Here is a 57,671-nt window from a genome sequence, read left to right as displayed (position 1 = left end):
AACAATGAAATCGCTAACCTCTTTTTTGACGCTTTTCTGAATTAAATTTTCAATTGTTTTGAATGAACCTGGTTGAAATAAATCTTTAGCATTGATAAAATTTCCCGTTCTCAAATCAAAATTTTTCCAGATTGAAAATCCTTCAGGATAGGCACCAGAAGCTTCTCCGTCGATAGCAATACTCAGAATATTCTTTGGGGTTTCCAGCTTTTCCCAGCTGTAAAAATAAACGTAGTTGGAATATGAGGTTTTCCCTGATGAAACCAGTTTCGATGGACTTACCTCTGAGCCAGGAACATATTCAAGTTGATCAACCTGCAAAAAGGTGTTGATTTTATTTTCTACTGAAGGTTTTTCAGGATAAGCGATTTTAGGAAAATTGAAATCTTCAGTTTTAGGTTGCAGATTAGTTATTTTTACAGTTTTCTGCTGCGAAAAACAAATCGAAGAAATCAGAATGAAAAATAATAAACCTTTTTTCATTATTGAGTTTTAAGATATTTTAAAATGATTCCACCAATCAATGTCAGAATTCCGAGAATAATGAAAAAGGTTGAGAATTTTCTTGACCTTTGAAATTCTTGCTTTTTTGTATTTTTTAAAAACATTCCAAAGAAAATAAAGGCGATGGATCCTACAATCTGTAACATTATTGCGCTCGTAATCTGTTAAATTCATCAATAACTTCGTGATGTGTCACCGTTTTATCTTTAAAATACGTCACAAAATGTTGCTTTTCTGCTTCTGTCGCACCCATTTGATTTAAAATATTAAATAAATGCATTTTCATGTGACCTTTCTGAATTCCTGTAGTGACCAAAGATCTTAACGCTCCAAAATTCTGAGCCAATCCTGAAACCGCCAAAATACTCATCAATTCCTGAGCAGAAGGTTTTCCCAGCAGAGCCAAAGAAAATTTTACCAGAGGATGAAGATTCGTCAAACCTCCCACAACGCCTACTGAAATCGGAAGGTCGATCCAGAATCTGAAAATTCCGTTATCAATTGTACAATGTGTTAAGGAAGAATATTTTCCATCTCTTGCGGCATAAGCATGAGCGCAAGCTTCGGTTGCTCTGAAATCATTTCCTGTCGCAATGACTACGGCATCAACTCCGTTCATAATTCCTTTGTTATGTGTCGTCGCACGGAAAGGTTCAATTTCAGCAATCGTAACAGCCTGCTTGAATTTTCTTGCAAATTCTTCATTTGAAATTCCGCTGTCGTCTTTTAAATCTTCAATTTTACATGAAACCTCAGCTCTTACGATACAGTCTGGAGTGAAATTGGAAAGAATATTCATCACCACCTGCAAAGAATCTTTTTCTTCCTGTGTGAAATCTTCTTCCAGAGAAATTTCCTCTTTTAAAGTTTTACCGAACTGTTCAAGACAAGAATTGATGAAGTTGGCTCCCATAGAATCTACCGTGTCAAAACTTGCTTTCAGTTGGTAATAATTAGGCATTTCTGCGGTTTTGTCAACGAGTTTTATTTCTAAAATTCCGCCACCACGATTTCTCATGTTTGCCGTGATGCTTTCTGTGGTTTCAAACAATTTTTTCTTTAATTTAAAATTAAAAAAATGCTGAAGTTTATGAGATTCTACATCAATAATAAAATGAGTGTGACCTAATTTTTTGGTATTGATGATGGTCGTTTTAAAACCACCTTTATCAATCCAAAATTTGGCTGCTTTTGAAGCAGCTGCCACTACAGAACTTTCTTCAACTGCCATCGGTAAAGCCAATAATTTCCCATCAATCAGGAAGTTTGGAGCAATTCCGTAAGGCATATAAAAATTGGAAATGGTGTTTTCAGAAAACTCATCATGAAGTTTCTGAAGATCCGGATTTTCGTTCCAATATTGATTGAGTATATTTTGATAATCTATGTTTCCTTCGAGATATTCATTGACTAGCCAGTCAATTTTCCCCTGCTTGGTCAGTTTAGAAAAACCTTCTACCGGTTGATGATTCATATAGTAAGTTGTTTTTTGATAAAGAAAAGCGGAATCGACCGTTTACGATTTCACGCATAAATTAATGATGGTAAATATAGTAAATTTGTTTGTGCCTATTGTGGATAAGTTCGTTGAAAAAAGAGTGATATTTCTCAATTTTGGATTTACTTTTGAATATTAAAAAAGCTTTAAACCACAAAAGACACAAAAGTTTTTTAACACATTAGTCATCTTAGTTTTTTTGATTCATCGCTAAAAAAGAACACATAAGTTATTGAAAATCTTTGATTTTCTCTGTGTGTTCTAAATATTTTCAAAAATTTACTTTAACCTAATGTGGCTTATGTGTTCGAAGAATTTTAACAAAGTACTTGAATTATGAATTTTGACCGCCTAAAAGAAAAATTAGAAATCCTTGCAGATGCTGCGAAGTATGACGTGTCATGTTCGTCTAGTGGAGGTTCAAGGAAGAATAAAAAAGGTGCTTTGGGAGACAGTTCCGCAAGCGGAATTTGTCACACCTATACCGAAGACGGTCGATGTGTTTCTCTTTTAAAAGTTCTCTTAACCAATCATTGCATTTACGATTGTGCATATTGCGTATCGCGAAGTTCAAATGATATTAAAAGAGCTGCTTTTACAGTTGAAGAAGTGGTTGATTTGACGATTAATTTTTACCGCAGAAATTATATTGAAGGCTTGTTTTTGAGTTCTGGGATTTTCAAAAATGCTGACACCACGATGGAAAGATTGGTGCGTGTGGCAAAAAAACTTCGTCTGGAAGAGAATTTCAACGGATATATTCATTTAAAATCAATTCCTGGGGCAAGTGATCTATTGATGCAGGAAGCGGCTTTGTATGCTGACCGATTGTCGATTAATATTGAAATTCCGACGGAAAGTGGTTTGAAATTATTGGCTCCGGAGAAAAACCGACAGGATATGCTCAATCCGATGAAGTATATCCAAAGCGGAATTACCCAATATAAGGAAGAAAAGAAAATCTTCAGAAAAGTTCCGAAGTTCGCTCCGGCTGGTCAATCTACACAAATGATTGTAGGCGCAACCAACGAAAATGATTTACAGATTATTAAAGTTGCCGATCATTTTTATAAAAATTATAATCTTAAAAGAGTGTATTATTCTGGTTATGTTCCTGTTTTGGAAGATACGAGATTACCTGCTTTGACGACGGCGGTTCCCATGCTTCGGGAAAACCGTTTGTATCAATCGGATTGGTTGATGAGGTTTTACGGTTTTAAAGCTGATGAAATTTTAGATCCGCATATGCCTTTTCTCGATTTGGAAGTTGATCCTAAATTGAGCTGGGCTTTGAGGCATCTAGATCAGTTTCCAATTAATCTACAGAATGCAGATTATCAGATGATTCTGAGGATTCCGGGAATCGGGGTGAAAACGGCAAAGAAAATTGTTTCAGCGAGACGTTTTCAGGTTTTAACGATTGATCATTTGAAAAAACTCGGAGCAGCGGTAAACCGAGCGAAATACTTCATTGATTTTAATGCAGGAAACGTTTTTTTAAGGCATTTAACGGATTTAAATTTGAAAAAATTATTGATTGGTGGAAGTACTTCTAAATTTCAGGATCAGTTTTCGCAGCAGTTAACACTTTTTTAATGATGAGAACTAAAAAAGCTGTAAGATATGATGAACAGAAAATTAGAGATATTGAAAAAGCAGTTTCTCAATTCTCTCAGCATTTGATATCAAATTCTAAGTGGATCAGATTAATTGAAGCAATTATAGATAATGCCCATGAATTCAAGAAAATCCAATTTAAAAAAATTCAGAATGATAGAATTGGAGAGCTGTATTTAAATGAAGACAGTATTTTTGAATTTGATTATTGGCAAAGAGGATTTGAGGGCAATAATTCTTTAGGTGATTGGCTTGAATATAAAGAAATTGAATATTTGATTTTCCCAAAAATTGTTGATTCTAATAACATTCAAAATTTAGAAGAAATTAAATTGATAATAGAGAAAGTTGGTCAGTTTTATCTTGAAATTAATGAAGATGAATTAAAACTGATTTGTTATAAAGAATAATTTTAAACACAAATAGCACAAATATTTTTCACGAATTTCACTAATAATTCTTACTTGAAAAATCAGTTCACTCTAAAACTCTAGAACTCCCAAACCCTTCAACCCAAAATGACCACTTTACTCTACGATGGAAGTTTCGACGGACTTTTTACTGCAATATTCGAAGTCTTCGAGTATAAGTATAAAGATGTGGAAATTGTAAGCAGAGAAAGATTTCATCAGGAAAATATATTTGCTGAGATTCATGAAGTGATTACGCAGGAAGCGAAATCTGAGAGAGTTTTAAATAAAATAGAAGAAAACATCGGGAAGTCTGGAATTCATGAATTGGTGAAAGTTTTTTTGTCGGAAGAATCAGATTTAGAACAAATAATTTTGTCTGCGGTAAGGCAATCGATACAATTTCCGAAAGAAAATATTCTTCAGAATTATGCAGATCAGGATATTTTGAGAATTGTTAAAATTTCAAAATCGGTAAGTCGAGAAAGACACAGAATGACTGCTTTTGTGAGATTTGAAAAAATGCAGGATGAGGTTTTTTTCTCCAAAATCGATCCGGATTTTAATGTGCTTCCTTTGATCAGAAAACATTTCAAAGACCGTTATCAGGATCAGAAATGGATGATTTACGATCTCAGAAGAAATTACGGACTTCTTTATGATTTGAAAACGTGTGATTTCTTTTATCCGGAAGAAAAGCTGGATTTAAAAAAGTATCAGGAGAAATTTCATGATGAAGAAAATCAATATCAAAAGCTTTGGCAACGGTATTTTTTTAAAACCAATATTGTAGAAAGAAAAAATTTAAAACTGCACATTCAACATGTTCCGAAACGATATTGGAAATATTTAACTGAAAAGAATTGGTGAAAAAATACAGCTTCGAGTTTCATAAATTTAAAATGTAAATTATTCCTTAAACAATTTGCTTTAAAATTACAGGATACTAAAGGATGAAAAGTATTGGCAAGATACTGCCATTATCTGAACTTGTTTTTGTAAATTTGTGTTTGAAATTTTTTACTAAATGAATGAAAGTGCTGTAAAAAAAATTGCAGTTCTTACTTCGGGAGGAGACTCTCCGGGGATGAATGCAGCATTAAGAGCGGTAGTAAGGACCGCAAATTATTACAATATCGAATGTTACGGAGTGAGAGAAGGCTACAATGGTCTTATTCATGATGATTTCCTGAAAATGGGGGCTCGTTCTGTAAAAAATATAATCAACCAAGGCGGAACTATTCTAAAATCTGCCAGATCCAAAGAATTCAGAACCAAAGAAGGTCGTCAAAAAGCCTACGACAATTGCGTAAAATACGGAATTGACGGTTTGGTGTGTATTGGTGGTGACGGAACGTTCACTGGAGCAAAGATTTTCAATGAAGAATTCGGAATCCGTGTAATTGGTGTGCCAGGAACGATTGATAACGATATCTTCGGGACAGACAACACGATTGGTTTCGACACGGCTTTGAACACGGCAATGGATGCGATTGATAAAATCCGTGATACAGCGACTTCTCACAACAGAGTTTTCTTTGTTGAGGTAATGGGTCGTGATGCAGGTTTTATTGCACTGAACAGCGGATTGGCAACAGGAGCTTTGGATATTTTGATTCCTGAGAAAAAAGACAGTATGGATGAATTGTTTACCAATTTCCGAAATGCAGAAAAAACAGGAAAATCTTCGAGCATTGTTGTTGTTGCAGAAGGTGAAAAGCTTGCAAACATCTACGAATTGGCAGAGCAGACTCAAAAGGAATTTCCAGAATACGATATTCGTGTCGCTATTTTAGGCCACATTCAAAGAGGTGGGTCGCCGAGTTGTGCAGACAGAGTTTTAGCGAGCAGACTGGGCTTTGGTGCTGTAACAGGATTAATGGTAGGGGAAAACAATGTGATGGCAGGAATGCGTTCAAACGAAATTGTTTACACACCCATCGAAGATGCCATCAAAAAACACAACGAAATCAATAAAGATCTTTTACTGATTTCAGAAATTTTAGCAATCTAAATATTATATAATTAAATAAATCAAAACAATTATGTCAACAATTAAAGTAGGTATTAACGGGTTTGGTAGAATCGGTCGTCTTGTTTTCAGAGCAATGACTGAAAGAGACAACATCGAAGTCGTTGGTATCAATGACCTTATTAATGCAGAATACATGGCTTACATGTTAAAGTATGATTCTGTACACGGTATTTTCCCGGGAGAAGTTTCTGTAGAAGGTAATGACCTTGTAGTAAACGGTAAAAAATCAGAGTTACTGCAGAAAGAGATCCAAACAACTTGAAGTGGAATGAAATCGGTGCTGATTACATCGTAGAATCTACAGGTTTATTTTTAGATAAAGAAAGTGCTACGGCACACATCAATGCTGGTGCAAAAAAAGTAATTCTTTCTGCTCCTTCTAAAGATGATACGCCAATGTTTGTAATGGGTGTAAACCACAAAGAATTGACTGACGATATCAAAATCTTATCAAACGCATCTTGTACTACAAACTGTTTAGCTCCTTTAGCTAAAGTAATTCACGATAACTTCGGTATCGTAGAAGGTTTGATGACTACTGTACACGCTACTACAGCTACTCAAAAAACTGTTGACGGTCCTTCAGTGAAAGACTGGAGAGGTGGTAGAGCTGCTCTTAATAACATTATTCCTTCTTCTACAGGTGCTGCAAAAGCAGTAGGAAAAGTAATTCCTTCATTGAACGGAAAATTGACAGGGATGTCTTTCAGAGTACCAACTGTTGATGTTTCTGTAGTTGATTTAACAGTAAGACTTGAAAAAGGTGCTTCTTATGAAGAAATCTGTGCTGTAATCAAAGCTGCTTCTGAAGGTGAATTGAAAGGTATTCTTGGATACACTGAAGATGCTGTAGTTTCTCAGGATTTCATCGGAGACAAGAGAACTTCAATCTTCGATAAGGATGCTGGTATTATGCTTTCTCCTAACTTTGTGAAGCTTGTTTCTTGGTATGACAACGAAATGGGTTACTCAAACAAATTAGTTGATATGTTGATCCACGCTTCTTCTTTAACTAAATAATAAGCACTCAGCTATACATAATGAAACCTTCCATATTTGGAGGGTTTTTTTGTTAAATTAGCGCAAAATTTATTTCATGCAAGATGAACTTATCGAAAGATATTCTGAATACTCAGATAGCGAGCTGATGAATATTTATTTAAATAAGGATGGATATACGGATGAAGCCAAAAATGCGTTAGAAACTGTTATAGATAACAGAGGTGGAGTACAAGCTCTTAAAGAACGTTACGGTAAAATCATAGAAAAAGAAGATGAAAAATTGAAAATAAATGATGAGGTAATTCTGCTATATGGGAAAGCATTTACGCAAAATGATATTATAGCAAATTTAAAGTCTGATATATTGTCAACAACCGAAATAGGGCAAATTTCTGCTAAAGTTATTGGCGTATTTGAATCAAGAAAAAAAGATTTAGAAATAAATTCTGGTACTGTAATCGGAAGTATTTTAGGAGGGGTAATTGGCGGTATTATTGGTGGTGTTTTATGGGGCTTACAAATGATTTATTCTGGTCGTATATTTTATATTTTTGGAATAGGATTATTAATCATCTCTTATGGTTTCATAAAATTTTTCACAAAGCAAAGTAGAAACAATATTGTTGTGTTAATACTTACAATATTGTCTGCAATTTTTGCGTTTTTTTTAGGTTTTGTTATTTATAATTTTTTTGGTTATCACGGACCGAATAAAAATTTACACTAATTTTTTTTAATTAAATAACTGATTTTTATAAATCAGTGTTCTCTTTCGGTGGCTCAATTGCCGGAGTATTGGTGATGTTAATGCTCGTCGGAGTTACTAATGGAATTCCCTGATCATCAAGGCTGCCTTTAATTTTCATTAAAATATCACTTTTTACATGGGCTAAATTTTCTCCAACTTTCATCCAGAATTTCACCTGTAAATTAAAAACTCCTTGTTTCAAACTTGTGAAAATCACTTCCACTTTATCTTGTTTATCGATATATTCCTGACTTAAGATTACATGATTGATGCTTTCCTGTGCCTTCACAATATCTTCATCCGCAGGAATTTCGAAATCTAAAATAATCCTTCGCTGAGGTGATGCCGTGATGTTATAAAATGGAGCATTGAAAATAACCTGATTCGGAATGTAGGCTTTCTTTCCATCGTCTGTAATCAGTTTTGTGGTTAAAAAACCAATATCCTGCACCGTTCCGGAATGATTTCCGATGGTAATATAATCTCCGACTTTAAAGGCTTTATCAATTCCAATCAGCATTCCTGAAAATATACTTGAAACCAAATCTTTTAAAGCAACCCCGGCAATCACCCCTGCAACCCCTAGACTTCCGATAAATTTCCAGAGAAATCCACTGAAGCCCATGATTTCTAAAGCAATAAAAGATCCCATCACGATAATGATAAATCTGAAGATATTAATGATTGTGATTACAGATCCTTCATTTTTACTTTTCGGAAAAAGCTTGTGCATGATTTTTACTGCAAGTTTACTCAGGTATTTGCTTGTCATTAAGAAAAACATGAAAACAAGAATTCCAACCACCAACTTTGGCGTGAGTTTCGCAAAGGCGATGTACCAATTTTCTAAAACGCTATATACAGTATCTAAATAGCTTAAGCCAGTTTTCATAAAATATTTTTTTTCAAAATTATAAATAAATTCTTTAGCAAAAATTTTGCCAGTTGCAAAAAGTCTATTAAATTTGTAGACTAATAGAAACAACATCGTATGTCAATTAAACTAGGAGATACCGCACCCAACTTTCAGGCAGATACTACTGCAGGAAATATAGATTTTTACGAATATCTTGGAGATTCTTGGGGAATTTTATTTTCCCATCCCGCAGATTACACTCCGGTTTGTACTACTGAATTGGGCTATACCGCAAAGCTGAAATTAGATTTTGACAAAAGAGATACTAAAGTTATAGCCTTGAGTGTCGATGGAGTAGAAGATCATAAAAACTGGATCAAAGACATCAACGAAACTCAAAATACAGAAGTGCAGTTTCCGATTATTGCAGATAAAGACAGAAAAGTTTCAGAGCTTTATGATTTCATTCATCCCAACGCTTCGCTTACTGCAACAGTCCGTTCTTTATTAATTATTGATCCCGTTAAGAAAGTAAGATTGATTATCACCTATCCTGCTTCAACAGGAAGAAATTTCAATGAGATTCTTAGAGTTTTAGATTCACTGCAGTTGGTAGATTCTCATAAAATTGCAACTCCTGCCAATTGGTATGATGGTGATGATGTTATTATTCCGCCATCAATTTCTACCGAAGATGCGAGAAATATTTTCCCGAAAGGTGTTACTGAGATTAAACCGTATTTGCGTTTTACTCCTCAACCCAACCAATAGGTTTAGATTTTTTATTTATTATATATAGTTTAGTTTTAATTTGAAAAAGCGGCTCGGAAATTTTTCCGGGCCGCTTTTGTATGTTGTATGAAATATTTAATTATTTCAAATCGTTAGCAACTGCTTTTGCCTTAGACGTTGGTAAATAAATACTGAAACCTACATTGAAAGTAATGTTTGAGTTCAGACCTTCGTTACCAAATCCTGACTGACCTTGATATTTTACTAAACCTTCAACACCAATGTTTGGAGTAATGAAGTAAGAATAACCAGGACCTACACCGAAGTCTAAACCTGTTGTAGAGTTTCCGCTTTCTACAGAAGATCCACCTACACCTAAGTTACCTTCGAAGAACCATCTACCATGGTTTAATAAATTGTCTACACCTTTTTCTCCCGGAGATAAGAAGTAACGACCTAAAGCACCTACACCATAATCAAATCTTGTAGGACTTCCGTTTGTAACTTTGCTGATTCCTAAGTTAACATATCCACCCAAGGCTACATTGTCTTTAATAAAGTAAGCAGCTTTTGGTTGTAATGCAATGCTGTAACCACCACCTGTATTTAAACCAAAGTTGCTTGAAAGTAAGCTACTACCAACCATCCAGTTTCCTTCTTGAATTTGTGCGTTTGCTGTAGCTGTCAATCCTGCAACAGCTAATATTCCTGTAAAAATTAGCTTTTTCATAATTTATAATTTTAATAGTTAATGTTAATTATTTTGATATGCAGTTCAATTCAATAAATGTGCCACAATGCTTGAGGTACTAATTTATGTGAAAAAGTCATATTTTAAGTTTGTGAATAACATTAAAATTTTAACTAAAATTATATAAAATATGTAATTTAAATAAACAATAAGATAATGGAAACGATAAGACCTGCCACAGCAAATTTAATTCCTCGCTTGAAAGGTTTGCTTTTCGTATTAAACATCCAAAAGCTTGAGATAACAAAGAAAAAAAGACAAACTCCGAAAAATGCGTTGAGGGGCGAAAGAGTATCTGCTGACTTTGCCTTGTGAAGTTTAGTCATTTTATCAATCACAAAAGGAAGCTCTTTTTTTGTGTATTTTGCCTGTCCGGTCGCTGAATTGTATGTTCCGTCTTTGAAATATAAAATACTATTTTCGGTCTTTTTTATTTCAAGATTCTTCATCTTCAATTCTTTCTCCAATTCTTTTTCAGAAAGATTTTTAGCAATTACTTTATCATACAGTTTTTCTTTTTTCAGAAAATCTGTATCTCTGTAAACCAGAAGAATTCCACTTAATGCATAAATCGCCATTATTCCGGCCATGAAGAATCCTAAATAACGGTGAGTGATTCTCATGAAACTTCTGGTATCCTTTATTTTATCCATAATTTATTGTTTGTTTTTAAATTTTAAAAGTGGAGGCTGCAAAAATGCAACTTCCACTTTGATTATAGAAATTTTGAATTATAAAATTCTAAATTTTACAGTCTGTATGTTAATGTGAAATAGTAATTTCTTGGTGTAATAGGGTTTACTGAGTAATTTTCATGTACATTATAATTGACTACATCAAATAGGTTACCCACTTTTCCTTGCAGCGAGAATTTTTTCCAGTCATATCCTAATGATAATGAAACGGTAGTGTAATCTTTCAGATCCATCATTCTGCTTACATCTTTTCTTGTAATATTCGTAGATTTAGAGTCGTTCCAGCCTGCAATTCTGTCTCCAATATAATATACTCCGATTCCCGCTTTCAAACCAGGAACATAGTTAGTGAATTTATAAAATACAGATGCGTTTGCAGTAGTTGCAGGTGTTCTTACCAATCTTTGCTTTTCTACATATCCTTTTTCAGGTGTATCTAAATATACAGAGTTGTTGTATGAAAAACCTCCAATGATAGAAATGTTTTCAGTAGGATTTCCGGTAATATCTACTTCTACACCACGGCTTCTCATTTTTCCTGCAAACTCTTTTAAATTAGTGTCTGGTGTTTGTACCGTACCTGAAGTATCTGTATAAAAGAAATTCTGATAGAAGTTGTGATATAGAATCTGATAAAGCGTAACGTTAACTGCTAAAGCATTGTTCCAGATATTTTTCTTCACACCAACTTCGTACTGATCTACGGTGGTAGGCTTTATCCCTTGTTTAGGCAATATTGCTACTCTGCCTTGTACTGTTTGTAGAGATCCTGAGGTATCTAAATTATTAACAGCATCAGAAGTATACCCTGCATTGGCCGCAAATGAATTGGTATAGGTTGCAAATGCTGAAAAATTATCGTTAGGCATATATACGAAACCTACTTTCGGAGAAAAAGCATTGTCAGATGTTGCGGAATTTAATACTTCAGTTTTTACGTTTGTGGTAAAACGGGTAAGTAAACTTGGCATATTTTCAATATACGACCAACGAAGTCCTGCTAGTACTTTAAATTCCTTTGTTAAGCTAATAAAATCCTGAGCGTAAACACCGACTCTTCTCGCTGTTGTTCTTGTTTTGGTATTTAAATTAGAGTCAGGCATTGCTAAGCTTCCATTGTCCCAAGAGTTCGGGTCGTCCAGATATAATATGTTTGTAGGAGCTTGAATCAAATTGTAAGCATTTGCATCAGATTGTCCATAGTCTGCATCAGTACCAATCAATACTTTATGATTGATTTTTCCTGTATTGAAATCTCCATTTACGTTGACCTGCGCAGAACCATAGTTTTGCTCATTATAGGTTTTGTTTAGTGGTGTATTCCAAGAAAGTCTGTTGGGAAAAATTTTATCATAACTCCATTGTACTCTTTCTGTTGAAAAATAATCTTTCGTATAATTTTGATATGATGCAGAAGCATTCAATGTCCATTTATCATTGATTTGATGATTGAATGTTACGTTTGTCGATGCTTGCTGTACATTTTGATATTGCCAGTCGGTTCCAAAAAAAGTATTTCTTGGTAACCAATCAATCAGTGAATAGCTTTGGTCTTTATTGGTAATTGATCCGATTCCAAAATCTGGAGTAAGGTCATTTTTAAGATAATCAGCCTCAATAATTAATTGTGATTTTTCTCCTAAATTAAATAAAAACGAAGGATTGAAATAATATTTTGTAGATTGTACAACATCTCTGAAGCTTTCTGCGTATTCATATGCACCATTGATTCTGAAGGCAACGTTTTTAGAAATTGGTCCGTAGATGTCAACTGTAGGTTTATAAGAATTCCAGCTTCCTGCGTTCATACCTACACTTCCTCCAAAATTGAATTTAGGTTTTTTTGTAACCAAATTGATGATACCTCCTGCTGCGGCATTTCCGTAAAGCATTGCAGTTGCCCCTTTTAGAACTTCCACTCTTTCAAGTCCGCTCACTTCTGGGAAAACTCCGCTGTTGACTCTGGCTCCGTTTTTATAGATATTATCGTTTCCGAAAATAAAACCACGACCTCCGAAGCTGTCTTGTGATCCACCTCTGGAAGAAGTTACATAAACTCCGTTTACATTCTGAAGAACATCACTTAGTTGTTTAGCCTGTTGTTGTTCAATAATCTCATGGGTAACAATAGAAATCGCCTGCGGATTTTCCATTATCGTAAGATTAGACTTTGTCGTTGCCGGCTTTGCTGTATTAGGATTTCCGGTTTTGTGAAGGTTGACGTCTTCAATTGTTTGAATTCTGATGGTGTCATTTTCAGAATTATTTCTCATCTGAGCACCAACCGATGATGTGATAGCGACAAGACCTAAGGAGATAATCCTTCTTTTCATAGTTTAGATTTTTGGAATAGAATTATGATTCCGCAAAAGTAAAAATAAACTTATTATTATTTAGAATTATTAAAAATAAATTTTCTTGATTTTTATCATATTTAATATTGTAGATACTTTTCCATATCCAAAAACATCTAGTAAACATTTTTTATAAATATATTTGTTTAAAATTAAAAAATATGCAACTGGTAAAAGTGGGGCTTTGTGCCTTTGGGATGAGCGGGAAGGTTTTTCATGCTCCGTTTTTAAAAGAACATCCGGGATTTTTTATGTCTGCAATTGTAGAAAGGTCAAAAGAAGAATCGAAAGAGAAATATCCTGATGCAACCATCTATCGATCATTAGATGAGATGCTCCAAAATGCCGATATTGATGTCGTGGTAGTAAATACTCCAGTTCAGACGCATTTTGAATTTACAAAAATGGCATTGGAAGCTGGTAAAAATGTAATTGTTGAAAAACCTTTTACCGTAAATGTTGCAGAAGCCGAAGAATTGGTAAGATTGGCTGAATCTAAAAATCTCTTTCTAAGTGTTTATCAGAACAGAAGATTTGATCGTGACTATCTTCAGGTGCAAAAAGTAATTTCTGAAGGAAAATTAGGAAACATTAAAGAGGTTGAAATCCGTTTTGACAGATTCAGAACCGAGCCAAGTGCAAAAGAGCATAAAGAAAATCCTGAATTAAACGGTTCTGGTTCTGTTCATGATCTAGGTTCTCATCTTGTGGATCAGGCAACACAGTTTTTTGGTTTTCCTGAAAAGTTGTTTGCAGATGTATTTTCGATGAAAGGAGAGGAGTTTGCCAATGATTATTTTGAAATTTTGCTTTATTATAAAGATGGTGTAAGAGCGAGATTAAAATCTTCAGTTTTTAGTAAAGAGGAACATTTTGCGTATAAACTTCATGGAGATAAAGGAAGTTTCTTACAAGAACGAACAGATGATCAGGAGACCGAATTGGTTTCTGGAGCAATCCCAACATACGGAAAAGACTGGATGCAGCCTCTGAAAGAATCTGACGGAATTCTGAATTATTTGGATGAAAACTCAGAAACGAAAAGGATTTTGACCTCAAGCCAACCAGGAAATTACATGAATTATTACCAGCAAATCTATGAACATATTGTTTTCGGATACGCTTTGCCTTCACTAGGAAATGAAGTTGTTCAAAACATGAAAATCATCGAAGCAGCTTTGGAGAGTTCTAAAAAAGGGAAAATTGTTGATCTAAATTAATATGAAAAAAGAAGTTCAAGTTTTACAGTGATCGGTCTTTTATTTGTAGGAATCGGTTTGACTTTGGTTAACGACAATATGTATCTGAAATATGGGTTTCTTATTTTGGGAACTGCTTTTCTTCTATTCAGTATTCTTACTTTGGTCAAGAAAAAATAAAATTTTAATTATAAAAAAAGAGCTGTTCAGGAATTGAACAGCTCTTCATATTTTAAATTTATCTTAGTCCTGAAGCTCAAGCCATCTCATTTCGTGGTTTTCGAGTTTCTCAGAAAGGCTTTCTAGTTCTGCAGAGAGTTTTGAAATTTTCTCGTAATCAGCTTCGTTATTCAGTTGCTCCAAAATTGCTGCTCTTTTAGCTTCAAATTCAGGAATTTCTTTTTCAATCGTTTCCAGCTCGCGCTGTTCTTTAAAAGACAATTTCTTTTTTGGAGTTTGCGGTGTTGAAACAACTACTTCTACTGGTTTTTCAACGACTTTCTCAACTACAGTTTTTGCTTTTTTATCTTCGTTCTTTTGGTTTCCGTCTTCCAGTTTTTTATTTTCTCTGTACTCTGAGAAGTTTCCGATAAAGTCTTTGATTTTCCCTTCGCCTTCAAACGCTAAAATATGATCAACAATTCTGTCCATAAAATATCTGTCGTGGGAAACAATAATCAAACTTCCCTGGAAATTTAAAAGGAAATTTTCCAAAACCGTCAAAGTTGGAAGGTCAAGGTCATTCGTAGGTTCATCAAAAATCAAAAAGTTAGGATTTTGATATAAAATGTACATCAAATGAAGTCTTCTTTTTTCTCCTCCTGAAAGCTTTGAAATCGGCGAATATTGCGTTTGGTCATCAAATAAGAATAATCTTAAAAACTGCGATGCCGTAATGGTTCTTCCGTTTGCTAACGGGAAGTTTTCTGAAATATCTTTAATGAAATCAATTACACGTTCTTCTTCTTTATATTTAAGACCTTTTTGAGAAAAGTATCCGAATTTAATCGTTTCTCCCGTTTCAATTTCTCCGGAATCTTTTGGTTCAAAACCTTGGATAATATTTAGTAAAGTAGATTTTCCGGCTCCGTTTTTTCCTACAATTCCCACTTTCTCGCCACGTTGGAACGAATAACTGAAATCTTTTAATAATAATTTATCACCATAACTTTTAGAAATATCCTTAAGCTCCAGAATTTTGTTCCCTAATCTTTTCATTTCAAAATCAAGCTCCAGAGATTCTTTTCGGGTATCGGTTTTTGCTACTTTTTCAGTTTCATAGAAATCATCTTGTCGAGATTTTGATTTTGTAGTTCTCGCTTTCGGTTGTCTTCGCATCCATTCCAGCTCCTTTCTGTAAAGATTTTGTGCTTTGTCGATGGTTGAGTTCATATTATCCTCACGAATCATTTTGTTCTCCAGATAAGTTGCGTAAGAACCATTGTGAAAATAAAGATTCTGATCTTCCATTTCCCAGATAATTCCGCAGACTGCATCAAGGAAGTATCGGTCGTGAGTTACTAAAAGAAGAGTGATTTTCGCTTTATTCAAATAGCTTTCAAGCCATTCTACCATTTCCACATCCAAGTGGTTGGTAGGCTCATCCATGATCAATAGGGTGTGACGGTGTTCGGCTCTAGTTTCGGTTAAAAGTTTTGCCAATGCAACACGTTTGATCTGTCCACCGGAAAGCATCCCCATTTTGGCAGTCAGGTCTGTGATTTTAAGCTGAGACAGAATTTGACTCATTTCATTTTCAAGATCCCAGGCTTTGTGAATTTCCATTTCAGCTAGTGCAGTTTCCATCTCATCTGGATTTCCCGACAGCAATGCATGATGATATTTTTTTAAAGCCAAAATTGGTGCAGAATCTAAAGTCATCATAAATTCCTCAATCGTAAGGTTAGATTCAAAATCAATTTCCTGATCAAACAAAACCACCTGAATATCTTTATTAATGATTACCGAGCCGCTGTCTGCGATTTCTTTTCCCATTAAAATTTTCAACAGAGTAGATTTACCGCTTCCGTTTTTGGCAACAATGGCAATTTTGTCGCCCTCATTGATGTTAAAAGAAATGTTTTTAAAAAGAGTTTTGATCCCGTAAGATTTTGTAAGATTCTCAGCCGCAACGTAATTCATTGATATCCAAATTTTGTGGTGCAAAAATACGAAATATTAGAGCTTTTAAGGTTAATATATCATCGTAAACTTTTTTAATGTAGATTTGAGAAACTAAACTATATTTTAAAACTATGTTACAAATTAACTTTTTGGCAATACTTTTTGCCTCTTTAGTCCCGCTGATTATGGGATTTATCTGGTACAACCCAAAAGTTTTTGGAAAAGCGTGGATGAGAGAATGTGGCTTGACGGAAGAAAAAATGAAGGGTGCAAACATGGGAATGGTATTTATTGTTTCCATCATTTTATCAATCCTGATTGGTTTTTTTCTGCAAATGGTCACTATTCATCAGTTTGGCGCAATGGGAATGATTGGGGGTGATGAAAATTTAGCTAAGCCTTCTTACACAGCGTTTATGCATGATTATGGTACGGCTTTCAGATCATTTGGTCACGGTGCGTTGCATTCGTTTATGACAGGAGTTTTCTTTGTCTTTCCTTTGGTTGCTATCAACGCAATGTTTGAAAGGAAATCCTGGAAATATATTTTTATCAATACCGGCTATTGGACGATTACGATTACCATAATGGGCGGAATTATCTGCGGTTGGTATGCGATCGATGGATTTAATCTTGTGACACCGAAATAAAAATTTGAAATCTAAATTATAGGCTACATTTGTAGCCTTTTTTATGTCTTATACTTTTAAAAAATACAAATCTTCATCAGAAATTCCCAATAACTGGAATGAGGTAATCGGGCAGCATAATGTCATGTTGTCTAAAGAATATTTCGTGACTTTACAAACTTCATGTCCTGAAAATATGAGGTGCTTTTATGTTGGATTTTTTACTGATAATCAGTTAATTGGTGGTGCGTTATTTCAATATTTAAATTTTATTGAACATAAAACTTTTCAGAAAGATGAAGCTTTTTGTAATGTGAAAAATTTTGTGGCTAAACAGTTTAGTAAAAATGTAATGATTCTGGGAAATAATATGTTGACCGGACAAAACGGATTTTACTTTGATACTGAGAAAATCACTATCGATCAAGTGATTCCGCTTTTGGATGAAGCAGTTCAGGAAATGCAGAGACAAGAGGGAAAAACCTCGCTGATTATTTACAAAGATTATCAGGAAAGTTTCATTAAATATTTTCAAGGCAAAAATCATCAGTCATTTTATAAATTTTCGGTGCAGCCGAATATGATTTTAAGGTTAAAAGAAAACTGGCTGACTTTTGAAGATTATCTGAATGCATTTTCCACAAAATACAGAACCAGAGCCAAATCTGCAAAGAAAAAAATCACTGGAATTGAAAAATCTGAAATGAATCTTCAGAACATAAAAATTCATCAGAAAGAAATGAATCTTCTGTATCAAAATGTTGCTGAAAATGCTCCTTTCAATACGTTTTTTCTCACCGAAAATCATTTTGAAAGCATGAAAGAATCTCTGAAAGAAAATTTTAAAGTTTTTGGGTATTATTTAAATGAAAAACTGATTGGTTTCTATACTTTAATCCTGAACAATAAAGATATTGACACGTACTTTCTCGGTTACGACAAAGAGTTGCAAAAAGAAAAACAAATCTACCTGAATATGCTTTTAGATATGGTAGAATTTGGAATCAAAGAAAAATTCAACCGAATAATTTTCGGAAGAACGGCTTTAGAGATAAAATCAACAATTGGTGCAGAACCAACTGAAATTTTCGGGTTAATTAAACATAATAATCTTCTGATCAATCAATTCATGGAAAAGATTTTTAAATCACTCAATCTGGCAGTTGAATGGATTCAAAGAAAGCCGTTTAAGTGATTTTAATAAATTAGCTCACTTTGTTGTGATTTTTTAAAATTTATTTAACTAAAGCGTCTTTAAATTTAATAAGAAATTAAGAACGTTTTCATATTCAAATATTGATTTTTGCATCAAACTTTTATTATGAAGAAACTCAATACTTTAATTCTGTTATTTACTGCATTTTTGCTCCAAGCTCAGGTAATTTCCGGAACTGTTTTGTCCAAAGAAGAAAATACACCCATTGCTTATGTGAAGGTAGGTGTTGAAAAAGAAAATGTGGGAATCATCAGTGATGAGAATGGAAAGTTTTCTATTGATCTTTCTAAGGTAAATCCTGCTGCTAAAGTCAGAATCGATGTTGCAGGGTACGAAAGCTATACAGAAACCGTACAGGATTTCGTAAAACAAAATGACAGGAAAATTTATCTAAAAGAAAAATTCAAAAATATTCAGGAAGTAAAAATTGCACCTAAAAAACTGGTTGATAAAAACTGGGGAGTGAATACAAAAACGAAAAGTGTGATGTATTCTGTAAAACCTGAATTAAGCAAAGATGATTTTTTAGGTGAAACCGCTTTAGAATTTAAGGCTAATAAAAAATCAAAGATTAAAAATATTCACCTGAATATTGCAAGCATCACCGCAGACCGACCGATAATTATGCGATATACCATTTATAATGAAAAGAATGGCTTGCCGGGGGAGAGTATTTTGGATGAAGAAATAACGGTGGAACTAACCAAGGATAAAATTATAGATGACGCCTTTACTTTAGATGTCAATGAAAAAAATATTTGGGTTCAGGGTAAGTTCTTTGTCGGAATTCAGTTTTTAAAGGAGTTTGAGGGAAGGCTCAACATCAGCGCCGCACTTTTTAGAACCGGTTATCTGAGAAAATTTTACGGCGATTGGAAAAAAATGACCATTGCTGCACCAGCCATTAATATTGATGTGAAAGTCGATAAAAACGGAAAAAATGAAATTCAGGAAAAATATGATAACGACAGTGGAGTATCAAATCTTTTTCATGATGTAAGCAAATATCAAATGGAAGCCGAACAATCAATTTACGGGAAAAATCCTGCTGCAGGCAAAGTTTTAAAGCTAAAAGATGCGGATTTATACTATGAAACGTATGGTGAAGGCGAACCTTTGCTTTTACTCCATGGAAACTCAGGAAGTATCAGAGATTTTTATCAGCAGATTCCAGAACTTGCAAAGTATTTTAAAGTGATTGCTGTTGACACAAGAGCGCAAGGTAAAAGCATTGATAAAACGCAAAAGGATTTTAGTTATAAAATTTTTGCAGATGATATGAAGGCTCTAATTGATGATTTGGGCTTGAAAAAAGTAAACATCGCAGGCTGGAGCGACGGTGGAAATACAGGACTAGAGTTTGCTTTAAAATATCCTGAAAATTTAATTAAATTAATTACGATCGGAGCCAACGCCTCTGTTGATGGGGTAGATGAGGAGTTGGTAAGTGAGTTAAGATTGAGTCTGAAAGCCATGCAATATGAAAATAAACCGGAAAAATTCAACGAAATGAGATTGCTTAAACTGATGTTGAAAGAACCCAATATTTCTAATAAAGATTTAAATAAAATTCAATCTGAAGTTTTGGTGATTGCCGGAGAAAAAGATGTGATCAAGCCTGAACATTCTGAATTACTGTCAAAGCAAATTCCCAATGCAAAGCTGAAAGTTTACAAAGATGCAACGCACATGATTCCGTTTGAAAATGCAGATGAGCTTAATAAAGATATTGTTGAATTTTTAAAGAAATAATTTAATCTAAAGTCAAGCTTTTCAAAGACCAAACTCCGCCATTGTAAACATCCAAATCTACTTTGGTGTTGATGCCATGAACGATTCCGTTCTCGCTGAACTGCCAAAAATTCCACTGGTCATCAGGTGATGGAGTAGGAACGTCATTGTAATTGGCCAGCCAAAGCGGATAATCGTCAAACTCACCCTTCAGAAAATCTTTGTAGTAGTGGTAGTAAGTGTAAATGATAGGTTTTTCACCATAAGTTTCTTCAACAATTTTGCACCATATTTTCAAGTCTGCAACCAAATTTTTATTTGATTTTCGTCTCGGTATTTTTTCAATATCTAAAATCGGTGGAAGGTCACCACTTTCCAGTTTTACATTTTCAAGAAAATTATTGGCCTGAATCACAGGATCTTCATCGGCTCTGTAAAAATGATAAGCTCCACGTACAAGATTGTGTTTCTTTGCCTGCTGCCAAAACTCATCAAAATGTTTGTCAGCACTGCGGTTTCCCATCGTTGCACGCATCACCACAAATTCAAGCGGAATGGTCTTATTTCCGATGCTCAGACTGTCCCATTTGATATCTTCCCGATTCTGGTAATGAGAAATGTCAAAACCATACGTTTTATCAAGATTATTGCTAAGAATTTTCTGGATTCTTAAAGTTTCTTTTTCGTTGTTGTGAAGCTTTTTGTGAGTGAATTTGTTAAAATATAAAGCATAATAGTAACTTATTGACTGCTTGAGGTATAATCCCGTTCCGAACAACGCAATAATCAATATTCCCAAAAGAATTTTTCGTCGGAAAAAATAGTTCTTCCGACGGGTTTTATGGATGCTTTTGGCAGTTTTTTTGGTGTACTTTTTTGGGCTCATAAAGTTTTGCAAAACTAACTTTTTAAGCCATAAAATACTAAATAAAATGAGTAAATTTGTTACTATGGAAACACGCGAAAAGATCATCATCATCGGAGGAGGTTTTGCGGGGCTGCAGCTTGCGAAAACATTAAACAATAAAAATAAAAAAGTAATTGTTCTCGATAAAGTAAACCATCACATGTTTCAGCCGTTGTTTTATCAGGTGGCATGTGGCAGGATAGAGCCTTCCAATATTTCATTCCCTTTCCGTAAGATCTTTCAGGAATCCAGAAATACACAATTTCGTCTGACGGAAGTTAAAGAAATTATTCCTTCTCAAAATAAAGTCATTACTGACGGAGCCGAATTCACTTATGATAAACTGATCATCGCTACAGGCTGCAAAACCAATTTCTTTGGAAATAAAGATTTGGAAAGCAAAGCTTTCGGGATGAAAAATACTCAGGAAGCCATCGGAATAAGAAATCATGTCTTGATGACTTTTGAAAAATTAATTCTTGAAAAAAGCCGCAGTGACGACGGAAATTGGAACATCGTTATCGTAGGAAGCGGGCCAACAGGAGTGGAATTGGCGGGAGCTTTTTCAGAAATGAAAAAAGATATTCTTCCCCGCGATTATCCTTACATGAATTTTGATAATCTTAAAATCATTTTGGTAAGTTCAACAGAAAAACCTTTGGCGGTGATGAGCCCCGAGGCACAAGAGAAATCTGAAAAATATTTGAAAGATCTTGGCGTTGAATTTATGAGCGGAGAAATCGTTACCGATTATGATGGCGACAAAGTCTACATGAAAAGCGGAAAGGAAATCCCATCTAATAACGTAATTTGGGCTGCCGGAGTTGTAGGAAACGTAGTTGACGGTTTCCCCACAGAAAAACTGATCAGAAACAGATATATAGTTGACCGTTTCAATAAAGTAAAAGGCTACGAAAATATTTATGCTGTAGGTGATATCGCTTACATGGAAACTCCAAAATATCCACAGGGACATCCTCAGGTAGCCAATGTTGCCATTAATCAGGCGAAAAATTTAGGAAAAAACTTTCTAAAGAAAAATGCTGGTGAATGGACGGAATATGAATACAAAGACCAAGGTTCTTTAGCCACCATCGGAAAACACAGAGCTGTTGTCGATTTACCTTTTATTAAATTTCAGGGATTTTTAGCCTGGTATTTTTGGATGTTTTTACATTTAATGCTTATTTGAGCGTTCGAAATAAATTGGCGATATTTTTTAATTGGATGTGGAGCTACTTTAACAAAGATTCTTCCCTACGTCTGATTATTTCGCCAAGTAAAAAAAATAATACGCAACAATGAGAATTGATATAATAAGCGTACTTCCAGAATTGATGGAAAGTCCGTTCAGAACTTCTATTTTGAAGAGAGCAGTTGATAAAGGTTTGGTAGAAGTGTATTTCCATCAGTTGAGAGATTGGTCGATCAACAAGCATAGACAAATCGATGACGAACCTTACGGTGGTGGTGCAGGAATGGTGATGATGATTGAGCCTTTAGATAAGTGTATTTCTGAACTGAAATCTCAAAGAGATTATGATGAAATTATCTATTTGACTCCCGACGGAGAAACATTAAATCAGAAAATATCAAATTCTCTTTCTATAAAAAATAACCTGATTTTCCTTTGCGGACATTACAAAGGGATTGATCAAAGGGTTCGTGATCTTCATATCACCAAAGAAATTTCCATTGGAGATTTTGTCCTAACAGGCGGGGAATTAGCTGCTTGTGTTTTGGCAGATTCTATTATTCGCCTTGTTCCCGGAGTTTTAAATGATGAGCAGAGTGCTCTGACTGACAGCTTTCAGGATGATCTTTTGTCACCTCCTATCTACACCAGACCAGAATCGTACAAAGGTTTAGATGTTCCGAAAATTCTTTTGAGCGGAAATTTTGCTAAAATTGAAGAATGGAGACATGAAGAAGCACTAAGAATTACTGAAGAAAAACGCCCGGATCTATTAAAATAACATGTAATTCCTTGTGAATTTTTGCGATTAAACATTAATGCAATCGTTTTCAAATAATGATTTCTGAAATTTAAAAATGTTTGAGAGAAGAGTTTTTATGAATGTAAGTTCATTTTTATTAAAATTTTCGCTGTAATAAATTAACAAGCTTACGATTATGTCAATTTTTTCGCGTTTTATGTGAAAATTTAATTATGATTAGTGGTATGATACTAAAAAAACAATAAATTTACATTCTGAAATTAAAATTGAAAATTTCTGAATGCCAATAGAAAAACGTGTAGATGGAACTGTTTGCTTTTTATAATGTAGAAAATTTATTTTTGCCAGACCCGCCGCCTAATCATAGGCTAGATCCTACCACCTCGGGACTTAGAAACTGGGACGAAAGAAAATACAGAGACAAACTTTTCAAAATTTCACATGTCTTTCAATTGATGAAGGATGAAACAGGCATTCTTCCGTGCATGATTGGCCTTTCTGAGATTTCTGGAAGAAAAGTTCTGGAAGATCTTGTAGAGATGAGTCCTTTCAATTCTCAATATGGCATCGTTCATTACAACTCTATGGATGAAAGAAAGGTTGATGTAGCCTTACTTTATGACAAATCTAAAATTGAAATTATAGATTCTGAAGCCATCACATTTTTCTTTGAAATTGTAGACAATAATCCCGAAAACTACGATACAACAAGAGATGTACTCTTCTCGAAAGTTAAATTTAAAGAAGAAATTATCAATGTTTTTGTAGCGCATCTTCCGTCAAAAAGAGAGAAAGATATTAATCAGCCGAAACGCGATTATATTTTAAGCGAAATCAGAAACCGAATTGTTCAGATCGTTAATGTTGAAAAGGAAAACGTAATTCTCTGTGGTGATTTTAATGAAAATCCTGATGGTGAAGGTTTACTGAAAATCCTTTTTGATGATAAAAATGAAAAAGTTCTGATTAATCCTTTTCAGGAATTGTATTCTACAAAAAATTATTCTGCATTTCATTATAAATCAGGTCTTTTGTTTGACCAGATTTTATTATCAAAATCATTTTTTGATGACAATCAATCATTATCATATTACGACGCCAAAATTTTTAAGCCAGAAAAACTGAGAAGCAGAAATAAAATGTTTAGTGACAGGCCTTTCAGAACCTATGCAGGAAGCCGCTATTTGGGTGGTTACAGTGATCATTTTCCTGTTTTTATAGTTTTAAAGAAATAAATGACAATATAAAAAAAGTAATAATCTAAGATGAAAAACTCAACCAGTACAAGCTATCATTTAGACCCTTTAGATAAAGAAATTATCTATATGTTGATGGATAATGCTAAAAGCTCTTTGGCATACATTTCTAAGCAGGTAGGGATCTCAACTACAGCTGTGCACCAAAGAATCAAAAAGTTGGAGCACGCAGGCGTAATCGAAAACTCTATTTCATTTCTGAACCCAAGAAAAATAGGATATAAAGTAGTTTCGTACATCGGGATGTTCCTCGATCAGCCAAGCCACTATCCGGATGTGGTAAAAGCACTGAAAGATGTAAATGAAGTAGTAGAAGCACATTACACTACAGGAAATTATACCATTTTCCTAAAGGTTTTATGCATAGACAACGACCATTTGATGCAGATTTTAAATAAACTTCAGAAAATGAAAGGAGTGACAAGAACGGAAACTTTTATATCTTTGGAGCAAGGGATCAACCGACAACTCAAAGTATAATTAAAATGAATATCGCTCAGTATTTAGATTCAACTTATTTAAAAACACCGTTTCAGGCAGGGATTTCTGAAGATGAAACATTGCAGAAAGTAAAAGAACTCACTCAGGAAGCGATTGAAAATCATTTGTTTGCTGTTATGATTCGTCCGGATTATGTAGCTGAAATCAGAAAATACATTCTGGAGAAAAATGCCGATGTTGTTCTAGGAACGGTCATCGGTTTTCATGAAGGAACTTATTCTTTAGATGCAAAATTAGCTGAAGCCCAAAAAGCAATTGAAGAAGGTGCAGATGAATTAGATTTCGTCATCAATTATTCTGCGTATTTGAAAGGAGATTTAGATTTAGTAAAAGATGAATTTTTGCGATGCACACAATTGTGTATGAATCATCATAAAGTTGCAAAATGGATTATTGAAATTGCAGCTTTAACGGATGAGCAAATTGCCAATCTGACTAGAAATATTTCCAATTGGGCAGAAGAAAATTTTCCTGAAAATGATTTATCTAAAATTTTCGTTAAATCTTCCACAGGTTTTTACGAAACGAAAGACGGAAAACCCAGTGGAGCAACATTTGAAGGTATAAAAATTATGCTCCATAACGCAGGGAAACTTTCTGTAAAAGCGGCAGGTGGAGTAAAAACTCCCGAAGATGCCGAAAAGATGATCAATCTCGGTGTCAAAAGGATAGGAACTTCCTCAGCGTTGGCATTAATTAAAAATGAATCTTCTACGGAAGGATATTAAAATAAACAAACCCATCAGATTTTGATGGGTTTGTTTATTTTAATATGTTTTCTGATTACTTTATTCGACCAATAAAAACATCGAGCAATTCGGTACTCTGGAAAACAAACCTAAAAAATTTGATTTTAAGTAAAATAAAATAGTAATTTTAATCTAAATTTTTAAATACAATGAAAAAAACAATTTCAATTCTGGCAATTTTAATGATTACATTCTCTGCCAATGCACAAGAAAAGCAAACTGTAAAAGAAACAGTGAAAAAAGACGCTCAAGCTGTAGGGAATGCTGCTAAAAAAGGGGCAAATGCTACCGAAAAAGGAGTTCAGAAAGGAGCGAAATGGACTGGTAAAACCGCAAAAAAAGGTGCTAAAGCCACGGAGAAAGGCATAAAGCAAGGAGCAAAATGGACGGGGAAAACTGCTAAAAAAGGCGCAAAAGCTGTAGAAAAAACATATCAGGACGTGAAAACTGATATTAAAAATAATTTCTTTTTCCAAGCATAGTAAAAATAAACAAACCCATCAAATTTTGATGGGTTTGCTGTTTTATATAAAGTTTAATAGTTTTAATTAACCTTAACTTAAACCTGTGCCTGATATTCCTCATAAAACCCTTGAGTTTCTTTGATTACTTCATCCATTTCAACCAAAGAATATACTTCCAAAAATTTTCTTCTAAAATCTTTAAAATGAGGAATTCCACGGAAATAATTGCTGTAATGCTGTCTCATTTCGATCAATCCTAATTTTTCCCCTTTCCATTCTGCGCTCCATTCAGCGTGTTGGCGAACAGCCAAAAGTCGGTCTGAAATTGTGGGTGCATCAAGATGTTCTCCGGTTGCAAAGAAATGTTTGATCTCATTAAAGATCCACGGATAACCAATCGCAGCACGGCCAATCATAATTCCGTCGCAAGCGTATTTATTTTTATATTCTAAAGCTTTTTCGGGAGAATCTATATCACCGTTTCCAAAAATAGGAATTTCAATGTTTGGGTTTTGTTTGATTCTTGAAATGTGTTCCCAGTCAGCTTCACCTTTATACATTTGTCCGCGCGTTCTTGCGTGAATCGTCAAAGCTTTGATTCCCGTTTCCTGAAGACGTTCTGCAACCTCATCAATATTGATTGAGTTGCTGTCCCATCCCAAACGGGTTTTCACCGTCACAGGAAGACTTGTAGAACTTACAACAGCTTTCGTTAAACGAACCATCATGTCAACATCTTTCAAAACTCCGGCTCCTGCACCTTTGCAAACCACTTTTTTACCGGACAACCAAAATTGATGTCCACCAAATCAGGGTTTACGGTTTCCACAATTCTTGCAGACATCGCCATCGCTTCTTCATCACCACCAAAAATTTGGATTCCCACAGGTCTTTCATAATCGAAAATATCCAGCTTCTTTCTACTCTTCATCGCATCGCGAATCAAGCCCTCAGAAGAGATAAATTCTGAATACATCATATCTGCACCATGTAATTTACACAGTCGTCTGTACGGCGGATCACTTACATCTTCCATCGGAGCGAGCAAAAGCGGAAATTCCGGCAGTTCTATGTTGCCTATTTTTATCATGCTGCAAATTTACGAAATTCTAAACTTTCAGCATTTTGAAATTATCTATTGCTGTTATCGTTAAGAAATCAATCTGAAATTCTCCACTTTTTTGCCTTCTAAATGTTTTTCCCAGCGTTCTAAAACGGGTTGTTCCAGTTTAAATTCACGGTATTCGTCGGGTGACATAATGGGGATTCCGCTGATGATTGGGTAGACTCTCTTGCAGTTGTCACAAATTAATAAACCTTCAGTTATGTTTTCAGTTTCATCTTGTGAAATGATGGTTAAATTTAAATCTGACTTGTCAAACGGACAGCACAATTTTTCTATGGTTTTTATTCTCATTGTTTTATTTTTTTAATTTTTGATGATAATTTTTAATAGTTTCTGAAGGGTTTTCTGCACTCATAATTCCTGAAACGACAGCGATTCCGTCATAATTTAATTCATCTAAATTTTTGATATTATTTAAATCAATTCCTCCGGCTAAGAAAATTTTTCCGCTGAAAATACTTTTTGCTTTCTGAACAGTATCAAAACTCACCAGTTCACAACTGTTTGCGGTTTTTGACGGAAACATTGAGCAGAAAGAGATATAATCGTACTGATGTTTTTCCGCATACTCAATCGTTGAAAGCTCATTGTTGCAGGTAATTCCAACGATAAAATCACCATTGATTTCTTTTTTTATTTGATTGAAATTTTCAGGAATCTCATCAAAATGAATTCCATCCAAAGGATTTTGTTTTAAAAGTTCCCAGCGATTATTGATGATTAAAGGAATGCTATGTAAAGAAGTTTTTGCATAAATTTTCAAAAGCAGTTCTTCAATATTCTGATTTTCTTTGAAGTGATCCCAAACCTGAATTACTGCAATGTTCTCTTTTACAATTAAATTTAATTTGGGAAAAAGAATTTTCTCATCCATCGCAGGATCAATGATTAAATAAATTCCGGATTCTATGGTTTGCTTTTTCATTATTTCCAGCCGTTTTTATAAGCGTTAAAAAAAGCTTTCCAGTAAGGGTCTTCTTCGAAATACATTAAATCATTTGCTTTTTCGTTTTCAATTAATTTAATTCCCGCAGATTTTTCGGTAATCGTTCCAACTTCTGTACATGGAATATGATTAGTTTCCAATCTCGAAATAATTTCCGAAGCCTTCTCTTTTTTACAGGTAATAATCATAGAACCCGCACCAATACAATATCTGGGATCCAAAGCGAACAGATTACAAACAGCGGACTGCACCTCTCCAATCGGAAGTTTTTCGTTAAAAATTTCAGCTCCATTTCCTGACGCAATCGCCAATTCGTAAATAGCTCCCAAAACTCCACCTTCTGTCACATCATGCATGGCTGTCACTCCTGAATTCTCATTTTGTACGGCAGTCAAAGCATCTTTCAATGATGAGGTTTCGTAAAAGGAAGCCGATGCTGAATAGTAAAATTCTTTCCCGACTTTATTTTTTACAGTCTCAGGAAAACTCATTGCTAAAATGGCTGCAGATGAAAGTGCGCTTGTTTTGGTCACTAAAATTGAATCGCCGGGTTTTGCATATTTTGAAACCAAAATTTCTTCTTTCGGAGCGACCGTAATAAAAGTTCCGCCGCCTGCTATGGTAGAATTTTGCCCTTCAATAAATCCGGTATGTCCTCCGGTAATGCTTACCCCGATATCTTTACAGAATTGATGGGTGTAATTCCAGTAGGTTTCAAAATCATTTTTAGAAAGATGCGTCGGAAGATTTAAAACAAACTGTCCGAACATCGGTGCGAAACCTGTGGTCGCCATGTCATTTGCCATCAGATGAACCGACAGCCACGCAGATTCTTCCAAACCTAGAGACGGAATCAATGACAGAGGATCGCTCGTCAAAGCCATCGCTTTTCCGCCATGCAGATCCACAACTGAAACATCTACGCCAAACTCTGGACCAACACGAACTTCATCACGCTTTTTTCCACATCGCTGTTTCAGGAAATCTTCAAATTGGGAATGATTTATTTTTCCTAAAGTCTCACTCATTCCACATCATTTAGCTGAATGTATAAACCAAAAAAATCACCAACTGGCACATTCCATTGCTGTACGGGAAACCATTTTGGAAGTCCGGTACAAGTCCATTCGATGGTGTATTTTCTTCCAACTAAAGCTTTTTCGATAATTTCGGTCAGCATTTTTGGCGTATAGAAAGTCGCCGTAACATAGAAAGGGTTTTTTCCAAACAATTGCTGGACTCTTCTTCGGGCAACTTTGGGAGAGTTTCTGTTCATCATCCCCATTGCAATTCCGTATTTGGCAACACGGGCGGCTTCTCTGATAACTTTTACGGGATCTTTATAATATTCAAAAGTTGTGATGAATGCCAATGAATCAAACGTGTGATCTTTGAAAGGCATGAAATGAGAGTCGGCCATTACCAAATCGCCTTCAAAAAGATGGATTGCCTGTGATAACATTAATGGTGAAATATCTCCACCTGTGGCTTCAATCCCGATGTTCTTCCACCAACGGGTAAATCGGGTAGTACCACAACCAAATTCTAACAACGTTTTAACTCTCTGATCTTTGGAAACGAGCTGTTCCATTACTTTTTTTGCCAGATTTCAGCACGTTTGTACCGGCCTTCATACCATAATTCGTAGGTGTCGGTATGTTCTCGGTTGAAAAACCATTCAGGTCTTCCTTGCCAGTTTTTGTCTTGTTGGGGGATTAGTTCTCCGGAATACTTTGTTACTTCCATTTTATTTTATGTTGATTTATTCAGTTCAGACCACAGATAAGCATGCGAACGAATAAAGCATAAAATGAAAATATTTTAAGCAGACATCCCTACGTTGGCATTATCCAAATCAGGTCATCGGGTATGATCTCAGCCTTGCGGCACCCCGTGTATTTATTACTGAACAAATATAGGAAATTTTAGGATTTAATAACTAATACACTTCCGATGGAATATCAAAACCGTAAACTAAAATGTAGTAAAATAAAATATTGAGATTCTTCTGGAAATGACAAACTCAATGGTTTAATTAAAAAAAGGAATGATTACTAATTTTGCTTCTAGCTTTAAAAACTCGCCTTCACCTGCATGCTCCCAATGTGAATCGTACGGTCACCTGAGTTTCTACCTTCGTAATTCAGATTTAATTGCAAAAATGAATTGATTGCCTGCTGTACAAAAACACTCCAGACCTGGTTTTTTCCGGGTTTAAGACCGTCGAGCATTTGGTTTCCTACGATGCTGAAATTGTTTCCGGTAAAGTTGTTGTTGATGAAAGAGAAGTTTCCTCTGATGGAAGTTTTCTTGCGTTCCCACTGAAGCGTTCCGGTGATGTCAAAAGCTTTCAGAAATTCTTCACCATCCACTCTTTTCTTTTCTCGGTAAGCAGAAGAAAATTCGGCTTGTATGGCGTCTGTAAATTTATAAGTTGCTTTTGGTTTTGTTTCGAAATTATTCAATCGGTAATCTCTCGTTGCAAAAAGTTGAGAAGAGTTTTGCAAATCATGAACAGAGTTTTCCCAATCGACCCTGAATTCTTTATTAAACCAATATCCCAAATTCACGAAATGAGAAGTCTGATTTCTTTCTTCGTTGCTGAAATTGGCATTGATGAGGTTATCGTTAGCAATGAAACGGTAATTTCCGTTCCAGCCAGATATTTCAGTTGGATTAAACTGAACGGAAGCTAAAATATTCTGGTTTTTGAGAATCTGATCATCACTTTTTTCAAAAGGATTTAAAACCAAAACTTTCTCTCTTTTAAAATAAGAGTTTTGTGAATTTAATGAAACATTGAAATTCCAACGCTTTAAAAACTTATTTTCTGAATCAAATATAATTGCCGGATTCACAAATAACGCCAACTGCAATTTGTTTTTGTTGGAAGGAATATACCGTACAGAATTGGTGTAAATCCTGATATACTGCGCCAAATCTGAGTATTCGGCAATTTCAAATTCATCCAACTGCTGAACGCCGTCACCATTGTAATCGGTCCATTTGTAAACACCTTGCCCGTCTGTCACTTTGATGTATTGAAATTCACGTTGTGCTTCCTGTCCATTTCCTAATTCATAGAAGGCCTGCAGGCGCATTCCGTTTTTAAATAATTGCTGATTGTATAGAATGTTTCCTACAACAAAATCTTTATTCTGATTCATGTCTACATCTTCATTTTTATAGAAGAATTTTCTATAATGAATCAAAGCATTTAAAGTGGTTTTTTCTGTTTTAATTAACTGACTTTCTGCCATAAATCCTAAGATCCTGTTCATATTCTGAAGTCTGTTGTCACGCACAGAGTCATTATCTCTGATATACATTTTAGCTAAAAGCTTGGTTCTTGTACTATCGCCGATTTTCTTTTGAACAAACAATTCTTTCCAGCTGAAACTAGTGACATCCATCAGCTGAGTTTCATTAAATTTCTTTTCGTTGTGCTCCATGCTTCCGCCTAAAGCCCAGCTTCCTTTTTGCCGGTATATTCTGTGGCAGCGCCTCCACGGATGAATTTTGTGTCCTGTAAAGTAGCATTCGTGTCCAGATAAGATAAGTTTCCTTTGGTCAGGAATTTCCCTTTAATCCAGCTGAAGTCTAATTCGTTTTTGATTCCTTTGTAAGAATCCTGTTCGTCAAGATAGTTGACACGATAATTTAAAGCTGATTTATTATTCCACTTATTCAGGAAGTTGAAGATAAATCTGTTTTGTGTTTTTCCGCTGAATTCCTGAGCTAAGTTGAAATCTCTGGAGAATTCCACATCATTAATACGGTCGAGGATGTGAAATTGTTTGTCAATGTATTGATATTCAAAGCTTGGAGTTCCTTTCCAGCTGTTTTTTGTAAATGTTTTATTACCAAAAATTCTTGCTGCATATCCTAAGTTCTGATCAGAATCTTTTGAAGAAAATAAATTGAGATCATAGTTGCTTAGAGAAATGTCTGCACCTATTTTTCCGTCTTTTAAAAGGTATTCTGAATTTACAGTATATACCTGAGATTTTTGTGGAGAAGGCAATTTTCTTACCGCTCTATAGTCCCCCATATTGGGACCGACGTATTCAAAAACACGACCGTTATTGGTAGTTTGCGTCAGTTTATAATCTCCCAAATTCACTCCGAAATACGTAAATGAAACGGTATACAAAGTCTGTGTAACATCAGTGGAAAATTGATAATGATTTCCGTTGGTGTCTGGTACGAGAATGTAAAGTATTTTGTTGACGTCATATTCTGTAACTACACCCGAAGGAGCATACATTAGATTGGGATCATTGCCGGCATCGGCTAAAATCTGTTCGTCTTCTTTGGATAAATTTAAAGCTAAAGGTGCATTTTTATTATCATTTTCCATAAACCAGTTCAGCCCGATTCTGAATTTCTCACGCTGATGTTCAAGCTTTCCTGTAAATAAATATCTTGAATAATTTCTGTTGGTATAATTAAATGAAATCGTAATAAAATTCTGCTGGAAAATCGGTCGGAAACTTGTAAAAGTGACCTCACCGGTGTTGTAGTTAATCACGTAATCCTGGTTCTCACCACGTTTCATTAAAATTCCGTCAATAAAAACCTGTTCTGATCCCGAAATCAATGTGATAAACTGCTCACCATTCTTTCCGGTCAGACGGTAAGGCCCCTGATTGCCTTCCACACCCTGAAAACGGATTCTGTGAAATTCGCTTCGTGCCACACCCATAGAAACATCTACAAATGTCTTGTTTTCAGTTCCAAATTGGGTCTGAAACTGAAGTCCCATGCTTCGTCGCTGGTATTTTGCGAAATAATTTTTGTCATCTAAAAGATCCAAATGCCCGGCTCTAAGAATTGATTTGTCCTTAATATTAAGCTGCATATAGATCTTGTCAAATTCTTCAAGAGTCTGCGTGTATCCATCGGCCTGGATTGGTAAATTGTGATCTGAAATACTAGCTAAAATACTGACGTCTTTTGACAGCTTTCCTGAGATTTGTAAATCCATGGAACTCTGTACAGACTGCCCCTGATTATTGCCGAAAGTAATCCCACGAATGATTGAACCTTTAGAATTTAGTTCGCCTAAAAACCGTTTCTTATCATTTTTGGCAAGCACAGCTTCATCAACGATAATCCGGTTGCTTGTCTTTACAAAATCCATCGTGTCTTTTGCGAAAATGTCCTGTTCAAGCCTTGCTGCAAGTATACTGTCTTTCTTTATACTGTCTTTTGGAAGGTTCGGATTTTTCCACGAAAAAATTTGAGCGTTATTCAGTGATAAGCCCAAGAGAAAAACGAAGAATATCAGAAAAAATTTCCGCAAGTCTTTGAAATAATTGGTAAAAATAGCTAAAAAATGTGAATGGCAGGGGTTCTGGTATTGTTAACAGAAAATTAACCTTAATATTGTTTTAAGTGTAAAAAATCCTTTAATTTTGCGCTACAAATTATTAATAATAAAATTTTAAGTTATGAAAAAGATTTATTCTTTATTTTCTGCGGTTGCTTTAGCTGCAACAGTGGCAGCTCAGACTACTGTTTACTCTGAGAATATGGGGACTGGTGCCTCAGGAAATCCTACAGTTACAGCTTTCACGGGATGGCAAAATGCAAGCCCAATTTCTTACGTTGGAACTGCGGACGTAAGAACTACAACTGCATCTACTGGTTATGCTAATGCTTCAGGCGGTAATAATGTGTTTTTTGCTGCTGCAGGGACAAGAACTTTAACGATTAGCGGTATTAATACTTCCGCAGCAACTTCTGCTAATCTACAATTGAATTTCGGATATCTGACTACTCTTACTAGTGCTCAAATGGTTATTGAAACTTCGATTGATGGAGGTGCTAACTGGAGTCCATTAAGTTTCGCAAATAACACAACAACGGGTTGGGCATTCAAATCAATAGTAGGATTGCCGTCTTCATCTTCATTATCTGTCAGATTTACAGCTCCATCCACATTGCCTCAATCAGGTATGAGAATTGATGATATTGCAATTATCAACAATGCTACATTGGCAGTAGCAGATTTCAACAAAACAAAATCAAGCTTTATCAAAAATACATTCGTTAAAAACGAAGAAATTACGTTCGGAGCTGATGTGAAAGATGTGAAAGTGTACAATTTATCTGGTGCAGTTGTAAAAACTGGCGCTGTAAAGAACGGTTCTACTTTAAATGTTGCTGAATTACAAAAAGGAAACTATATTGTAACAGGAACTGTAAACAATCAACCGGTTTCTCAGAAAATTTTGAAAGACTAAGTATTTTAAAATATTTAAATAAAAAAACCGCTTATCGAAGCGGTTTTTTTATGTTGTTTGGTGAAAGTTTATTTTTAATTTTTTAAAAGATGTGGTATTTGTTTGTTTATTTGGTATTAAATTTGTATAATTTATTACATAATCAATAAATATTGTCACTATGAAAAAAGTATTTACTTTTATCGGACTAGTTTCGATAGCTGCATTTTTTAATGCTCAGATTGTAATTAATGAAGTCTATACTGGAGGGGGAGTGCTCGGAATTGCAGTTCTCACCCATGATTTCATAGAACTTAAGAATATTGGTTCTTCTACAACTACATTAAATGGAGCAACCATTCAGTATGGTCCCGCAACTGGCGGATTTACTCAGTACCATACGCTGCCTTCCATTACTTTGAGTCCGGGACAAACTTATTTAATTCAGGAGGGTACCAAAGGAGGAGGGGTGATCAATCTTATTAATCCAAATCTTGTAGTAGGTGTTGTTGTGAATTTTGACGGATCGCCGGCTGTGGGTATAGGATTAGGGATCGGACTAACCTCTGGTAAAGTCGCTTTGGCAAGTAATGCTACTCAGGTTACAGGACCAACTGCATCTAACGTGATTGACTTCGTAGGTTACGGATTGGTAAATCAATATGAAGGTTCCGGGGCTGCGCCATCACCTACAATTTTAAATTCAATTACAAGAACTTCAGGTGATACCAATAATAATGCGGTTGATTTTACTATAACGCTTCCAAGTCCGTCATCAAGTGTTTTGGCTGTAAATGATTTTAACAATACGGCTAAACAATCACATTTTATTAAAAATACATTCGTGAAAAATAATGAAATTACTTTTGGTGCTGATGTGAAAGATATAAAAGTCTATAACTCTACAGGACAGCTAGTGAAAACAGCTTCCATAAAAGAAGGGGCTGTCTTGAATGTAGCAGAATTACAAAAAGGAAATTACATTGTGACTGGAACGGTAAATAATCAACCGATTTCTCAGAAAATTTTAAAAGATTAATTTAATGTTAGTTTTGACTAAATGAAACAGCTGCATGATGATAATCGCAGCTGTTTTTTAATATTAGTACCAACCTCTTCTCGCAGCATTAATAATGGTGCTTAAATTTAAAATCAAAGTATATCTGATTCGTTTTCCGTAATCTTTAAACCCAGGCTCAAAACCTAAAGTAGATTGTACTGGAAAATAAATCTCAAGAAAATCGGGGATCAGTTTTACTTTCACACCGCTATCCCAGATAAACTGTGTCGGATTGTTTTTGTTTTTATAAACTCCCGCATCTGCGTAAATATGAAAAATTTTCCAAACGCTGGTGTCGACGTTTAATGACGTAATAAATTGATTAACCGTTCCGGGAATGAAAGATTTAAAACCACCATCAGCCAAAATAAATTGTTGCGAGAGAATTCCTCCGGTTGCACTTTGTCCCAAGAGGTTGTATGAAAAAGAATAGTCGGAAACTCTTGCAATTCCGAAGTCGAAAGTGTTGTTTCTGGTTTCGTTTCTGGCAAAATATCCGGCAAATAATCTTAAACTTAATTTCTGTCTTGGTGCAAATTCCCATCTGTAAAAAGCTTCCCCGGTGATTTTATTGAAATCTTTCATCGCCTGAGTGCTGATGCTGAAACTTTTCTCATGAATCATCTGATTATCGGCATATCCATATCCTAAAGCCCAAAGATTATACTTGTCATAATCACGGTTTGCAATCATTTTTGCATTCAGATCTCGCTGAAAATAATTGTATGAAAAACTCGCGCCCTGACTAACAGTGCTTCGCGGATCTTTTCTGAAATTAATATTGGAGTACAGAGAGCCTTTGCGATATGCCAAATCATAATCGTAATGAAAATACGATCCGGAAACTCCGAAAGTTAAACTTCGAATGACGCTTTCTGCAGGCAGAAAAGAGTAGGCTACTGCACCCGACCCTGTAAGTTTTCCGGTTCCTGTACTGAAAGACGGAGTAATAGAATACAAAAATTTCTGATCAAAAAGTGACTGGTTTTTAAAATTCATCCCAATCAAAAATTTGTCATACGTGTTGGTAAAACGAATTCTCGGGTTCAGGTAAATTTCATTGAATTCCGGATTGGGAATATCTTTGATCAGTTTAAATTTAATTTTTTTTGAATTTGAAAATAATCCTTTTGTATACAGAAAGTTATCTCGGTAATTGGCTTCCGGGAAAATGTAATCGTCATTTAAAGTTATCTTATAAATGTTTTCTGACGGAAGATTAATGGTTTTCTGTCTTTCGTTTTTCTCGGTTTCTATCCAGTACGATTTTTTCTCGCCGCTTCTGGTTTGGGTTTCCAGTTTTACGGGAATTGCATCATCTGTATTTTTAGCAATTCTGATTTCCAGAGAATCTTCTTTAGTCTTAAATTTTTTAAGTTTAAAATTAACTCGGTTTTTCTGTTTTAAAAACTCGGTTAAATAATCTGTGGAGGGTTCTTTTTGAGAGAGTTCTTTCAAAAATGCTTCAGGATTGATTGGTTTGTCTCTGTTTTCTGCGATATATTTTTTAACTAAATCATTGAAGTTTCCTTCACCCATTTTATTCGCAGAAAAACTGAAAAGACTTCCCGTCTCAAAACTGCTGATGGCCATATCGTTGAAATTACTCAAAGCAGAAAATGGTTCGTCAATTTTTTGATCCAAATTCTGAGACATAATGTATTGATATGCCAAGCCATAACGGTCGAGCAACTTTACGTCGGATGCGTGAAACCATTTTAAAGGTTTGATTCCTAAAATATTGGTTTCGGGAAGATTGCCCAGAAGTTTGGTTTCTCCGTAGAATTTTTTCAGATATTGAGTTTCAAGATAAGATTTCAGTCCGTTTTTGAACCAATGGTGATCTTCTTTATCGGTGATAAGGCTTTCGTCTAAAATTTTCTTGGCGATAATCCCAAAATAGTCGAGGTCAACCTTTTCAGCATCTGTGAAAAGTTTAAAACGATATTTCCAAAAACTGATGTCGTTATTTCCGAAAAAATCTTCCTTAGTTCTGAATTTATCTGAAATAAAAAGTCTCTCAGGAACAAAACCTATTTTCTCTTTGATAAATTTTAAATGCAGAGGAAGATAAAATTCCAAATTCTGAATCTCTTGCGGACTGATATTATAACCAAATTTTATTTCAGTACGAATGTCTTCCGTATTCACATTAATCGTAGGGAATTGATTGTGAGAAATAATAAATTCAGGGTCAGAATCTAAATATCCGTTGAAAGAATTGATGTTGTTCTGTTGAAGATTTCCTTCCACAAAATAATTAATTGGGAGATCAAAATTAACCGTCCAATGGGTATTGAAGTTCACCGATTCTTCGATGTCGTGGTAATTTCTTTTAGAAATATTGTCCGGATCAAAGTGATCCGGAACAATAAAGAAATATTTTAAAGCGATGTTATTTTCAGAAGTTCCGTAACCTGTAAAATTTTTATCAGGAAGTTGAATCTGATACTGTAAATCTAATGTAATGCTTTCGCCAACTTGCAAAGGTTGATTGAGAATAAAAAATAAATTTTCTTCAGAAACATTGCTGACGGAAACGGGCAGATTCTTTTCGCTATTAATTTTAAAATCTAAAATTTTACCTAATGCTTCCGGCTTTGCAAAATGGAGACTGTTATTTCGGTCTTCGAGTTTTCGGTAGACTAAAGATGTTCCTCTTTTGTTGTAAGCGGCCACCCAATTGAGAAGTTTAATGCTGTCTAAGGGTTTTTCAGAGTGATTATGATAAATAATTTCCTGATTAACTTCCAGAATTTTTTTGTTCTGAGATAATTTTGCAGCAATATAAATGCTGTCTTTTGTGCAGAAACCTGTACAACTCCCCAAAACAAAATAAAACAAATACTAAACTTTTTCAAATTGATGATAAAGCACCAAATATAACTTATTTAAAATATAATGAAGATGATTTTACTGCTGAATTGCTTTTTTTTCTAAAGAATTAATATAGGCTTTCCAACCTTCATTTTTGTAAGTTACAGCGGCTTCTCCCGGGTTTTCAGATTTGTAGATTCCTCTTCCTACGATAATGAAATCGGTATGAAGCGTTTTGAAAACATGATCCGGAGTGTTGTATTGCTGACCTTTTCCATCTCCCGAATCTGCAAGGTTCACACCTGGAGTAAACAATAAAATTTCTTCAGGAATTGCATTTTGAGAAACACCACCAATCACATTTGGATGTGAAAGAGCAACTTTTAAAGCTTCTTCTCTGTAGCTGTTTGTGGTTAAAGTTCCTTTAGAAGACATTCCGATAATCGCAACAACGCCTACATTTTTGAAACAGTCTAAAGATTCAAAACCGCCAATTACCTGAGAAGTTACGAAGTCTGCCCAATCTGTAATTTTGAAAACTCCGCTTGTAAACTGAAGTTCCTGAGTGTTTCCGATGTCAGCAAATTTTCTGTCTTCCATTAATAAAAACTGATGTTTTGCAGCCAGTTCTTTCAAAGGAACGATCGTATTTTGATAATCAAAATCAGAAATAATATCGATGTGTGTTTTTAAAGCAATGATGTGTGGGCCAACTTTATCTGCCAATTCAAGCAACTCTTGTGTAGTAGTCACATCTGCAGAAGCAATAAGGTTTGATTGTTTTGCTAAAGCAGTTTCTAATAATTTTTTTGAAACCGAATGTTGTGCATTTTCATACTTTTCCTGATATGAAAGTCTTGTTTTTTCTTCAAACTGAATGTGGTTTCCGGCAAGAAAATCCTGAATTCTTTTCACTTCCTCATCAGAAAGTTCCCCTTCTTCCTGAAGAATAGTGCAAACTTCTGAAATGTTGAAAAGGGTATGAACTCTATAGCCTTTGCTTTCTAAAAGTTGTTTTCCGCCTTGCTCTCTGTCTAGAACAACTACGATATCGGCAACTTTAAGGTCTTCCTGTTCAACTTCAGAAATGGTTTCTATCAAAGATTTTCCGGAAGTAATTACATCTTCTACCAAAAGGCAGTTTTGTCCTTTTTGGTAAATTCCTTCAATTAATTTTTTGGTACCGTAGTTTTTAGCCTCTTTTCTTTTAATAATTAATGGAATATAGCTTTCAAGAGACATCGCTGTAGCCATCGGAAGTGCAGCGTAAGGAACTCCGCAAATCAAATCAAAATTATCCAAAGGAAGCATTTCCAATAAATAATTTGCCAAATTTTTTAAAATTTTAGGATCTGAAGCCAAAGGTCTTAAATCTACATAAAACGGACTTTCGATTCCGCTTTTTAAGGTAAATCTTCCGAATTTGATGATGCCAAGCTTGTAGCACTCTAAAAAGAATTCTTTTTTACTTTCCATTATTTTTTATTAGATGTTGCAAATTTAAGGAAATGATGTTAAAAGTCAATTGTGAATTTTGCTTCATGGGTAAATAGTGAATTTAAATTTAAAATTTTCCGTCAATATTTTTAAAACTAGCAAAGAAGTTGCTTCAATAGTTACTTTAAAGTTCATAAAAAAACCATCCCGATAAGAATGGTTTTGAATTTTAATTTACAATTTCGGCATCAATTATTTTTGAGCCCTCGGTGCCATATTTTCTCTCAGCTTCCCAAAGTAGAAACTTGTCTACTTCTCTGATCAGTTTCGGAATTGCTAAAGATAATACTGCTAAATCATCTAAAACTCCTGCAACGATAACGAAATCCGGGATGATATCAATAGGAGAGATTACATAGAGGAGACCAATTAACGGTAGAATAAGATCTATCGATTTTACCGGATATTCTCCTTTTCTCCACATTTTCACCATTCTGAAAATGTCAGGAATTTTTTTTACGAAGCCTTTGTGGCTGATAGCTTCTTTAGCTAAATTGAGTTTTGAATATTTCATTTTGTGTTTATTTTTAAAAATAATTTTTAACTCTATAAATTTCGCAAATTTTGTACCAAGTAATTATAATATTAAGTTAAAGTTATTTAATGATATTATCAATAAACTGATGGATAGATTCTGCGTCCCAGTCAGTTGCGGCGTCTTCTTTGATGAGGATTCTTCCGTTTTCGTCGAGTAGGAAGGTGGTTGGGAATGCCTTTGGAAGTATCTTTTCAGAGATTGGGCTTTGTGCAATATAAACGGGAACTGTGTAATTGTTTTCCTTTAAAAATTTTCTGACCGCTGCTTCTTCATCTTTCATCGCAATCAAAACGAAATCGATGTTTTCCTTTCGTCTGTCATACAATCTTTGGATGGATGGCCATTCTTTTCTGCATGGCGGACACCAAGTTCCCCAAAAATTCAGAAAAACAGGTTTGTTTCTGAAATTCTTCATATTGGTACTCGGAACATTGATTCCCTGAAGGTCGATGTCATAGTCATCAGCTTCAATATGTACAGCGTTTTCTATCGTTGCAATCGGGAAAAATAAGTCTTTAAGAGAATTTCTAATTCCGGGAACTAAAAATACAGCTCCCAAAACTGCAAGTACAATGACATATATAATTAATTTTTTCATGTTGATTTTTATTGTTTTTAAAGGTTACATGTAATCGCTTACTTCCATAACTGTCTTATGAATCAAAACAAATCATTGCGATTTCATAATAACTCTAAAATTTCCTGAATCGAATCTTTCCCTCTGTTTCTGGAATAATAAATCTGCAGGTCATTATAAAATAATTCTTTCGGGTATTCTTCAGGATTTGCTTTGAATTTTAATAATAAATCATGTCCGAATTTTGGTCTCGGTCCCCATGAATTTTTTACATTAAAATCTTTGTCCAATATAATAACTTTCGGGATAGATTGTGTGCCATTGGTCAAAAATTGATCAATCAGGCTGCTGTCGCTGTCTCTAAGGAAAATTTTCACTTCATTTTGACCTTCAAAAAATTTTACCAGAGCAGGAACAGTTGCGCTGGCATCACCACACCAGGCTTCAGAAATAATTAAAATCTTTCCATCGAAGTTTTTTGATTTTAGCTCATTCAATTGTTCTTCGTCGATGACAAACTTCTTCAACGTTCTGTCCATTCTCTGAATGCCGAGTTCGTAATAAGGTTTGTATTCAATGTCTTTTGCGTTGTCAGGATTATTCAATCTATGATTGGCAATTTGAAGATATTCGTCGAAGGTTATGGCTTTGTCCCAGTAATTTTGCATTACCTAAATATTTAAGTTTAAAATTGATTTAAATTTCTCGTTTTGTTAATCAAAAACAAATCGGCCAAAACAAAAGCCGCCAGACTTTCAACCACAGGTACTGCTCTTGGAACAACACAAGGATCGTGTCTGCCTTTTCCTTCTACAGTAACGGCATTTCCGTCTTTGTCGACACTGTTTTGAGGTCTTAAAATGGTTGCAACAGGTTTGAAAGCCACTCTGAAATAAATATCCATCCCATTTGAAATTCCACCTTGAATTCCACCTGAAAGATTTGATTTTGTGGTAAAATCCGTATTGAATTCATCGTTGTGTTCGCTTCCGGTCATCTTTGCGCCGCAAAAACCGCTTCCGTATTCAAAGCCTTTGCAGGCATTGATATTCAGCATTGCTTTTGCTAATTCTGCCTGTAATTTAGAAAAAACAGGTTCGCCGATTCCAACCGGAACATTTTTGATGACACAAGTAATTGTTCCGCCAATCGTGTTGCCTTCTTTTTTAATTTCTTTGATTTTTGAAATCATTTTTTCGGCAGTTTCTGCATCCGGACAACGAACTTCGTTGCTTTCGGTCTTAGAAAAATCTAAAGCCTGATAAGGTTTCTCGCAGAAAATTTCACCTACAGAAGAAACGTAAGCATTGATTTCGATGTCTGATAAAAGTTGTTTTGCCAAAGCTCCCGCAACGACCCAATTGATGGTTTCGCGTGCAGAAGATTTTCCGCCACCACGATAATCACGGATTCCGAATTTTTGATCATACGTAAAATCAGCATGACTCGGGCGATATGATTGGGCGATGTGATCATAATCTTTTGACTTCTGATTTTCATTTTCAATCATAAAACCAATTGGAGTTCCCGTAGTTTTTCCTTCAAAAATTCCTGAAAGAAACTTTACTGTATCACTCTCTTTTCTTTGCGTAACGATTGCTGACTGACCGGGTTTTCTGCGGTCAAGCTCGTATTGAATTTTGTCTAAATCGACTTCCAGCCCTGCTGGAAAATTATTGATGATTCCGCCATACGCCAAACCGTGACTTTCGCCGAAAGTCGTCAGGCTGAGCAGATTCCCTAAAGTATTGAACATAGTACAAAATTACCGATTTTTATTCAGATAATAAAGTCTTTGAATGGTTACTATTTATAGGAGTTTTTGATTTTTTCTGTGAGTTTTTTGACTTGTTTTTCTTCTTCATGATTCATTTTTTTTGAAATGAAGCCTTTTTGGATGTTATTTTTATCAATAAGTTGTGGGAAAACTCCCGCTTTCTGATAGTCGAAAACATAACTTTCAGAAATCGCAGGAATAGGAGTGTCGAAGTTGAAAGGATATTTTTCTGAAACATTAAATTTTAAATTTCCGGCTTCAAAAGAATGATACTTTTTGTTTTCGTAGGTTGAAGGTTTGTATAATTGCTTCCATTCAAATTTCCCCATAAATGATGACATTCTGAAGCTGGGAATCAACTGCGTAAGTACGATTGGAAAAGTTAGAAAGCTGATGAAAATTAAGCTTAAAAGAGAGTAGGCAATCATCGATTTTCTTTTTGTAAAAAAATCTAAAAACATCACGAAAATAATCACAAAAAATATATCTATAAAAAATCTGTATTGTGCTGAGAATAATAAAACTAAAACACTTTTTATAATCAATGAAATGCAGATAAAAGTGATGATTTTATTTTTTTAATGAAAGTGAAAATGGTAAAAACAATTAAACTCAGAACAAATAAAATGTTGATTACTGATTTTATTCCATCTAAAAACAGCCAGTTTTTTATGTGGTCGAATGTTGAGAATTTCTGAATTTCTTCGTAAGAATATTGATTGTCGAAAGTTTTCTGAATGGCATATTGAGATGAAGAATTTAACAATTCTACATTGGGTTTCCAACTGAATCCAAAATCAATCATTGAGACCGGGAAAACAGGATAGCCGAATGTCCAGATATTTTTAAAATAAAATAAAAAAAGAATTAAAATTCCTGGAAGGAAGGTTTTAAAATGAGATTTAAGAATAAAAATAGAGTAGAGAAATGTCAAAATCGGCAACCAAATCATTGTTGGCTTTATCGCAAAAACAAAAACCGAAAATGCAAATAGCAGAGAAGTATTTTTATTATTTACTAAAATCTCATTTAATAAAATTAAAGAAAATACAATCACCGGCAAATCAGGACTTGGAGATTGTGAAAACAAGAACAATATTGGAAGAAAACATAATTGAATCCAGCTTTTCTTTTCAATAATGTATATTAAATACATGATTAGTAAAACTGCATTTATTCTTAAAAAAGGATCAGTAAAATTGGAAAATCCAGCCTGAAAAATATGCCAGATAGACATCTGCCCAAGCACAAGATCAAGGTTTGAAATACCTTTTACCAAACCATATTCCCGCAGCCATTGTATGTTCGGTAAATAATATCCAAAATGGTCTAAAATATAAGGGTAAAACGAGCTGCAGAATAAAATAATGAATAAACTTACAGCAAATAGGAAAATATCGTTCTTTGAGAATTTATAAAAAATCAGGAATAATTTTTCTCTAAAAAAGTAAAATAATCCAATTAAAATTGTCGGAATTTCGATAAATACATTTAATGGAATAAAGAAAGAAAGGACCGTCCAAATCATGCTGATTCCGAAAATTCCAAATATCAATTTTCCTGAAATTCCTTCAAAAAGCTGTTTGTTGAAAATGATTTCAAGAAATTTCCCCCAACCTAAAAGAGTGGGAATAATGATAATTGAAGTGAGTAAGATGAAAAGCATAAAAAGATTGCCTAAAAATAAGCAATCTTTTTAAAGTTTTTGAAATGATTTATCTATTTTGGCTGTACTCGCCCACTTTTTCTATCCTGTGATCTACCCAAAGTATATCCTGTTGCACCACCAATGATACCACCAACTACGGCACCACCACCACGGTTTTTCTTATTAACAATGGCTCCTAGTGCAGCTCCACTGACTACACCAATTGCTGTACCTTTCGCAGCTTCACTGATTCCCTTTTTCTTAGCAGTAGTTCCTTGTGAAGAACCGCCTCCGTTGCTTGCAACACTATTATTAGAAGAAGGAGTGTCTCTGTACACCGTTCTTGTTTCTCTTATTACCTGTGGTTTTGCGGCAGCTACTGCTGCTTTTTCTTTCTGAACTTCCGCTATACTGTCAGTTCTTTTTGAGTTTCATATGCGAATCTCTCTTTCTCAATCGCTAATTTTTGCTTTTCTATTTCAAGTTGTCTTGCCTGAAATTCTATTTTTGTTGTTCGAGCGTCTTTTCTGCAACTTGATCGTCTTTTTTACAGGCTGTGAGTGTAATTACCGACACAAGTCCTGCTAACAATATATTTTTCATAACTCAAATTTTAAAAATTGATTAAACTTTACAGTTTTCTAATGTGGTATGTTCAATTATGAAGCCAAGTTTTAGTTAAGTAAATGTTAAAGTTTTAAAATTCTTTGTTCTAGAGACTTAGCTAAGGTATAATTGAAAATAAAAAAACTCCAATCGAAAGATCGGAGTTTTTTACGAGGTGCCTAGCGGATTCGAACCGCTGTAGATGGTGTTGCAGACCACTGCCTAGCCGCTCGGCCAAAGCACCATTTTTAGGTGGTGCAAATATAGAATTTTTTCTTATTCAAACAAAGTTTTCACGCTATTTCTTTCTTTCCAAGATCTTCAATATCGCTTTTAGCCTGTTTTTCAGCCTCATAATTTTTGATGGAGATTACTCTTGTATCGCTCCAGCTGTCGTGCCATCCGTTCTCACCTAAAAAGGATAGCGCGTCAAATGGTACAAGTCTGCAAACGTTTCTTATTAAATAATCTTTTAGCTTCGGCTCTGTTCCGTCGGTCATGATGACTTTCGTTCCTATCACGAACTTTCCGATACTTCTACCTTTCGTAAAATATTCTAAGAGAAAAATATAAATGAAAAAGATAATATTTGTCATGATAATATCTGCAAGCCTACCTATTCCTTCGAGTTGGTCAAAGAATTTTGTAAAATAATAAATCCCCAGAATCCCGTCGATAAGACCTCCAATGATGGCAAACGCAAAAAAGAACATATTAAAAACGATTCTATCAATCACAATGCTTCCAAGTCTTGCCCATTTTGTAGCTCTATGTCTGTCGATTATTTGTAAGTATTTTCTCATAGTTAACATTGATTTTAGTTTTATAATAAGTTTAAAATCCTTTCAAAGTAAATCTTAAATTGGCGTTGGTATCAATCACAGCAGTAATTCCGGAATCGTTTAGAAGAATCTGATGTGGCTTCAGATTAGATACTTTTCCATTCATTTTCAGACCTTTGTAATATTCTTTGTTAAAGGCTTCTTCAATACTTTTTTTAGATGAAGTTTCCAATTCGGCCGTAGGGATTCCGTATTCATCTTCAATCATTTTTACAATTTTTCCTTTAAAAAGAGAAGTTGCTAACTTCTGAAGAATGTTAGCTGTTTTGAGCTTAAATTTTGTGTCTGAAAGTACTATTTTTCTTTTAGTTTCGTCATAAACAGGAATGCCCGAAATAAAAACTGTTCCTTTCACATAACCTTCCGTATCAGCTTCTATCATAATCCGGTTTGCTTCGCCATAAACTTTGATATCCGAAATTTTCACCTTAGAATCCCTGATGTCAAATTCTTTATTTAAAAAAGTTTTTTTTGCAATATTTGTGGCTTCAGAAAACGGAATATTTGCGGTCGTTTGCAATACAAACTGGTCTGCCAAAAGTGGAATAAAATTAAAATTCATCACTGCTTTTGCGGGGTGCGAAGCTTCAGGTTTTGTTCCTGTATAAGTCTCGGAGAAAATATCGATGCCGATATTGGTGTCAATTTGATTTCCATAGAATTTTAAAGGAGTGATATTGACGTGGATTGGCGTAATTTTTAACCAGGTATTATATTCTTCAGAAATATTAAAAGGTTGAGAAAAAGCATTCCAAGCTAAAACTGCATACTGTTGGAAATTCAGTTGCGAAGCCATTTGCTGATCTATGGTTTTGCAGAAATTGTATTGTTGTTCTTTCAGGCTTTTCTCAACAAGAGAGGTGATAGGAATTTCAACTTTTCCGAAATCCAAAACAGGTTTTTTCACCCATTTAAAGCCTGTTGGCTGAGTAAAAGTGGTGATAGACCAATTGTTTTTGAAATCTAATGTAGTTTTAAAATACATCACGGTTTCAAAAGTTGTCTCCTGATAGGTGTAGACTCCCAATGTTCCGATGCCTTTTTTTGCCCAAATTTTTAATGGAACTTCAATCAAAATGCTCTGATTTGTACTTCCAACCAAGCGTATTGGCCGGGTTTTCCAGACTTTTACTTTAAATTGGTCGTTATCATTGTCTGTATAAGAATCATCCTGAAAAATCAGATCTTTTACCGAGGTATTGATCATATTGCTGATTTCCGACAGCGGAAGCGTCACCGGCATCGTAATGCTCGATTTTATTTTTGGAAAATTATAAATGGCATCACCGGACGTATTGGTTTGACCAAAAATACCGATGGACAGCAATAGAAATAATATTTTAACTATTTTCACTGTGTTTTGATTTTAAAACTGAAAATTACTCATTTTCTGTAATTCCGCCTAATAAAAAACTTTTTTCAAGTTCAATACTTGCTCCTTTCATTTCACCTTTCATTGGTGGACTCGTTTTGGTGATTCTTAATTTGATGTAAGAGATCTGATTGAATTTTTCGTTGATTTTATTGATAATTCTCCCGGCAACATGTTCAAGCAATTTCGACTGAATTTTCATCTCATCATGAATAATTTCATTAATATCTGCATAACTTATTGTATCATTCAAATCATCAGAGACTGCAGCATCCCACAAATCTGTATGAATTTCTGCATTTAAAATATAGTATGTCCCGATAATGTTTTCTTCAGGAAGAACACCGTGGTAAGCGTAGATTTTAACGTCTTCTAAAAATATTTTGCTCATGTTTTTTTAATTTAATCGATCCTTATCAATCAGATTGAATTTTACCTGATTTATAACGTTATTTTTATTGGCTAAAAATAATATTTTAGCAGCAAATTCTCCATGAATTCTATCTTCATTTACATCAACTAGAAGTTCTTCTAATGTAATTTTATAAAGATTTGCTGGAAATTCATTCAGAAAGTTGATGACTTCTGATAAAGCCTCATCAATTTTATTTTCATCAACAAGACAAAAATACTTTATTTGAGATGCAAATTCATTTGATTTATTTTTGCTCGAAACCAATTCCGCATAATAAAAAGATTGACTGAAATCATTCAGGCAATAATAACTGTAGGATATAGATATATATTGATGTTCTTCTAATTTAGGATTAATATCTTTTAATGGCAAAAGTAGTTGTATGGCATCATCATAACGTCCCTCATCATGAAGTTTTCTAGCTTGAATTAATATTTCCTTTGGTGACATCTATTTATTATATTTTCGAACTAAAAAAGCGAGTGAAAAAACCCGCTTTAAAATTTATTTGATGCTTTTCAAAAGATCAAGCATTGCCTCTATCGGTTCTAATGCTTTGGAAAAAATCTTTGGTAAGCATAAATTTTTATGTTGTCTTAAAAAAATCTATACAAAAATTTATCCAATTTCTTTGGTGTAAAAATCAAGAATAATAGTAATCGACGTTATTAACCAAAACCAACAAGAAAAAATGAATGCATAAAAAATAACTAAAGCCATTAAATAAAATAGTGTCATAGTTGAGTAAGAACTATTGATAACTAATTCATAATCATCAATTAGAAAATAAATTAAAAAGGCAACTATAAATATTGAAACCAAATATTTATATATTTTGAATGCCTTCTTAAATGCACTATTCATTTCTTGTGTTTTCTTTGTATCAGTCTCTTGTTATTTAATACTTTTTGAAAGATCGAGCATTGCCTCAATGGGCTTCAGTGCTCTCAGTCGAAGCTCTTCTTCAATGATAATCTCAGGAAGTTCATATTTCATACACAGATACAGTTTTTCCATTGTATTTCTCTTCATGTAAAAACATTCTGAGCAATTACAGCTTTCGTCAAAAACCAAAGCAGGAATCAGTTCTTTGTGTGGTGCACGTTTTCTCATTTCGTGAAGAATTCCTTCCTCAGTTGCGATAATAAATTTCTGACAGTCGTCTTTTTCAACAAAATTCAAAAGCGCAGAAGTCGAACCGATGAAGTGAGCCAATTTTAAAACTGCTTCTTCACTTTCCGGGTGTGCAATCATTTTTGCATCAGGATTATCCGCCAACTGTTGGGCGATTCTTTCCATTGAGAAAGCTTCGTGGACTATGCAGCTTCCGTCCCAAAGAATCATATCACGTCCGGTTTTTTTAGATAAATATCTACCTAAATTTTTATCCGGAGCAAAAATAATAGGCCTGTCAGTCGGTAAAGCTTCAATCACTGTTTCAGCGTTTGAACTAGTTACGATGATGTCGCTTTCTGCCTTTGTTTCTGCATTACAGTTGATGTAGGTTGCAATCAAAGCATTTGGATGTTGCTCACGCATTTTTCTCAAACCTTCTCCTGAACAACCGTCTGCCAAAGAGCATCCTGCCATTGTATCAGGAAGAACTACTTTTTTAGTTGGGTTTAGAATTTTTGCAGCTTCTGCCATGAAATGTACTCCGCAAAAAACAATCATATCGGCGTCTGTATCTTTCGCCTGCCTTGCCAATTGAAGAGAATCTCCCAAGAAATCAGCAATATCCTGAATTTCTCCCGGTTGATAATAATGCGCAAGAATAACGGCATTTTTTTCTTCTTTCAGTTGGAGAATAGCTTTTACCAAATCTTCTCCTTGAGGAATAGCGATATCTTTTAAATCTAAAAATCCTTTTACAGGAAGTGTAGATTTAGCTTTTTCTAATGTTTCGGTGCTCATGTCAACCTGTGTTTTTATTTTATCAAAATTAAAAGTAAGAAATAAGAAGTTAGTTGTGATTAAATTTGATTTTTTACAAATCAAACTTCCATCATCCCGCTTCCAACTTCAAACCTTTATTTTCCGATAAACCTTTTTATTAAACTTTCTATTTCTATTTTTGCCTGATCCAAATCGCTGTTAATAACGATTTCGTCAAATTCTATCGCATAGGTAAGCTCTTCTTCAGCTTTTTCTACGCGGGTTTTGATGGTTTCGGCATCATCGGTATTTCTTGTGATCAATCTCCGTTCCAATTCGGCAATCGAAGGTGGTTCAATGAAAATGGATAATGCTTTTTCTCCAAAATATTTTTTTAATGAAATTCCGCCTTTTACATCTACATCAAAAATAACAACTTTTCCCTGATTCCAGATCTTTTCGACCTCAGATTTCAGAGTTCCGTAATATTTATCGGTATAAACCTCCTCAAATTCAACAAAAGCTTCTTCAGCAATTTTCTGTCTGAATTCATCAGGCGAAATAAAGTGATAATCAATCGCATGAATTTCACTTCCTCTCGGCTGTCTCGTTGTGCATGATATGGAAAATTCCAATTCCGAAATTACTTCCAGAGAATGTTTTACCAATGTTGTCTTCCCGCTTCCCGACGGTGCTGAAAATATGATAACTTTTTTCATTTTTGTTGTTGGTTACTGGTTGTCGGTTGTCTGTGTTTGCGGAAGAATACCGAAAACCATCAACCATCAACTGACAACTGTTATAATACGTTTAACGTCTGTTCTTTTATTTTTTCCAAATCATCCTTCATCATCACCACCAATTTCTGAATTTCAGCGTGATTGGCTTTTGATCCTAAAGTATTGATTTCTCTTCCAATTTCCTGTGAAATAAAACCTAGTTTTTTTCCATTGAAATCTTCATTTTCCATCACTTCAGAATAATATTTCAAATGTTGAGAAAGTCTTACTTTTTCTTCCTGAATATCTAATTTTTCAGTAAAATAAGCCATTTCCTGATAGAATCTTGTTTCGTCAACGTTTTCAAACTCTTTTAAAGTTTTCATATAACGTTCTTTCACAGCATCAATTCTCACCTGCTCGTAAGGAACAACTTCTGCCAAAGATTTATCAATATTTTTGATGTTTCTTTCCAGTTCTTCGTGAAGAATTTTCCCTTCAGTTTTTCTGAACTCCTGGAATTTATCAACGGCATTATTTACAATTTTCGCCAAAGATTCCCATTCACCTTCCGTTAATTCGTCTGGTCTTGAAGTGATTGCATCCGGAAGTCTTACCGCCATTTTCAGGTACTCAAAATCGGGTCCATCAGAAGCGATGTTTTTAAGCTCATTCATGTAAGAATCGATCAAACTTCTGTTGATTTTTACATCATTCGTTTCTTCAAGATTCTCAATATTGATATAGCAATCCACCTTTCCGCGGATGATTCTATCGTTTAGAATTTTTCTTACTTCAAATTCTTTTTCTTTATATCGTAAAGGAATTTTGATATTTAAATCAAAGCTCTTGCTGTTCAGTGATTTAATATCGATCGAAATTTTTTTTCCTTCAAATACACCTTCGGCTCTACCGAAGCCGGTCATTGATAAAATCATACTTTTTTATTGTCGTACAAAGATAAACATTTAATTTAGCAAACTGGAAATATCCGTGATATAGAAAGTGAAATTATGACGAAGAAATATGATGTTTTTTCACTTTTAAAATGACTGTAAGCGTATGAAAACATTGATTTCTGTAGTAGGAACTACCGGTATTGGAAAAACAAAACTCGCCATTGATTTAGCCCGCCAATTCAATACAGAAATTATTTCCTGTGATTCCCGACAGTTTTTCAGCGAAATGAAAATAGGAACTGCGGCACCTTCAGAAGATGAACTTTCGCAGGCAAAACATCATTTTATCGGTCAGCTTTCTGTAAAAGATTATTATTCTATCGGTCAGTTTGAGCATGATTCTTTGGAGTTATTAGATCAGCTTTTCGAAAAATACGATATTGTCATTATGGTTGGTGGGAGCATGATGTATGAGAAAGCGGTAATTGAAGGCTTAAATGATTTGCCTGAAGCGAATGAAGAAAATCAAGAAAAACTAGAAACCATCTGGCAAACTGAAGGAATTGAAAAACTTCAGGAAATGCTGAAAGATTTAGATCCTGAATATTACGAAAATGTAGATATTCACAATCAAAGAAGGTTGCTGCGAGCCATTGATGTGATCTGGCAAACCGGAAAAAAATATTCTGAAAATATTGCTCATCCCAAAAATCCAAGAAATTTCCAAACAATAAGAATTGGTATTGAGGCTCCACGGGAAATGATTTATGAAAGAATCAATCTTCGTGTCGATAAAATGATGGAAAACGGCTTGCTTGATGAGGCTAAAAATCTTAATGAATTAAGAAAATCTCAGGAAGGCAGAAATTTGGCCTCGCTGAATACAGTTGGTTATTCTGAACTTTTTAAATATTTTGATAGAGAATGGGATCTTGATTTTGCGGTTTCTGAGATTAAGAAAAACTCGAGAAGATTTGCAAAACGGCAATTGACGTGGTATAGAAAGGAAGAAAATATTCACTACATACAAGTTGGATATTCAGAAAAGGATTTTGATGGATTGATTGAGTATATTAATTCCAAAACTTCAATTTAATTTTTTTTAACGCAAAGATTTATTTTTATTCTGAATATTTTAAGGAGCAAAGAATTGAATCAATAAAATTGATTCTTACGAACTACCTTCATCAGCGACTTTACGTTTAATTTAAACCATTAAGATTTTTATTAAGAGGTTAAGAATATTAAGTTTCGCTTCACTTAAGACTTAAAAATCTATTTGATTTTCTTAATTAAACTTAACTCCTTAAATGTTCTTAATGGTTCAATTGCCATTCTGACGAAGGAAGAATCTCTGCAAATATTTTATAGATTCTTCACTCCACTTCGTTCCATTCAGAATGACAGCGCGCATAATTATTTTTGTAGATAGTTTAAACAAAAAATGCGATCCCGAAAGACCGCACTTCAAACAATATAATTAATTTACTTACTTCCATCCGCCACCTAAAGCTCTGTATAAATCTACAATACTGCTCAATCTCTGTCTCTTTACAGACGCAAGATTCAGTTCAGCCTGCAAAGAATTTCCCTGAGCGGTAATCACTTCTAAATAATTGGCCATGCCGCCTTTGTACAACATTTCGGCGCTTTTGATTCCGTTTTTCAACGTTGTTACCTGTTCGCTTGCTTTCTGTTCCTGAACTTTTAAGCTTTCATTGGAAACCAATGCATCAGAAACTTCACCTACTGCATTTAATACAGACTGACGAAATGCCAAAACATTTTTCTCTCTTTGAATTTTAGCCACATTTAAATCTGTTTTCAACTGTCTTTTCTGGAAAATAGGCTGAGTCAATCCTCCTAAAACAGAACCGAACAATGATGCCGGAATTGAAAACCAATTGTCAATTTTAAATGAATTAACGCCACCTGCTGCGGTAATTTTCAACGCAGGATACATGTTTGCCTGAGCAATTCCCACAATAGAATTTGATTCTAATAAAACCAATTCCTGCTGACGAACATCAGGACGACGGCTCACCATCGCTGCCGGAAGTCCCGCAGAAATGTCCTGTGGTAAAGAAGTGTCAGACATTTCAATGGTTCTGTTGACTTTGTTTGGATTTTCACCCACTAAAATACTTAATGCATTTTCCTGAATCGCAATATTTTGCTCCAGTTGAGTGATCAATAGTTCTGTTGATTGCTTTTGAGCGGTTGCCTGCTGAACTCCCAAAGAAGTCGTATCACCGCTTTGCCACAATTTTTCTGTGAGAGAAAGGGTATTGGTGCTTAAGTCTAAGTTTGATTTTGCAATCTGTAATTGTTTATCAAGCATCAATAAATTATAATATCCTTGCGCAATTGCCGCAACAACCTGTGTCTGAATCGCTTTTGTCGCTTCATATGTCTGCAGATACTGCATTTTTGAAACTTCCTGCTGGTTTTTTATTTTCCCCCAAATGTCTGCTTCCCATGATAAGTTGAATGCCGCATTGTAATCTTCAACATGACTTTGACCTAAAAATAAATTTAAGCTTTGTCCGTTCATGCTGTTTTTTGAAGGCTTTGAAATCTGCGCAGAAACTCCGAAACCAACATCAGGATATTGAAGATATTTTGCCTGTTTCAGTTTTTCCTGTGAAGAGGCGACTTGTTTTAAGGCAATTTGTAAGTCGTAGTTGTTTTTTATTCCTTTTTCGATTAAATTTTGCAAGATCGGATCGCTGAAAAACTGTTTCCATTCTAAGTTAGCAACGCTTGCGGTATCGGCTGTTGCGGTGTATTTAAATGTTTCGGGAAGTTCGGGTTTCGTTTCCTGATATGCCAATTTCGGCACACAAGAAACTGCTCCTAATGCAATCCCAAAAGCGATGATTATATTTTTTACTCTTTTCATAAGTCTATATATTTAAATTGATCACAAAACTTTGAGTGATAAGCAAAGTTGTCTTTAGTAGGAGAAAATATTTTGCCTGGTATAGAAATTCTTAAAAATTAAATTTGAAGAAAAATTTTTGTGCGAATTTCAAATCTCAAAGTTTTGTTAATCATTTTTTATTAATGTGCTGTTGCTAAAAGTTCTTCCTCCAGTTTTTGTCTTTGAAGTCTTTTATTCTTTCTGCTTGGCATTTTTTCATGTAAATACTGGAAAATCACATACATCACCGGAATAATGAAAATCCCGAAGACTACGCCTGTAAACATTCCTCCAACGGTGCTGATTCCGATCGAGTGATTTCCTTTTGCTGCCGCACCTTGAGTCCAAACTAACGGCAACATACCGATGATGAAAGCAAATGAAGTCATCAGGATAGGTCTCAAACGTAATCTTGAAGCCTGAAGTGCTGATTCAATCAATGTTTTTCCTGCTTTTCTTCGTTGAACGGCAAATTCGACAATCAGAATCGCATTTTTCGCTAACAATCCGACGAGCATGATTAATCCAACCTGAACATAAATATTGTTGTCAATTCCAGCCAATCCTGTGAAGGCAAATACTCCGAAAACCCCTGTGGGAATGGTCAGAATAACCGCAAACGGAAGGATATAACTTTCATATTGTGCAGCTAACAGGAAATACACAAATATGATACTTAACAAAAATACAAAAGCAGTCTGTCCACCGGTTTTGATTTCTTCACGGGTAATTCCTGTCCATTCATAACCATATCCACGAGGAAGTGATTTTTGGGCAACTTCTTCTACGGCTTTAATAGCATCTCCGGTACTGTAACCAGGTTTTGGAGTCCCGTTGATTGTCACGGCGTTGAATAAGTTGTTTCTTGAAACCGTTTCAGGTCCGAAAGTTCTCTTTAATGTTACCAAAGTCTTTACAGGAACCATTTCGCCTGTTTTATTTTTAACATAAATTCCTTCCATGGAATTCGCATCGGTTCTGTAAGGAATATCTGCCTGTGCCATCACTCTGTAATATTTCCCGAATCTGTTGAAATCTGAAACGAAGCTACTTCCGTAATAAATCTGCATGGTCTGCATCAATTCGGTTATAGAAACGCCGAGTTGATTGGCTTTATCAGTATCAACATCAATTGTATATTGAGGATTTCCTGCTGCGTACGTTGTAAAGGCAAATGCAATTTCAGGACGCTTCATCAATTCTCCGATAAATGCCTGAGTCGTTGTTCCCAACTGCTCAAAAGAACCGTTCGTTTTATCCTGCAACATAAATTCAAACCCTGAAACGTTACCAAAACCCTGTACGGTAGGGAAGTTGAAGAAGAATGCACTGGCATCTTTTACCTGTGCTACTTTTCCTGTCAAGCCCGCAGCAATCTGATCGGGATCTTTCACTTCACCACGGTCTTCAAAGTCTTTAAGCTTAATAAAACCAGCAGCATAAGGAGAAGCATTGGAATTACTGATGAAGTTCATTCCGTCGGCTACCCAAAGGTGATTTTTGGCTTTTTCACCGTTGATGATTTTATCAATCTGTTCAGTGGCTCTGTGCGTTCTGTCTAATGAACTTCCCGGAGGTGTATTCACTGCATACAAAACAAATCCCTGATCTTCAGTTGGAATAAATCCTGTCGGAGCTTTATTAATTAAGAAAACACTTGCCGCTGTGAGTAACGCTAAACCGGTAACCGCAACCCATTTATTTTTAATTAAAAATTTAAGGCTGTAGATGTATTTTCTGGTCATGTTGTTGAAGCTTTTGTTGAAAGCATTGAAAAACTTCGCTCCAAAACCTTTTTTCTGACCGTGATCGCCATGTTCTCCCTGAGGATCATTTAATAACAAAGCACATAAAGCAGGACTTAAAGTCAACGCATTAACCGCTGAAATCAAAATCGCAATGACCAATGTAAATGCAAACTGTCTGTAGAAAACTCCTGCAGGTCCTTCCATAAAACCAACCGGAATAAACACCGCACACATCACCAATGTAATGGAAATAATCGCTCCCGAAATTTCACTCATTGAGTTTGTAGTCGCCTGCTCGACTGGCATACCAGTCTGTTCCATTTTTGAATGGACGGCTTCAACGACGACAATTGCATCATCCACTACAATTCCAATGGCTAAAACTAAAGCAAACAAAGTCAACATATTGATACTGAAACCAAACATCTGAAGGAAAAAGAATGTACCGATAATTGCTACCGGAACGGCAATCGCAGGAATTAATGTAGATCTGAAATCCTGAAGGAAAATGTACACTACAATAAATACCAAAATAAATGCAATCACTAATGTCTCAACTACCTGATGAATTGACGCATCCAAAAAGTCTTTTGAATTGTACATGATGATGGGCTCAACTCCTTTTGGAAGGGTAGTTTTCATCTGCTCAACCTGCTTTTCAATATCAGTTAAAATTTCGTTTGCATTAGAACCTGCAGTTTGCAAAATTGCAAATCCTGCTACAGGTTTACCGTCCATTCTGTTGGCTGCAGTGTACGTGTAAGAACCGAATTCTACTCTCGCAACATCTTTTAATCTTAAAAACGAACCGTCACTGTTTGATTTGATGGCGATGTTTTCGTAGTCTGCATTTTTGTTTAATTTACCTTTATACTTTAAAATGTACTCGTAAGTTTCCTTGCTTCCCTGTCCCAAACGTCCCGGTGCGGCTTCAAGATTATGATCTTTTACTGCTGCCAAAACTTCCTGTGGAGAAAGATTATTAGCAGCCAATCGATCTGGTTTCAGCCAAAGTCTCATTGAATAATCTCTGGTACCGAAAACCTGCGCCTGAGCAACTCCCGGGATACGCTGTATCTGTGGAATGACGTTGATTTTCAAATAATTCTGTAAGAAAAGTTCGTCATATTGTTTTGGATCATCACTTGACAATCCCATAAACATAATCATACTGTTCTGAACTTTCTGAGTCGAAATTCCCGCCTGTACAACCTCTTGCGGAAGCTGGCTCATCGCTTTTGAAACACGGTTTTGAACGTTTACCGCTGCATTATCCGGATCTGAACCTTGCTTGAAAAATACACTCAAGGTCATTGATCCATCGTTACTTGAATTTGAGGTCATGTAGGTCATATTCTCAACCCCATTTACAGCTTCCTCAATCGGAACCGCAACGGAACGGGCAACAACTTCTGCATTCGCTCCCGGATAAAATGCCGTCACCTGCACACTTGGTGGCGCAATATCGGGAAACAGTGTAATCGGAAGGTTGAAAACCGACATCGCTCCCAACAACAACAATATAATGGAGATAACCGTAGAAAGTACCGGTCTATCTATGAATTTTTTTAACATAAGAAGTTTATTTTTTAATGTTGTTTAAACGCTTTTCTGACTTTTGTATTAAAAGTTTAAACACTTTTTACAATGGTCTTGCTCTTAAAAGACTGTCAGATGAAATCGCTTTCGGCTGAATGGTAACTCCATCTTTCAATGCACCAATTCCTGTGTAGACGATTTTGTCACCAACTGCAACTCCCTCAGAGATAAAGTAGTAGCTTTCTGTTTTTCCTGAGATCGTTACAGGTTTCGAGGTTACTTTTTTATCTTTTCCGACTACATAAACGTAGACTTTATCCTGTATTTCAAAGGTTGATTCCTGAGGAATAACTAGCGTGTTGGCAAATAATTGTGGCATACGAACTCTCCCTGTATTTCCTGTTCTCAATGCTCCGTTTGCATTTGGGAAAACTGCACGAACACTGATTGCTCCTGTGGTTTTATCAAACTGTCCATCAACGATGCTCATTTTACCTTTTTCAGGATATGTGGTGTTGTCGGCGATAACCAAATCTACCATCGGCATGTTTTTCAGTTTTTCGTTTAAGGTCGCTCCCGGATAT

49 protein-coding genes, 1 tRNA gene, 4 pseudogenes and 1 riboswitch (2 of these 55 running past the window's edge) are annotated in these 57,671 nt (G+C 35.0%); of the genes and pseudogenes, 20 read left to right on the top strand and 34 right to left on the bottom strand.

Going from position 1 to position 57,671, the window contains the following annotated elements; genetic code table 11:
• Nucleotides 1–483, bottom strand: partial view of a hypothetical protein gene (locus EAG08_RS07575; protein WP_129534918.1) — the 5' end (the start) only. It extends 588 nt beyond the left edge of the window; 483 of the gene's 1,071 nt are visible here — the first part of the coding sequence; it begins with the start codon at nt 481–483; the stop codon falls past the left edge of the window.
• Between the two features lie 166 nt (nt 484–649).
• Nucleotides 650–1,978, bottom strand: a complete 1,329-nt coding sequence (locus EAG08_RS07570) for a hydroxymethylglutaryl-CoA reductase, degradative (protein WP_129534917.1) — start codon at nt 1,976–1,978, stop codon at nt 650–652.
• 360 nt (nt 1,979–2,338) lie between these two features.
• Between EAG08_RS07570 and EAG08_RS07565 the strand changes: the two genes are divergently transcribed.
• The 6 genes and pseudogenes from EAG08_RS07565 to EAG08_RS07540 all read left to right on the top strand — a co-directional run bounded on the left by EAG08_RS07565 (nt 2,339) and on the right by EAG08_RS07540 (nt 7,793).
• A complete protein-coding gene (locus EAG08_RS07565) occupies nt 2,339–3,598 on the top strand; it encodes a putative DNA modification/repair radical SAM protein (RefSeq protein WP_129534916.1) in 1,260 nt (419 codons plus the stop codon).
• Nucleotides 3,598–4,029: a hypothetical protein gene (locus tag EAG08_RS07560; protein ID WP_129534915.1), complete on the top strand. Its 432-nt coding sequence runs from the start codon at nt 3,598–3,600 to the stop codon at nt 4,027–4,029. Before EAG08_RS07565 ends, EAG08_RS07560 begins: the two co-directional genes overlap by 1 nt.
• 108 nt (nt 4,030–4,137) lie before the next feature.
• Nucleotides 4,138–4,899 (top strand): TIGR03915 family putative DNA repair protein, encoded by a 762-nt coding sequence (locus EAG08_RS07555; protein ID WP_129534914.1) that lies wholly within the window; start codon nt 4,138–4,140, stop codon nt 4,897–4,899.
• Nucleotides 4,900–5,056: 157 nt separating this feature from the next.
• Nucleotides 5,057–6,043: a 6-phosphofructokinase gene (gene pfkA / locus EAG08_RS07550; protein WP_129534913.1), complete on the top strand. Its 987-nt coding sequence runs from the start codon at nt 5,057–5,059 to the stop codon at nt 6,041–6,043.
• A 31-nt stretch (nt 6,044–6,074) separates the two neighbouring features.
• A pseudogene (gap, locus tag EAG08_RS07545) lies at nt 6,075–7,084 on the top strand (type I glyceraldehyde-3-phosphate dehydrogenase).
• Between the two features lie 76 nt (nt 7,085–7,160).
• Nucleotides 7,161–7,793 carry a hypothetical protein gene (locus EAG08_RS07540; protein WP_129534912.1) on the top strand — a complete coding sequence of 211 codons (633 nt, stop codon included), beginning with the start codon at nt 7,161–7,163 and terminating at the stop codon, nt 7,791–7,793.
• A gap of 25 nt (nt 7,794–7,818) precedes the next feature.
• On the opposite strand, the gene EAG08_RS07535 is transcribed toward EAG08_RS07540, so the two are convergent.
• Nucleotides 7,819–8,706, bottom strand: coding sequence for a mechanosensitive ion channel family protein (locus EAG08_RS07535; protein ID WP_129534911.1), 888 nt, complete (start codon nt 8,704–8,706; stop codon nt 7,819–7,821).
• Between the two features lie 99 nt (nt 8,707–8,805).
• Here EAG08_RS07535 and EAG08_RS07530 point away from each other — a divergent pair, with 99 nt between their 5' ends.
• Nucleotides 8,806–9,441 carry a peroxiredoxin gene (locus EAG08_RS07530; RefSeq protein WP_129534910.1) on the top strand — a complete coding sequence of 212 codons (636 nt, stop codon included), beginning with the start codon at nt 8,806–8,808 and terminating at the stop codon, nt 9,439–9,441.
• Between the two features lie 100 nt (nt 9,442–9,541).
• On the opposite strand, the gene EAG08_RS07525 is transcribed toward EAG08_RS07530, so the two are convergent.
• The 3 genes from EAG08_RS07525 to EAG08_RS07515 form a co-directional block, all read right to left on the bottom strand.
• Nucleotides 9,542–10,132 carry a hypothetical protein gene (locus tag EAG08_RS07525; RefSeq protein ID WP_129534909.1) on the bottom strand — a complete coding sequence of 197 codons (591 nt, stop codon included), beginning with the start codon at nt 10,130–10,132 and terminating at the stop codon, nt 9,542–9,544.
• Between the two features lie 158 nt (nt 10,133–10,290).
• Nucleotides 10,291–10,806, bottom strand: coding sequence for a hypothetical protein (locus EAG08_RS07520; RefSeq protein ID WP_129534908.1), 516 nt, complete (start codon nt 10,804–10,806; stop codon nt 10,291–10,293).
• A gap of 95 nt (nt 10,807–10,901) precedes the next feature.
• Nucleotides 10,902–13,181, bottom strand: a complete 2,280-nt coding sequence (locus EAG08_RS07515; RefSeq protein ID WP_129534907.1) for a TonB-dependent siderophore receptor — start codon at nt 13,179–13,181, stop codon at nt 10,902–10,904.
• Nucleotides 13,182–13,363: 182 nt separating this feature from the next.
• Between EAG08_RS07515 and EAG08_RS07510 the strand changes: the two genes are divergently transcribed.
• On the top strand, nt 13,364–14,422 hold the full coding sequence (locus EAG08_RS07510; RefSeq protein WP_129534906.1) for a Gfo/Idh/MocA family oxidoreductase: 1,059 nt from the start codon (nt 13,364–13,366) through the stop codon (nt 14,420–14,422).
• Nucleotides 14,423–14,644: 222 nt separating this feature from the next.
• On the opposite strand, the gene EAG08_RS07505 is transcribed toward EAG08_RS07510, so the two are convergent.
• Nucleotides 14,645–16,543 carry an ABC-F family ATP-binding cassette domain-containing protein gene (locus EAG08_RS07505; protein ID WP_129534905.1) on the bottom strand — a complete coding sequence of 633 codons (1,899 nt, stop codon included), beginning with the start codon at nt 16,541–16,543 and terminating at the stop codon, nt 14,645–14,647.
• Nucleotides 16,544–16,656: 113 nt separating this feature from the next.
• Here EAG08_RS07505 and EAG08_RS07500 point away from each other — a divergent pair, with 113 nt between their 5' ends.
• The 3 genes from EAG08_RS07500 to EAG08_RS07490 all read left to right on the top strand — a co-directional run bounded on the left by EAG08_RS07500 (nt 16,657) and on the right by EAG08_RS07490 (nt 20,122).
• Nucleotides 16,657–17,175, top strand: coding sequence for a DUF1761 domain-containing protein (locus EAG08_RS07500; protein ID WP_129534904.1), 519 nt, complete (start codon nt 16,657–16,659; stop codon nt 17,173–17,175).
• Nucleotides 17,176–17,218: 43 nt separating this feature from the next.
• The gene (locus EAG08_RS07495; RefSeq protein WP_129534903.1) at nt 17,219–18,349 is read left to right on the top strand and encodes a peptidogalycan biosysnthesis protein; all 1,131 of its coding nucleotides are present in this window, start codon (nt 17,219–17,221) and stop codon (nt 18,347–18,349) included.
• Nucleotides 18,350–18,475: 126 nt separating this feature from the next.
• Entirely contained in the window at nt 18,476–20,122 is a 1,647-nt protein-coding gene (locus EAG08_RS07490) for an alpha/beta fold hydrolase (protein WP_129534902.1), read from the top strand.
• A gap of 1 nt (nt 20,123) precedes the next feature.
• Here the strand turns inward: EAG08_RS07490 and EAG08_RS07485 are convergent, their stop codons facing one another.
• Entirely contained in the window at nt 20,124–20,987 is an 864-nt protein-coding gene (locus EAG08_RS07485) for a glycoside hydrolase family 25 protein (RefSeq protein WP_129534901.1), read from the bottom strand.
• Nucleotides 20,988–21,051: 64 nt separating this feature from the next.
• Between EAG08_RS07485 and EAG08_RS07480 the strand changes: the two are divergent.
• The 6 genes and pseudogenes from EAG08_RS07480 to EAG08_RS07455 all read left to right on the top strand — a co-directional run bounded on the left by EAG08_RS07480 (nt 21,052) and on the right by EAG08_RS07455 (nt 25,954).
• A pseudogene (locus tag EAG08_RS07480) lies at nt 21,052–22,313 on the top strand (NAD(P)/FAD-dependent oxidoreductase).
• Nucleotides 22,310–22,984, top strand: a complete 675-nt coding sequence (gene trmD, locus EAG08_RS07475) for a tRNA (guanosine(37)-N1)-methyltransferase TrmD (protein ID WP_129534900.1) — start codon at nt 22,310–22,312, stop codon at nt 22,982–22,984. The pseudogene EAG08_RS07480 and the gene trmD overlap by 4 nt, the downstream one beginning before the upstream one ends.
• Before the next feature lie 284 nt (nt 22,985–23,268).
• The gene (locus tag EAG08_RS07470) at nt 23,269–24,201 is read left to right on the top strand and encodes an endonuclease (RefSeq protein ID WP_129534899.1); all 933 of its coding nucleotides are present in this window, start codon (nt 23,269–23,271) and stop codon (nt 24,199–24,201) included.
• Nucleotides 24,202–24,231: 30 nt separating this feature from the next.
• Nucleotides 24,232–24,702, top strand: a complete 471-nt coding sequence (locus tag EAG08_RS07465; protein WP_129534898.1) for an Lrp/AsnC ligand binding domain-containing protein — start codon at nt 24,232–24,234, stop codon at nt 24,700–24,702.
• 5 nt (nt 24,703–24,707) lie between these two features.
• The gene (gene deoC, locus EAG08_RS07460) at nt 24,708–25,451 is read left to right on the top strand and encodes a deoxyribose-phosphate aldolase (RefSeq protein ID WP_129534897.1); all 744 of its coding nucleotides are present in this window, start codon (nt 24,708–24,710) and stop codon (nt 25,449–25,451) included.
• Nucleotides 25,452–25,621: 170 nt separating this feature from the next.
• A complete protein-coding gene (locus EAG08_RS07455; protein ID WP_129534896.1) occupies nt 25,622–25,954 on the top strand; it encodes a hypothetical protein in 333 nt (110 codons plus the stop codon).
• Nucleotides 25,955–26,031: 77 nt separating this feature from the next.
• Here the strand turns inward: EAG08_RS07455 and dusB are convergent.
• The 6 genes and pseudogenes from dusB to EAG08_RS07425 all read right to left on the bottom strand — a co-directional run bounded on the left by dusB (nt 26,032) and on the right by EAG08_RS07425 (nt 33,151).
• Nucleotides 26,032–27,026: pseudogene (dusB, locus tag EAG08_RS07450) on the bottom strand (tRNA dihydrouridine synthase DusB).
• A gap of 60 nt (nt 27,027–27,086) precedes the next feature.
• On the bottom strand, nt 27,087–27,353 hold the full coding sequence (locus tag EAG08_RS07445) for a Trm112 family protein (protein ID WP_129534895.1): 267 nt from the start codon (nt 27,351–27,353) through the stop codon (nt 27,087–27,089).
• Nucleotides 27,354–27,357: 4 nt separating this feature from the next.
• Nucleotides 27,358–27,987: a thiamine phosphate synthase gene (locus EAG08_RS07440; RefSeq protein ID WP_129534894.1), complete on the bottom strand. Its 630-nt coding sequence runs from the start codon at nt 27,985–27,987 to the stop codon at nt 27,358–27,360.
• The gene (locus EAG08_RS07435) at nt 27,987–29,036 is read right to left on the bottom strand and encodes an AIR synthase family protein (protein WP_129534893.1); all 1,050 of its coding nucleotides are present in this window, start codon (nt 29,034–29,036) and stop codon (nt 27,987–27,989) included. Before EAG08_RS07435 ends, EAG08_RS07440 begins: the two co-directional genes overlap by 1 nt.
• Nucleotides 29,033–29,599, bottom strand: coding sequence for a class I SAM-dependent methyltransferase (locus tag EAG08_RS07430; protein WP_228446818.1), 567 nt, complete (start codon nt 29,597–29,599; stop codon nt 29,033–29,035). The genes EAG08_RS07435 and EAG08_RS07430 overlap by 4 nt, the downstream gene beginning before the upstream one ends.
• Before the next feature lie 224 nt (nt 29,600–29,823).
• A riboswitch (TPP riboswitch) is annotated at nt 29,824–29,912 on the bottom strand.
• Nucleotides 29,913–30,080: 168 nt separating this feature from the next.
• Nucleotides 30,081–33,151: pseudogene (locus EAG08_RS07425) on the bottom strand (hypothetical protein).
• Between the two features lie 310 nt (nt 33,152–33,461).
• Here EAG08_RS07425 and EAG08_RS07420 point away from each other — a divergent pair.
• Together EAG08_RS07420 and EAG08_RS07415 are read left to right on the top strand one after the other, a co-directional pair.
• A complete protein-coding gene (locus EAG08_RS07420) occupies nt 33,462–34,256 on the top strand; it encodes a T9SS type A sorting domain-containing protein (RefSeq protein ID WP_129534892.1) in 795 nt (264 codons plus the stop codon).
• Nucleotides 34,257–34,416: 160 nt separating this feature from the next.
• Complete coding sequence (locus EAG08_RS07415; protein WP_129534891.1) at nt 34,417–35,274, top strand: lamin tail domain-containing protein; 858 nt, start codon at nt 34,417–34,419, stop codon at nt 35,272–35,274.
• A 63-nt stretch (nt 35,275–35,337) separates the two neighbouring features.
• Here the strand turns inward: EAG08_RS07415 and EAG08_RS07410 are convergent, their stop codons facing one another.
• The 17 genes from EAG08_RS07410 to EAG08_RS07335 all read right to left on the bottom strand — a co-directional run bounded on the left by EAG08_RS07410 (nt 35,338) and on the right by EAG08_RS07335 (nt 50,916).
• Nucleotides 35,338–38,139, bottom strand: coding sequence for an aminopeptidase (locus tag EAG08_RS07410; protein WP_228446817.1), 2,802 nt, complete (start codon nt 38,137–38,139; stop codon nt 35,338–35,340).
• A gap of 69 nt (nt 38,140–38,208) precedes the next feature.
• The gene (pyrF, locus tag EAG08_RS07405; protein WP_129534890.1) at nt 38,209–39,588 is read right to left on the bottom strand and encodes an orotidine-5'-phosphate decarboxylase; all 1,380 of its coding nucleotides are present in this window, start codon (nt 39,586–39,588) and stop codon (nt 38,209–38,211) included.
• Between the two features lie 190 nt (nt 39,589–39,778).
• Nucleotides 39,779–40,123 (bottom strand): YkvA family protein, encoded by a 345-nt coding sequence (locus EAG08_RS07400; protein ID WP_129534889.1) that lies wholly within the window; start codon nt 40,121–40,123, stop codon nt 39,779–39,781.
• 82 nt (nt 40,124–40,205) lie between these two features.
• Entirely contained in the window at nt 40,206–40,745 is a 540-nt protein-coding gene (locus EAG08_RS07395) for a TlpA family protein disulfide reductase (protein ID WP_129534888.1), read from the bottom strand.
• A gap of 83 nt (nt 40,746–40,828) precedes the next feature.
• Entirely contained in the window at nt 40,829–41,392 is a 564-nt protein-coding gene (locus EAG08_RS07390; RefSeq protein WP_129534887.1) for a thioredoxin family protein, read from the bottom strand.
• A gap of 17 nt (nt 41,393–41,409) precedes the next feature.
• On the bottom strand, nt 41,410–42,480 hold the full coding sequence (gene aroC, locus EAG08_RS07385) for a chorismate synthase (RefSeq protein WP_129534886.1): 1,071 nt from the start codon (nt 42,478–42,480) through the stop codon (nt 41,410–41,412).
• A 50-nt stretch (nt 42,481–42,530) separates the two neighbouring features.
• Entirely contained in the window at nt 42,531–42,962 is a 432-nt protein-coding gene (locus EAG08_RS21960) for a hypothetical protein (protein WP_228446816.1), read from the bottom strand.
• Nucleotides 42,963–43,042: 80 nt separating this feature from the next.
• Nucleotides 43,043–44,167 (bottom strand): LIC_10190 family membrane protein, encoded by a 1,125-nt coding sequence (locus EAG08_RS07380; RefSeq protein WP_228446815.1) that lies wholly within the window; start codon nt 44,165–44,167, stop codon nt 43,043–43,045.
• Between the two features lie 53 nt (nt 44,168–44,220).
• On the bottom strand, nt 44,221–44,487 hold the full coding sequence (locus EAG08_RS21955) for a glycine zipper domain-containing protein (RefSeq protein WP_228446814.1): 267 nt from the start codon (nt 44,485–44,487) through the stop codon (nt 44,221–44,223).
• 441 nt (nt 44,488–44,928) lie between these two features.
• Nucleotides 44,929–44,999: transfer RNA gene (locus EAG08_RS07370), tRNA-Cys, on the bottom strand.
• Nucleotides 45,000–45,048: 49 nt separating this feature from the next.
• Complete coding sequence (locus tag EAG08_RS07365) at nt 45,049–45,558, bottom strand: RDD family protein (RefSeq protein ID WP_164998540.1); 510 nt, start codon at nt 45,556–45,558, stop codon at nt 45,049–45,051.
• Between the two features lie 31 nt (nt 45,559–45,589).
• The gene (locus EAG08_RS07360) at nt 45,590–46,951 is read right to left on the bottom strand and encodes a DUF4403 family protein (RefSeq protein ID WP_129534884.1); all 1,362 of its coding nucleotides are present in this window, start codon (nt 46,949–46,951) and stop codon (nt 45,590–45,592) included.
• Between the two features lie 25 nt (nt 46,952–46,976).
• Nucleotides 46,977–47,360 carry a dihydroneopterin aldolase gene (folB, locus tag EAG08_RS07355; RefSeq protein WP_129534883.1) on the bottom strand — a complete coding sequence of 128 codons (384 nt, stop codon included), beginning with the start codon at nt 47,358–47,360 and terminating at the stop codon, nt 46,977–46,979.
• A 6-nt stretch (nt 47,361–47,366) separates the two neighbouring features.
• On the bottom strand, nt 47,367–47,834 hold the full coding sequence (locus tag EAG08_RS07350) for a hypothetical protein (protein ID WP_129534882.1): 468 nt from the start codon (nt 47,832–47,834) through the stop codon (nt 47,367–47,369).
• A gap of 444 nt (nt 47,835–48,278) precedes the next feature.
• Nucleotides 48,279–49,298, bottom strand: coding sequence for a quinolinate synthase NadA (nadA, locus tag EAG08_RS07345; protein WP_047445216.1), 1,020 nt, complete (start codon nt 49,296–49,298; stop codon nt 48,279–48,281).
• A 116-nt stretch (nt 49,299–49,414) separates the two neighbouring features.
• On the bottom strand, nt 49,415–49,978 hold the full coding sequence (gmk, locus tag EAG08_RS07340) for a guanylate kinase (protein WP_129534881.1): 564 nt from the start codon (nt 49,976–49,978) through the stop codon (nt 49,415–49,417).
• An 80-nt stretch (nt 49,979–50,058) separates the two neighbouring features.
• Nucleotides 50,059–50,916 carry a YicC family protein gene (locus tag EAG08_RS07335; RefSeq protein ID WP_129534880.1) on the bottom strand — a complete coding sequence of 286 codons (858 nt, stop codon included), beginning with the start codon at nt 50,914–50,916 and terminating at the stop codon, nt 50,059–50,061.
• A gap of 124 nt (nt 50,917–51,040) precedes the next feature.
• Between EAG08_RS07335 and miaA the strand changes: the two genes are divergently transcribed.
• Nucleotides 51,041–51,973, top strand: a complete 933-nt coding sequence (miaA, locus tag EAG08_RS07330) for a tRNA (adenosine(37)-N6)-dimethylallyltransferase MiaA (RefSeq protein WP_129534879.1) — start codon at nt 51,041–51,043, stop codon at nt 51,971–51,973.
• 393 nt (nt 51,974–52,366) lie between these two features.
• On the opposite strand, the gene EAG08_RS07325 is transcribed toward miaA, so the two are convergent.
• The 3 genes from EAG08_RS07325 to EAG08_RS07315 all read right to left on the bottom strand — a co-directional run.
• Entirely contained in the window at nt 52,367–53,779 is a 1,413-nt protein-coding gene (locus tag EAG08_RS07325) for an efflux transporter outer membrane subunit (RefSeq protein ID WP_129534878.1), read from the bottom strand.
• Between the two features lie 161 nt (nt 53,780–53,940).
• A complete protein-coding gene (locus tag EAG08_RS07320) occupies nt 53,941–57,123 on the bottom strand; it encodes an efflux RND transporter permease subunit (protein ID WP_129534877.1) in 3,183 nt (1,060 codons plus the stop codon).
• A 67-nt stretch (nt 57,124–57,190) separates the two neighbouring features.
• On the bottom strand, nt 57,191–57,671 hold the 3' end of the coding sequence (locus EAG08_RS07315; RefSeq protein WP_129534876.1) for an efflux RND transporter periplasmic adaptor subunit. It continues 680 nt past the right edge of the window; only the last 481 of its 1,161 coding nucleotides appear in the window; its start codon lies beyond the right edge, outside the window; it ends in the stop codon at nt 57,191–57,193.

The sequence above is a fragment of the Chryseobacterium sp. 3008163 genome, from assembly GCF_003669035.1.
GTDB lineage: Bacteria > Bacteroidota > Bacteroidia > Flavobacteriales > Weeksellaceae > Chryseobacterium.
Note: the sequence above shows the minus strand (reverse complement) of the source record. Positions and strands in the feature narration are given on the sequence as shown.

Bases quoted from the DNA above. Each gene is read 5' to 3' on its own strand.
- EAG08_RS07570 (WP_129534917.1), bottom strand. From the start codon at position 1,978: ATGAATCATCAACCGGTAGAAGGTTTTTCTAAACTGACCAAGCAGGGG.
- EAG08_RS07565 (WP_129534916.1), top strand. From the start codon at position 2,339: ATGAATTTTGACCGCCTAAAAGAAAAATTAGAAATCCTTGCAGATGCT.
- EAG08_RS07560 (WP_129534915.1), top strand. From the start codon at position 3,598: ATGATGAGAACTAAAAAAGCTGTAAGATATGATGAACAGAAAATTAGA.
- EAG08_RS07555 (WP_129534914.1), top strand. From the start codon at position 4,138: ATGACCACTTTACTCTACGATGGAAGTTTCGACGGACTTTTTACTGCA.
- pfkA (WP_129534913.1), top strand. From the start codon at position 5,057: ATGAATGAAAGTGCTGTAAAAAAAATTGCAGTTCTTACTTCGGGAGGA.
- EAG08_RS07540 (WP_129534912.1), top strand. From the start codon at position 7,161: ATGCAAGATGAACTTATCGAAAGATATTCTGAATACTCAGATAGCGAG.
- EAG08_RS07535 (WP_129534911.1), bottom strand. From the start codon at position 8,706: ATGAAAACTGGCTTAAGCTATTTAGATACTGTATATAGCGTTTTAGAA.
- EAG08_RS07530 (WP_129534910.1), top strand. From the start codon at position 8,806: ATGTCAATTAAACTAGGAGATACCGCACCCAACTTTCAGGCAGATACT.
- EAG08_RS07525 (WP_129534909.1), bottom strand. From the start codon at position 10,132: ATGAAAAAGCTAATTTTTACAGGAATATTAGCTGTTGCAGGATTGACA.
- EAG08_RS07520 (WP_129534908.1), bottom strand. From the start codon at position 10,806: ATGGATAAAATAAAGGATACCAGAAGTTTCATGAGAATCACTCACCGT.
- EAG08_RS07515 (WP_129534907.1), bottom strand. From the start codon at position 13,181: ATGAAAAGAAGGATTATCTCCTTAGGTCTTGTCGCTATCACATCATCG.
- EAG08_RS07510 (WP_129534906.1), top strand. From the start codon at position 13,364: ATGCAACTGGTAAAAGTGGGGCTTTGTGCCTTTGGGATGAGCGGGAAG.
- EAG08_RS07505 (WP_129534905.1), bottom strand. From the start codon at position 16,543: ATGAATTACGTTGCGGCTGAGAATCTTACAAAATCTTACGGGATCAAA.
- EAG08_RS07500 (WP_129534904.1), top strand. From the start codon at position 16,657: ATGTTACAAATTAACTTTTTGGCAATACTTTTTGCCTCTTTAGTCCCG.
- EAG08_RS07495 (WP_129534903.1), top strand. From the start codon at position 17,219: ATGTCTTATACTTTTAAAAAATACAAATCTTCATCAGAAATTCCCAAT.
- EAG08_RS07490 (WP_129534902.1), top strand. From the start codon at position 18,476: ATGAAGAAACTCAATACTTTAATTCTGTTATTTACTGCATTTTTGCTC.
- EAG08_RS07485 (WP_129534901.1), bottom strand. From the start codon at position 20,987: ATGAGCCCAAAAAAGTACACCAAAAAAACTGCCAAAAGCATCCATAAA.
- trmD (WP_129534900.1), top strand. From the start codon at position 22,310: ATGAGAATTGATATAATAAGCGTACTTCCAGAATTGATGGAAAGTCCG.
- EAG08_RS07470 (WP_129534899.1), top strand. From the start codon at position 23,269: ATGGAACTGTTTGCTTTTTATAATGTAGAAAATTTATTTTTGCCAGAC.
- EAG08_RS07465 (WP_129534898.1), top strand. From the start codon at position 24,232: ATGAAAAACTCAACCAGTACAAGCTATCATTTAGACCCTTTAGATAAA.
- deoC (WP_129534897.1), top strand. From the start codon at position 24,708: ATGAATATCGCTCAGTATTTAGATTCAACTTATTTAAAAACACCGTTT.
- EAG08_RS07455 (WP_129534896.1), top strand. From the start codon at position 25,622: ATGAAAAAAACAATTTCAATTCTGGCAATTTTAATGATTACATTCTCT.
- EAG08_RS07445 (WP_129534895.1), bottom strand. From the start codon at position 27,353: ATGAGAATAAAAACCATAGAAAAATTGTGCTGTCCGTTTGACAAGTCA.
- EAG08_RS07440 (WP_129534894.1), bottom strand. From the start codon at position 27,987: ATGAAAAAGCAAACCATAGAATCCGGAATTTATTTAATCATTGATCCT.
- EAG08_RS07435 (WP_129534893.1), bottom strand. From the start codon at position 29,036: ATGAGTGAGACTTTAGGAAAAATAAATCATTCCCAATTTGAAGATTTC.
- EAG08_RS07430 (WP_228446818.1), bottom strand. From the start codon at position 29,599: ATGGAACAGCTCGTTTCCAAAGATCAGAGAGTTAAAACGTTGTTAGAA.
- EAG08_RS07420 (WP_129534892.1), top strand. From the start codon at position 33,462: ATGAAAAAGATTTATTCTTTATTTTCTGCGGTTGCTTTAGCTGCAACA.
- EAG08_RS07415 (WP_129534891.1), top strand. From the start codon at position 34,417: ATGAAAAAAGTATTTACTTTTATCGGACTAGTTTCGATAGCTGCATTT.
- pyrF (WP_129534890.1), bottom strand. From the start codon at position 39,588: ATGGAAAGTAAAAAAGAATTCTTTTTAGAGTGCTACAAGCTTGGCATC.
- EAG08_RS07400 (WP_129534889.1), bottom strand. From the start codon at position 40,123: ATGAAATATTCAAAACTCAATTTAGCTAAAGAAGCTATCAGCCACAAA.
- EAG08_RS07395 (WP_129534888.1), bottom strand. From the start codon at position 40,745: ATGAAAAAATTAATTATATATGTCATTGTACTTGCAGTTTTGGGAGCT.
- EAG08_RS07390 (WP_129534887.1), bottom strand. From the start codon at position 41,392: ATGCAAAATTACTGGGACAAAGCCATAACCTTCGACGAATATCTTCAA.
- aroC (WP_129534886.1), bottom strand. From the start codon at position 42,480: ATGTTCAATACTTTAGGGAATCTGCTCAGCCTGACGACTTTCGGCGAA.
- EAG08_RS21960 (WP_228446816.1), bottom strand. From the start codon at position 42,962: ATGTTTTTAGATTTTTTTACAAAAAGAAAATCGATGATTGCCTACTCT.
- EAG08_RS07380 (WP_228446815.1), bottom strand. From the start codon at position 44,167: ATGCTTTTCATCTTACTCACTTCAATTATCATTATTCCCACTCTTTTA.
- EAG08_RS07365 (WP_164998540.1), bottom strand. From the start codon at position 45,558: ATGAGAAAATACTTACAAATAATCGACAGACATAGAGCTACAAAATGG.
- folB (WP_129534883.1), bottom strand. From the start codon at position 47,360: ATGAGCAAAATATTTTTAGAAGACGTTAAAATCTACGCTTACCACGGT.
- EAG08_RS07350 (WP_129534882.1), bottom strand. From the start codon at position 47,834: ATGTCACCAAAGGAAATATTAATTCAAGCTAGAAAACTTCATGATGAG.
- nadA (WP_047445216.1), bottom strand. From the start codon at position 49,298: ATGAGCACCGAAACATTAGAAAAAGCTAAATCTACACTTCCTGTAAAA.
- gmk (WP_129534881.1), bottom strand. From the start codon at position 49,978: ATGAAAAAAGTTATCATATTTTCAGCACCGTCGGGAAGCGGGAAGACA.
- EAG08_RS07335 (WP_129534880.1), bottom strand. From the start codon at position 50,916: ATGATTTTATCAATGACCGGCTTCGGTAGAGCCGAAGGTGTATTTGAA.
- miaA (WP_129534879.1), top strand. From the start codon at position 51,041: ATGAAAACATTGATTTCTGTAGTAGGAACTACCGGTATTGGAAAAACA.
- EAG08_RS07325 (WP_129534878.1), bottom strand. From the start codon at position 53,779: ATGAAAAGAGTAAAAAATATAATCATCGCTTTTGGGATTGCATTAGGA.
- EAG08_RS07320 (WP_129534877.1), bottom strand. From the start codon at position 57,123: ATGTTAAAAAAATTCATAGATAGACCGGTACTTTCTACGGTTATCTCC.